The sequence below is a fragment of the Paractinoplanes rhizophilus genome (genome assembly GCF_042664765.1).
Classification (GTDB): Bacteria; Actinomycetota; Actinomycetes; order Mycobacteriales; family Micromonosporaceae; genus Actinoplanes; species Actinoplanes rhizophilus.
This window is the reverse complement of sequence record NZ_JBHTBJ010000001.1, coordinates 567,348-622,113: the sequence shown is the minus strand read 5'-3', so window position 1 is coordinate 622,113 and position 54,766 is coordinate 567,348. Positions and strand designations below refer to the sequence as shown.

51 protein-coding genes (2 of these 51 only partly in view) are annotated in these 54,766 nt (G+C 72.7%); 20 read left to right on the top strand and 31 right to left on the bottom strand.

Translation table 11 applies throughout. The features are described 5' to 3' along the window. Nucleotides 1-1,122: the 3' portion of an MFS transporter gene (locus ACFQS1_RS02765; RefSeq protein ID WP_378964325.1), read on the top strand. The gene continues 69 nt to the left of window position 1, outside the view; only the last 1,122 of its 1,191 coding nucleotides appear in the window; the start codon falls outside the window, past its left edge; its stop codon occupies nucleotides 1,120-1,122. Nucleotides 1,123-1,166: 44 nt separating this feature from the next. Here ACFQS1_RS02765 and ACFQS1_RS02760 read toward each other — a convergent pair whose 3' ends face one another. Continuing rightward, nucleotides 1,167-2,531, bottom strand: coding sequence for an FAD-binding oxidoreductase (locus tag ACFQS1_RS02760; protein WP_378964323.1), 1,365 nt, complete (start codon nucleotides 2,529-2,531; stop codon nucleotides 1,167-1,169). 148 nt (nucleotides 2,532-2,679) lie between these two features. Next, nucleotides 2,680-4,308, bottom strand: coding sequence for a LuxR C-terminal-related transcriptional regulator (locus ACFQS1_RS02755; RefSeq protein ID WP_378964322.1), 1,629 nt, complete (start codon nucleotides 4,306-4,308; stop codon nucleotides 2,680-2,682). A 97-nt stretch (nucleotides 4,309-4,405) separates the two neighbouring features. On the opposite strand from ACFQS1_RS02755, the gene ACFQS1_RS02750 reads away from it, so the two are divergent. Beyond that, nucleotides 4,406-5,098: a hypothetical protein gene (locus tag ACFQS1_RS02750; RefSeq protein ID WP_378964321.1), complete on the top strand. Its 693-nt coding sequence runs from the start codon at nucleotides 4,406-4,408 to the stop codon at nucleotides 5,096-5,098. Beyond that, a complete protein-coding gene (locus tag ACFQS1_RS02745) occupies nucleotides 5,095-5,424 on the top strand; it encodes a transcriptional regulator (RefSeq protein WP_378964320.1) in 330 nt (109 codons plus the stop codon). The genes ACFQS1_RS02750 and ACFQS1_RS02745 overlap by 4 nt, the downstream gene beginning before the upstream one ends. Before the next feature lie 91 nt (nucleotides 5,425-5,515). Here ACFQS1_RS02745 and ACFQS1_RS02740 read toward each other — a convergent pair whose 3' ends face one another. Beyond that, a complete protein-coding gene (locus tag ACFQS1_RS02740; RefSeq protein ID WP_378964318.1) occupies nucleotides 5,516-6,127 on the bottom strand; it encodes an FMN-dependent NADH-azoreductase in 612 nt (203 codons plus the stop codon). Nucleotides 6,128-6,209: 82 nt separating this feature from the next. Here ACFQS1_RS02740 and ACFQS1_RS02735 point away from each other — a divergent pair, with 82 nt between their 5' ends. Beyond that, nucleotides 6,210-6,695 (top strand): MarR family winged helix-turn-helix transcriptional regulator, encoded by a 486-nt coding sequence (locus ACFQS1_RS02735; RefSeq protein ID WP_378964317.1) that lies wholly within the window; start codon nucleotides 6,210-6,212, stop codon nucleotides 6,693-6,695. 58 nt (nucleotides 6,696-6,753) lie between these two features. Continuing rightward, nucleotides 6,754-7,353 carry a hypothetical protein gene (locus ACFQS1_RS02730; RefSeq protein ID WP_378964316.1) on the top strand — a complete coding sequence of 200 codons (600 nt, stop codon included), beginning with the start codon at nucleotides 6,754-6,756 and terminating at the stop codon, nucleotides 7,351-7,353. A 48-nt stretch (nucleotides 7,354-7,401) separates the two neighbouring features. Here the strand turns inward: ACFQS1_RS02730 and ACFQS1_RS02725 are convergent, their stop codons facing one another. The 6 genes from ACFQS1_RS02725 to ACFQS1_RS02700 all read right to left on the bottom strand — a co-directional run bounded on the left by ACFQS1_RS02725 (nucleotide 7,402) and on the right by ACFQS1_RS02700 (nucleotide 15,798). Then, complete coding sequence (locus ACFQS1_RS02725; RefSeq protein WP_378964315.1) at nucleotides 7,402-8,712, bottom strand: hypothetical protein; 1,311 nt, start codon at nucleotides 8,710-8,712, stop codon at nucleotides 7,402-7,404. Continuing rightward, nucleotides 8,696-9,409, bottom strand: a complete 714-nt coding sequence (locus ACFQS1_RS02720) for an ABC transporter ATP-binding protein (RefSeq protein WP_378964314.1) — start codon at nucleotides 9,407-9,409, stop codon at nucleotides 8,696-8,698. The genes ACFQS1_RS02725 and ACFQS1_RS02720 overlap by 17 nt, the downstream gene beginning before the upstream one ends. Further along, complete coding sequence (locus ACFQS1_RS02715) at nucleotides 9,402-11,936, bottom strand: branched-chain amino acid ABC transporter ATP-binding protein/permease (protein WP_378964313.1); 2,535 nt, start codon at nucleotides 11,934-11,936, stop codon at nucleotides 9,402-9,404. Before ACFQS1_RS02715 ends, ACFQS1_RS02720 begins: the two co-directional genes overlap by 8 nt. Continuing rightward, nucleotides 11,933-12,802 carry a branched-chain amino acid ABC transporter permease gene (locus ACFQS1_RS02710; protein ID WP_378964312.1) on the bottom strand — a complete coding sequence of 290 codons (870 nt, stop codon included), beginning with the start codon at nucleotides 12,800-12,802 and terminating at the stop codon, nucleotides 11,933-11,935. The genes ACFQS1_RS02715 and ACFQS1_RS02710 overlap by 4 nt, the downstream gene beginning before the upstream one ends. A gap of 61 nt (nucleotides 12,803-12,863) precedes the next feature. Continuing rightward, nucleotides 12,864-14,099, bottom strand: a complete 1,236-nt coding sequence (locus ACFQS1_RS02705) for an amino acid ABC transporter substrate-binding protein (RefSeq protein ID WP_378964311.1) — start codon at nucleotides 14,097-14,099, stop codon at nucleotides 12,864-12,866. A 25-nt stretch (nucleotides 14,100-14,124) separates the two neighbouring features. Next, nucleotides 14,125-15,798 (bottom strand): amidohydrolase, encoded by a 1,674-nt coding sequence (locus ACFQS1_RS02700; protein ID WP_378964310.1) that lies wholly within the window; start codon nucleotides 15,796-15,798, stop codon nucleotides 14,125-14,127. A gap of 299 nt (nucleotides 15,799-16,097) precedes the next feature. On the opposite strand from ACFQS1_RS02700, the gene ACFQS1_RS02695 reads away from it, so the two are divergent. Both ACFQS1_RS02695 and ACFQS1_RS02690 read left to right on the top strand, forming a co-directional pair. Continuing rightward, entirely contained in the window at nucleotides 16,098-16,907 is an 810-nt protein-coding gene (locus ACFQS1_RS02695) for an IclR family transcriptional regulator domain-containing protein (RefSeq protein WP_378964309.1), read from the top strand. A gap of 107 nt (nucleotides 16,908-17,014) precedes the next feature. Beyond that, on the top strand, nucleotides 17,015-17,632 hold the full coding sequence (locus ACFQS1_RS02690; RefSeq protein WP_378964308.1) for a dihydrofolate reductase family protein: 618 nt from the start codon (nucleotides 17,015-17,017) through the stop codon (nucleotides 17,630-17,632). A 22-nt stretch (nucleotides 17,633-17,654) separates the two neighbouring features. On the opposite strand, the gene ku is transcribed toward ACFQS1_RS02690, so the two are convergent. Further along, nucleotides 17,655-18,656, bottom strand: a complete 1,002-nt coding sequence (gene ku, locus ACFQS1_RS02685; RefSeq protein WP_378964306.1) for a non-homologous end joining protein Ku — start codon at nucleotides 18,654-18,656, stop codon at nucleotides 17,655-17,657. 51 nt (nucleotides 18,657-18,707) lie between these two features. Then, complete coding sequence (locus ACFQS1_RS02680; protein ID WP_378964305.1) at nucleotides 18,708-20,126, bottom strand: DNA polymerase domain-containing protein; 1,419 nt, start codon at nucleotides 20,124-20,126, stop codon at nucleotides 18,708-18,710. 56 nt (nucleotides 20,127-20,182) lie between these two features. Here ACFQS1_RS02680 and ACFQS1_RS02675 point away from each other — a divergent pair, with 56 nt between their 5' ends. Then, nucleotides 20,183-21,379 (top strand): family 1 glycosylhydrolase, encoded by a 1,197-nt coding sequence (locus tag ACFQS1_RS02675; protein ID WP_378964304.1) that lies wholly within the window; start codon nucleotides 20,183-20,185, stop codon nucleotides 21,377-21,379. Here ACFQS1_RS02675 and ACFQS1_RS02670 read toward each other — a convergent pair. Further along, nucleotides 21,357-22,640 carry an RNA polymerase sigma factor gene (locus tag ACFQS1_RS02670; protein WP_378964303.1) on the bottom strand — a complete coding sequence of 428 codons (1,284 nt, stop codon included), beginning with the start codon at nucleotides 22,638-22,640 and terminating at the stop codon, nucleotides 21,357-21,359. The genes ACFQS1_RS02675 and ACFQS1_RS02670 overlap by 23 nt on opposite strands. A gap of 47 nt (nucleotides 22,641-22,687) precedes the next feature. Then, the gene (locus ACFQS1_RS02665; protein ID WP_378964301.1) at nucleotides 22,688-23,116 is read right to left on the bottom strand and encodes a YciI family protein; all 429 of its coding nucleotides are present in this window, start codon (nucleotides 23,114-23,116) and stop codon (nucleotides 22,688-22,690) included. Nucleotides 23,117-23,385: 269 nt separating this feature from the next. Here ACFQS1_RS02665 and ACFQS1_RS02660 point away from each other — a divergent pair, with 269 nt between their 5' ends. Further along, nucleotides 23,386-23,595 (top strand): hypothetical protein, encoded by a 210-nt coding sequence (locus ACFQS1_RS02660; RefSeq protein ID WP_378964300.1) that lies wholly within the window; start codon nucleotides 23,386-23,388, stop codon nucleotides 23,593-23,595. Nucleotides 23,596-23,617: 22 nt separating this feature from the next. Here ACFQS1_RS02660 and ACFQS1_RS02655 read toward each other — a convergent pair whose 3' ends face one another. Next, a complete protein-coding gene (locus ACFQS1_RS02655; RefSeq protein WP_378964299.1) occupies nucleotides 23,618-24,808 on the bottom strand; it encodes a zinc-dependent alcohol dehydrogenase in 1,191 nt (396 codons plus the stop codon). A 36-nt stretch (nucleotides 24,809-24,844) separates the two neighbouring features. Beyond that, nucleotides 24,845-25,912 carry an NAD-dependent epimerase/dehydratase family protein gene (locus ACFQS1_RS02650; RefSeq protein ID WP_378964298.1) on the bottom strand — a complete coding sequence of 356 codons (1,068 nt, stop codon included), beginning with the start codon at nucleotides 25,910-25,912 and terminating at the stop codon, nucleotides 24,845-24,847. A 97-nt stretch (nucleotides 25,913-26,009) separates the two neighbouring features. On the opposite strand from ACFQS1_RS02650, the gene ACFQS1_RS02645 reads away from it, so the two are divergent. Both ACFQS1_RS02645 and ACFQS1_RS02640 read left to right on the top strand, forming a co-directional pair. Next, nucleotides 26,010-26,423, top strand: a complete 414-nt coding sequence (locus tag ACFQS1_RS02645) for a CBS domain-containing protein (RefSeq protein ID WP_378964296.1) — start codon at nucleotides 26,010-26,012, stop codon at nucleotides 26,421-26,423. Nucleotides 26,424-26,566: 143 nt separating this feature from the next. Next, nucleotides 26,567-27,130 carry a hemerythrin domain-containing protein gene (locus tag ACFQS1_RS02640; RefSeq protein ID WP_378964295.1) on the top strand — a complete coding sequence of 188 codons (564 nt, stop codon included), beginning with the start codon at nucleotides 26,567-26,569 and terminating at the stop codon, nucleotides 27,128-27,130. A 36-nt stretch (nucleotides 27,131-27,166) separates the two neighbouring features. Here the strand turns inward: ACFQS1_RS02640 and ACFQS1_RS02635 are convergent, their stop codons facing one another. The 6 genes from ACFQS1_RS02635 to ACFQS1_RS02610 all read right to left on the bottom strand — a co-directional run bounded on the left by ACFQS1_RS02635 (nucleotide 27,167) and on the right by ACFQS1_RS02610 (nucleotide 36,824). Next, nucleotides 27,167-29,395, bottom strand: coding sequence for a catalase (locus ACFQS1_RS02635; RefSeq protein WP_378964294.1), 2,229 nt, complete (start codon nucleotides 29,393-29,395; stop codon nucleotides 27,167-27,169). Nucleotides 29,396-29,465: 70 nt separating this feature from the next. Continuing rightward, nucleotides 29,466-29,924, bottom strand: coding sequence for a hypothetical protein (locus tag ACFQS1_RS02630; RefSeq protein WP_378964292.1), 459 nt, complete (start codon nucleotides 29,922-29,924; stop codon nucleotides 29,466-29,468). Between the two features lies 1 nt (nucleotide 29,925). Then, entirely contained in the window at nucleotides 29,926-32,151 is a 2,226-nt protein-coding gene (locus ACFQS1_RS02625; protein ID WP_378964291.1) for a molybdopterin oxidoreductase family protein, read from the bottom strand. Continuing rightward, a complete protein-coding gene (locus ACFQS1_RS02620; protein WP_378964290.1) occupies nucleotides 32,151-32,474 on the bottom strand; it encodes a plasmid stabilization protein in 324 nt (107 codons plus the stop codon). The genes ACFQS1_RS02625 and ACFQS1_RS02620 overlap by 1 nt, the downstream gene beginning before the upstream one ends. Nucleotides 32,475-32,502: 28 nt before the next feature. Continuing rightward, a complete protein-coding gene (locus ACFQS1_RS02615) occupies nucleotides 32,503-32,793 on the bottom strand; it encodes an STAS domain-containing protein (protein ID WP_378964289.1) in 291 nt (96 codons plus the stop codon). Beyond that, a complete protein-coding gene (locus ACFQS1_RS02610) occupies nucleotides 32,790-36,824 on the bottom strand; it encodes a SpoIIE family protein phosphatase (RefSeq protein ID WP_378964288.1) in 4,035 nt (1,344 codons plus the stop codon). The genes ACFQS1_RS02615 and ACFQS1_RS02610 overlap by 4 nt, the downstream gene beginning before the upstream one ends. A gap of 133 nt (nucleotides 36,825-36,957) precedes the next feature. On the opposite strand from ACFQS1_RS02610, the gene ACFQS1_RS02605 reads away from it, so the two are divergent. After that, nucleotides 36,958-37,146, top strand: coding sequence for a hypothetical protein (locus ACFQS1_RS02605; RefSeq protein ID WP_378964287.1), 189 nt, complete (start codon nucleotides 36,958-36,960; stop codon nucleotides 37,144-37,146). On the opposite strand, the gene ACFQS1_RS02600 is transcribed toward ACFQS1_RS02605, so the two are convergent. Genes ACFQS1_RS02600 through ACFQS1_RS02590 form a run of 3 tightly spaced genes read right to left on the bottom strand, consistent with a single transcriptional unit; the run spans nucleotide 37,089 to nucleotide 40,109 of the window. Continuing rightward, nucleotides 37,089-38,201, bottom strand: a complete 1,113-nt coding sequence (locus tag ACFQS1_RS02600) for a carboxylate-amine ligase (protein ID WP_378964286.1) — start codon at nucleotides 38,199-38,201, stop codon at nucleotides 37,089-37,091. The two genes, ACFQS1_RS02605 and ACFQS1_RS02600, sit on opposite strands and share 58 nt — an antisense overlap. A gap of 13 nt (nucleotides 38,202-38,214) precedes the next feature. After that, nucleotides 38,215-39,138: a methyltransferase gene (locus ACFQS1_RS02595; protein ID WP_378964284.1), complete on the bottom strand. Its 924-nt coding sequence runs from the start codon at nucleotides 39,136-39,138 to the stop codon at nucleotides 38,215-38,217. Further along, a complete protein-coding gene (locus ACFQS1_RS02590; RefSeq protein WP_378964283.1) occupies nucleotides 39,138-40,109 on the bottom strand; it encodes an iron-containing redox enzyme family protein in 972 nt (323 codons plus the stop codon). The genes ACFQS1_RS02595 and ACFQS1_RS02590 overlap by 1 nt, the downstream gene beginning before the upstream one ends. Between ACFQS1_RS02590 and ACFQS1_RS02585 the strand changes: the two genes are divergently transcribed. The 5 genes from ACFQS1_RS02585 (at nucleotide 40,108) to ACFQS1_RS02565 (ending at nucleotide 45,758) form a co-directional block, all read left to right on the top strand. Then, nucleotides 40,108-40,437, top strand: coding sequence for a CDGSH iron-sulfur domain-containing protein (locus ACFQS1_RS02585; protein ID WP_378964282.1), 330 nt, complete (start codon nucleotides 40,108-40,110; stop codon nucleotides 40,435-40,437). The genes ACFQS1_RS02590 and ACFQS1_RS02585 overlap by 2 nt on opposite strands. Then, nucleotides 40,434-40,817 carry a hypothetical protein gene (locus ACFQS1_RS02580; RefSeq protein WP_378964281.1) on the top strand — a complete coding sequence of 128 codons (384 nt, stop codon included), beginning with the start codon at nucleotides 40,434-40,436 and terminating at the stop codon, nucleotides 40,815-40,817. Before ACFQS1_RS02585 ends, ACFQS1_RS02580 begins: the two co-directional genes overlap by 4 nt. A gap of 83 nt (nucleotides 40,818-40,900) precedes the next feature. Further along, nucleotides 40,901-41,575, top strand: coding sequence for a DUF6766 family protein (locus tag ACFQS1_RS02575; RefSeq protein WP_378964279.1), 675 nt, complete (start codon nucleotides 40,901-40,903; stop codon nucleotides 41,573-41,575). Nucleotides 41,576-41,647: 72 nt separating this feature from the next. Further along, nucleotides 41,648-42,049, top strand: coding sequence for a YidB family protein (locus ACFQS1_RS02570; protein WP_378964278.1), 402 nt, complete (start codon nucleotides 41,648-41,650; stop codon nucleotides 42,047-42,049). Nucleotides 42,050-42,464: 415 nt separating this feature from the next. After that, entirely contained in the window at nucleotides 42,465-45,758 is a 3,294-nt protein-coding gene (locus ACFQS1_RS02565; RefSeq protein WP_378964276.1) for a BTAD domain-containing putative transcriptional regulator, read from the top strand. Between the two features lie 2 nt (nucleotides 45,759-45,760). On the opposite strand, the gene ACFQS1_RS02560 is transcribed toward ACFQS1_RS02565, so the two are convergent. The 3 genes from ACFQS1_RS02560 to ACFQS1_RS02550 all read right to left on the bottom strand — a co-directional run bounded on the left by ACFQS1_RS02560 (nucleotide 45,761) and on the right by ACFQS1_RS02550 (nucleotide 48,098). Next, a complete protein-coding gene (locus ACFQS1_RS02560; protein WP_378964275.1) occupies nucleotides 45,761-46,588 on the bottom strand; it encodes an ABC transporter permease in 828 nt (275 codons plus the stop codon). After that, a complete protein-coding gene (locus ACFQS1_RS02555; RefSeq protein WP_378964274.1) occupies nucleotides 46,585-47,565 on the bottom strand; it encodes an ATP-binding cassette domain-containing protein in 981 nt (326 codons plus the stop codon). The genes ACFQS1_RS02560 and ACFQS1_RS02555 overlap by 4 nt, the downstream gene beginning before the upstream one ends. Nucleotides 47,566-47,681: 116 nt before the next feature. Further along, nucleotides 47,682-48,098, bottom strand: a complete 417-nt coding sequence (locus tag ACFQS1_RS02550) for a hypothetical protein (RefSeq protein ID WP_378964272.1) — start codon at nucleotides 48,096-48,098, stop codon at nucleotides 47,682-47,684. A gap of 211 nt (nucleotides 48,099-48,309) precedes the next feature. Here ACFQS1_RS02550 and poxB point away from each other — a divergent pair, with 211 nt between their 5' ends. Then, entirely contained in the window at nucleotides 48,310-50,046 is a 1,737-nt protein-coding gene (gene poxB / locus ACFQS1_RS02545; protein ID WP_378964271.1) for a ubiquinone-dependent pyruvate dehydrogenase, read from the top strand. A 28-nt stretch (nucleotides 50,047-50,074) separates the two neighbouring features. Here the strand turns inward: poxB and ACFQS1_RS02540 are convergent, their stop codons facing one another. From ACFQS1_RS02540 to ACFQS1_RS02530, 3 genes are all read right to left on the bottom strand, one after another. Beyond that, entirely contained in the window at nucleotides 50,075-50,641 is a 567-nt protein-coding gene (locus ACFQS1_RS02540; RefSeq protein ID WP_378964270.1) for a GNAT family N-acetyltransferase, read from the bottom strand. 72 nt (nucleotides 50,642-50,713) lie between these two features. Further along, nucleotides 50,714-52,147 (bottom strand): GGDEF domain-containing protein, encoded by a 1,434-nt coding sequence (locus ACFQS1_RS02535; protein ID WP_378964269.1) that lies wholly within the window; start codon nucleotides 52,145-52,147, stop codon nucleotides 50,714-50,716. Nucleotides 52,148-52,267: 120 nt separating this feature from the next. Further along, nucleotides 52,268-53,467 (bottom strand): FAD-dependent monooxygenase, encoded by a 1,200-nt coding sequence (locus ACFQS1_RS02530; protein ID WP_378964268.1) that lies wholly within the window; start codon nucleotides 53,465-53,467, stop codon nucleotides 52,268-52,270. 74 nt (nucleotides 53,468-53,541) lie between these two features. Here ACFQS1_RS02530 and ACFQS1_RS02525 point away from each other — a divergent pair, with 74 nt between their 5' ends. Beyond that, complete coding sequence (locus ACFQS1_RS02525) at nucleotides 53,542-54,207, top strand: sensor histidine kinase (protein ID WP_378964267.1); 666 nt, start codon at nucleotides 53,542-53,544, stop codon at nucleotides 54,205-54,207. Here the strand turns inward: ACFQS1_RS02525 and ACFQS1_RS02520 are convergent. After that, entirely contained in the window at nucleotides 54,155-54,523 is a 369-nt protein-coding gene (locus ACFQS1_RS02520; protein ID WP_378964266.1) for a response regulator transcription factor, read from the bottom strand. The two genes, ACFQS1_RS02525 and ACFQS1_RS02520, sit on opposite strands and share 53 nt — an antisense overlap. A 35-nt stretch (nucleotides 54,524-54,558) precedes the next feature. Here ACFQS1_RS02520 and ACFQS1_RS02515 point away from each other — a divergent pair, with 35 nt between their 5' ends. Then, nucleotides 54,559-54,766, top strand: the 5' portion of a protein-coding gene (locus tag ACFQS1_RS02515; RefSeq protein WP_378964265.1) for an ATP-binding protein. Its footprint extends 2,183 nt past the window's final position; 208 of the gene's 2,391 nt are visible here — the first part of the coding sequence; its start codon is at nucleotides 54,559-54,561; its stop codon lies beyond the right edge, outside the window.

Here is a 54,766-nt window from a genome sequence, read left to right as displayed (position 1 = left end):
GCCGCCAACCTGCGGGCCGGCATCACCACGGTCGGCCCCGTCCTCGATGAGATCCAGCGGGACCTGGCTCTGTCGTCGCTCACCGCGTCGATCCTGATCAGCCTGCCGCTCGTCGCGTTCGCGGTGATCTCGCCGGTGGCGCCCGGCCTGGCCCGCCGGCTGGGCCTCGAGCGCGCTCTGGGCGGCGGCCTGGCCGTCCTGGCCGCCGGGCTGGTCGTCCGTTCGCTGCCCGGCCCGGCGCTGTTGTGGGCCGGGACGGCCCTGCTGGGCGTGGCGATCGCCGTGCTCAACGTCGTGCTGCCCGCCCTGGTGAAGCGGGACTTCCCGGCTCGGATCGGCGCGGTGACCGGCGCCTACTCCGCCGTTCAGGCCAGCTTCGCCGCGCTGGCCGCCGGCTTGGCCGTACCCGTCGCGGCCTGGACCTCGGCCGGCTGGCGCCTGCCACTGGGCATGTGGGCCGGGCTGGCCCTGATCGGCCTGGCCGTCCTCGCTCCGCAGTTGCGGCGCCACACTGTCATGCCCGCCGCGCAGTCCCCGGTCGCCCTCGATGTCGCGCGGCCGTGGCGCTCCGCGCTCGCCTGGCAGGTCACCGCGTTCATGGCGCTGCAGTCGACCGGGTACTACATCTTCATCACCTGGCTGCCGTCCATCGAGGCCACCGCCGGGATCAGCACCGCCGCCGCCGGCGTGCACCAGCTGCTGCTCAACGCGTTCGGCATCGCCGGCAGCATCACCTGCTCGGCGCTGATCGGCCGCTTCCGCGACCAGCGGTTGCTGGGGGTGCTGGCTCCGGCGCTGTTCATGTCCGCCGCCATCGGGATCCTGGTCGCGCCGGCCTGGAGCGTGGTGTGGAGCAGCGTGGCCGGCATCGCGGGCGGCGCGAACATCGTCCTGGCGCTGTCGTTCTTCGGCTTGCGCACGCCCCATCACGGCCGGGCGGCGGCGCTGTCCGGGATGGCCCAGTCGGTGGGCTATCTGGTGGCGGCCGCGGGGCCGATCGCGGTCGGCGCCCTGCACGACGCGACCGGCTCGTGGACTCCGGCGCTGGTCACGGTGATCGTCCTGGACCTGGTGCTCATCGGGTTCGGCTACCTGGCCGGCCGCGCCCGCATCGTCCGATAGCCGAGATTCCGCGCTGCTTGCGCCGCCGCCGGGCAAGCGCACGGTCAGGGCCGGATGTTGCGGTTGGACCGGAAGACGTTGTCCGGGTCGTAGCGCCGCTTGATCTCGAGCAGGCGCGGATAGTTCGCGCCGTAGGTGGCGCGCACCCGGGCCGCCGACTCGTCGGGACCCTGGAAGTTGATGTAGGTGCGGCCCAGCCCGTACGGCCGGATGCGGTCACCTCCCGTGCCCACCCACGCGCGGAAGCGTTCCTCCTCCGGCTCGCCGGGCGGCCACATGCCCTTGACACCCACGACGTAACGCGCGTCCCGGTTGCCCACCGCGCCGTCGTCGCCGGCATACTCGTTCAGGGCGCCCCCCAGGTGCAGCAAGCCGATGTCGGCCATCGGCGCGGGGCAGTCGGCGAACAGCTCCCGCATCGTGCCGAGCAGCTCCCCGGTCAGCCCGGCCAGGAACTCGGATCGCCAGTCGTAGTGCATGCCTTCCGGCTCGGTGTCGTCCAGGTACGACTGGATGTCGGTGTACTGCGTGACGGCCAGCAGGTCGAGAGCCGGCTCGCCCAGGGCACGCAGGGGCGCGACCGCGTCGTCGCCGTCGCGTGGGTCGCCGGTGTAGCAGACGGCCATGGCGCACAGCTTGCGGCCCTGCCACTGCGGCGGGACGAACGGCTCCGGAGGCGCGGTCAGCAGGCTGAGCCACACCGCCAACTCGCGGGGCGCGTCGGCGGTGACGGTGCGGTAGACGTCCATGACCTCCGCGGCCCGTTCGAACGGCCAGGCGATAAGTCCGCCGTAGACGGCCGGGCCGACCCGGTGCAGGCGATAGGTGAAGCTGGTGACCACCCCGAGGTTGGCGCCGGCGCCCCGGAGCGCCCAGAAGAGATCCGGCTCCGCGTCGCGGCTGATGCGGCGTACGGCGCCGTCGGCCGTCACCACCTCGGCGGCCAGGAGGTTGTCCACCGTCCAGCCGAAGCGCCGGGTCAGCACGCCGAGTCCGCCGCCGAGGGTGAGCCCGGCGACGCCGACCCGGGAGACGAATCCGAGCGGTGTGGCCAGGCCGTGCGCCTGGGTCGCGCGGTCGACGTCGGCCAGCCGGCATCCCGCGCCCACCGTGGCAGTCCGTTCGCCGGGGTCCACCGTGACCGTCCGGAATCCCGACATGTCAATAGCCAGCCCGCCGTCGGCCAGCGCCGTGCCGCCGATGTTGTGCCCGCCGCCGCGGACGGACACGGCCAGGCCGCGCTCGCGGGCGAACGCGATGGCCGCCGCCACCTCCGCGCCGTCGGCCGGCGTCACCACCAGCGCCGGCCGCCGGCGGATCCGGCCGTTCCAGAGCCGGGTCGCTTCCTCGAATCCGGCGTCCGCCGGGGTCAGCACCGCGCCCATCAGGGCGTCCCGCATGCTCGTCATCGCGCTCTCCTCACCGCGGAACCTCGGCCCGCGCGCTCGAGGCCTCGAAGGGCATCACGCGTCGACGCTAGGTGGCGGGAACGGACGGCCGCGTCGGGCGAAATGCGCGTCGCCGGCCGGCGCCACGTGGGCATTTATGCGTACGGGATCAGACGAGGCCACGCTCGTAGGCGTAGGCGGTGGCCGCCGAACGCGACGGCAGGCCGAGCTTGGCGAGGATGTTGCTGACGTGCCGGGCCACGGTCCGCTCGCTGAGGAACAGGTCGGCCGCGATGCCCCGGTTGCTCTTGCCGGCCGCCACCAGCCGGAGCACTTCGATCTCGCGTACGGTAAGGCCGCCGGCGCCCGTCGCTCGTCCCGACAGCTCCGCGAGCTCCGCCAGGTCCGGCGCCGCGCCCAGCCGCGCGAAGGCCGCCCCGGCCGCGTCGAACTCGAGCCGGGCGGTGTCGGCGTCACCGGCCGCCCGGCAGGCCAGCGCCAACCGCACCCGTACCCGGGCCGCCTCGTACGGCGCGTCCAGCCCGTGCCACAGCTGCCCGGCGCGGCGCAGCGCGATGAGGGCGTCGGACGGCCGGGCGTCCGCCTGGCTGGTCGCGCCCTCGCAGCCGGCCGCCATCGCTCGCAGCAGCGGCATGTCCAACCGGGCAGCCAGCTCGGACAGCTCGGCGGCGGCCCGCGCCGCGCCGGCCGGATCGCCGGTCGCGAGCAGGATTTCGACGGCTGCGGCGAGCAGCGCGGGGCGCACGGCCGGGTCGTCCGGCTCGCCGAGGGCCCGCTGGATCGCGGTCCGCGCCGCTTCCCGGCGTCCCTGGGCCAGCCGCAACCGTGCGAGCCCCGGCTGCGGTGGCCGGCCCCGCTCGTTCGCCTCCCGATAGGCCGCCTCGGCCGCCGCGGACTCGCCGCGCAGCCGGTGCAGCTCGGCGACCACGTACAGGGCGGCGCCGGCCGCGGGATGCGGCGGCCGGCTGAGGTGCTCCACCGCCGAACGAGCCGCGTCGGCGGCCTCGGCCCACGCGCCGCGCAGCAGCATGATCTCGGCCCGGTGCACGAGACACTGCCCGCGGTACGGGACCAGGTCGGGCTGGGACTCGCACCACTGGGTCAGCGCCACCGTCCACTCCCGCGCCCGGAGCAGGTCGAACACCTCCTGGCAGCCGTCGATGACCGTGCAGTAGAGGTTCCCGGCGAGCGCGGGGGAGACCTCGTCGGCCAGGACGGTCACCATCACCTCGTCGAGCAGCGCCATGCCCACGGCGGTCTCGCCCTGCCGCAGCCGCGCCCGGCCCTGCACGCACCGGGCCAGCGCGACCAGGTCGGGGTCGCCGCATCTCTCGCCGAGCTCGACCGCCGTCTGCGTCTCGGCGATCGCCCGGGGACAGTCACCCGCCTCGACATGCTGGACCGCCTCCGGCACTGCCAGATAACCGCGCTCGGCGCAGTCGCCGCCGCGCGCGCCGAGCTGGCGGCGCCCCTTGGCCAGCCACCCGGCGGTCCGCGCCGGCTGTCCCCGGTTCAGCAGCCCGAACGCCAGCCAGAACGCGCACCGGGCGGCTCGCTCGTGGTCGCCGCGGCCGGCGGTCTCGCGGTGCGCCCGCTCCCAGATCGCCTCGCTGGCGTCGTCGTGCCCGAGCAGGTGTGCGGCCGTCGCCAGCAGTTCCAGGTCGTCGACCGCCAGCGGCGAGTGCCGGTCGGCGGCCGCGAGCTCACGGTAGGCGTCCGCCCAGGCCCGCCGCCGGAAGGCGAGCCTGCCGCGGTCGAGTGCCTCGTTCGCCGTCATCCGCATGTTCCCCAGTGGGCGATTCCGACGCGGTTACCGTACGCCCCGCGTCGAACCGGCACTAGCGCCGACAGGTTTGCTGTGGAAACCTATTGGCATGGCTACGGAGTCGATACCCGCCGGCGGCGATCCCCGCCGCCTGCTCGCCGACGTGCGCGCGCTCGCCCACCGCGTCCGCCTCGATCAACGGGTCACCTGGGCCGCACTGTTGGTGCTGGGCGCGGCGACGCTGGCCGGGATCCCGTTCGACTGGTTCGGCATGCGGGTGAGCTGCATGCCCGACGGCAGTTGCGAGTTCGCCCGCCGGGGAATGCTGTACTACTGGCCGTGGGCGCTGCCGCTGGCGTACGCGATCATCGCCTTCCTTTACGTGCGGGCCGCCCGGGCGCGGGGGCTGGGCGCCCGGGTATGGCCGTACGTGATCACCGGCTTCGCGACGTCGGTCGTGTTCCCGGCCGGATGGGCGGCGGTGGCCCTGTACTTCTCGAGCCACCCGTATCCGGATCCCCCGCTCCCTTACTGGCTGTTCCTGCTGGACCGGCTGGTCATGCCGTGGGGCATGATCGGGGTGGCGCTGCTGGTGCTGGCCTGGCTGGAGCGTAACGTCGCGTTGCTTCTGTTCACCGCCGGCTATCTGGCGCTCGTGCTGTTCGTGGTGCCGATGAACAACGGATGGGACTCGCCGCATTGGGGACTCCGGGTGGGAATGGCTCTGCCACAGCTCATCAGCGGGACAGTGCTTCTGCTGGGCGCCCTGAGCTTCGCGGCGGCCCGCCGTCGACACGGGTGACGGCCGTGACGGGTCCCGGGCACCCGGTCACCGGGCTGGACGAGGTGGTGCACCAGCGGGCCCGGCTCGGCATCCTCACCATCGCGCACGAGGGCCGCCGGGTCGAGTTCGGCTACCTGCGCACCCAGCTCGAGCTGACCGCCGGCAACCTTTCCAAGCACCTGAGCGTGCTGGAAGCGGCCGGCCTGATCGCGGTCGAGAAGGGCTACGAGGGCCGGCGCGGCCGCACCTGGATCACGCTGACCCCGGCCGGGACCACGGCGCTCGCCGACGAGATCGGACGGCTGAGGCAGCTCGTCGCGCGAGTCGAGGCCGCCGGGGCCTGACCGGCCCCGGCCACTGTCGTCGAAATCGCTCGGCCTCGGAATCGCTCGGCCTCGGCGTCAGAACCGCTCGGCGAGGTCGCGCGCCTCGGCGTCAGAATCGCTTGGCCAGGTCGCGCGCGTCGGCGTGCGCCTGCCGCCGGCCCTGGTCGGCCTCGGCCGTCGCCAGGTTGGGGCGGAAGTGGACGGTCCGGATGTCCTCGATCCCGGCCCACCGCAGCCAATCCTCGAAGTACGGCGCCTGGAAGTCGGCGCCGAAGGCGGGGGAGCGGCCCGGCCCATACACCGCGCTGGTGTAGATGACCGCCGCCCGCTTGCCCGTCAGCAGGCCGCTGTAGCCGGCCACCGGGTCGAAGCCGAACACCAGCCCGGGCTGGCTCACCACGTCGATGAACTGCTTGAGGACGTACGGGATGCCGGCGTTCCACATCGGCACGCTGAACACGTATCGGTCGGCGGCGTCGAAGCGGCGGAACGTGTCGACGGCGGCCTGCCACTCGGGGCCCTCGGGCGCCGCGCCGGCGAAGACAGCCATCTTGGCCGCGACCGCGGCCGGGCCGAACGCGGGCAGCGTGCCGTCCCAGAGATCGAACTCCTCGACCGGCACGTCCGGCGACACCGAGCGGAAAGTTTCGAGAAAAGTGCCGGCGATGGCGCGGGACTCGGAGCGGTCGCCGCGCGGCGAGGCGGAGATGTGCAGCAACATGGTTTCCTCCTGAAGAATGCGTGCGCACGCACATTGTTAGCCGCGTGCGTGCGCACGCACAAGAGTTGGCTACGCTGACGTGATGAGCGACACCGACGTGGCCTCCTGGGCGGCCCTGCTGCGCGTGCACGCGGCCCTGGTCCCGCTGATCGACCGCGAGCTGCAGGCCGCCTGCGGGCTGCCGCTGTCCTGGTACGACGTGCTGCTCGAGCTGAACTCGGCGCCGGGCCGCCGGCTGAGCATGGGCGAGCTGGGCGAGGCCGCGGTGGTCAGCCGCACCCGCGCGAGCCGCGTGGTCGACCAGCTCGCCGGCGCGGGCCTGGTCACCCGGGAGGCCAACCCGGACGACCGCCGCTCCGCCTACGCGACCATCACCGAGGCGGGGCGGGCGACGCTGCGCGCGGCCGCGCCGACCTATCTCGGGTCGATCCGGCGGCACTTCACGTCCCGGATGACCGCGGCGGAGGCGGCGGCGGTGGCGGCCGCCCTGGAGAAGGTGCTGGACGCGCTCGGCCGGCCGGGAGCGCGTGCGCCCGGCGATGAAGACGCCGGCCGGCGGGTGCGGTAGCCCATCCGAACCATCAGGCGTTCCGGCTCGCGCCACGGCCGGGTGCGAGGATGGGCCGATGTCTGACAGCCTCGACTACTACCTGCTCACCGACCCCGCGGGCGTCCTCGTCGAGGAGTTCACCCGCGACGCCGACGGCGCCACGACCGGCCTCAAGGCCGCGATCTGGTCGGTGGCCGGACCGAGGTGGCGCGCCGCGGCGTCGTTCGGTCTTTTGATGCGTACGGACAAAGCACAGCTGGCCCGTGCCACCCCGGTCGCGCGCGCCGCGGCGGCGGATGCCTTCCGCCAATTCGGTGGCGGCGACCTGCCCGCGGAGGATGAGTTGCGCGCCGAGCTGACCGACTTCGCTCCGCTCGCGAGCGCGCCCCCGTTGCGCCTCGGCCCGTCCCGCGACGCGAACCGCCATTACCGCGTGCTCTTCGCCAAGGACCCCCGGCCCGAGCCACCCGCCGACCTGGCGTCCGGCAGCCGCCGGATCGGCGCCGACGCGTATTCGTGGAAGCTACGCCGCGTCGGCAACGGAATCGGCTGGGCCCTGGACGTGACCGCCGGCCTCGCCGGTCCGCCCGGCACTGTCGAGCCTCTGCTGCGCGAATTGACCGCCGCCCTCCGCGCCCACGGCCTGATCCCGGTGACCACCGAACGCTTCAGCTGACGACCCGAGCGCCGGACACCGGCCTCAGGGCATCGCTCCCAGCGCGGCCTACGCCGCCCGTGGTGCCATGCCGCCCGTGGTGCCCGCGCCGCCCGCGCCGCCCGTGGTGCCCGCGCCGCCCGTGGTGCCCGCGCCGCCCGTGGTGCCCGCGCCGCCCGTGGTACCCGCGCCGCCCGCGGTGCCCGTGGTGCCTGCGCCGCCCAAGCCATCCGCGCCGCCCGTGCTCGCGGGCCCATCGCGGCCACCGAACGTCTGGGCCGACCGCCGGAGGGCCTCCCGTAATGCCGGCGGCATGCCCGCCAGCGCCGCCGCGGTGTATTCCACGCGGCGTCCGCCCGGCCACGTCGTCAGCGCCGCGGGGCGGGCGGCGACGCATCGGTCGCAGCGGCCGGTCTCGCCGGTCGGCACGAAGCGGGCGCACTCGGGGCAGCGGTCGCGGGCGCGGAGCGGAAGCCGCCGGCTGTTTCGCCGCCAGACCGTGAGGCGGTCGGGGATGCCGGGCCACGACGGCAGCGCCAGCTCCTCGGTGACCGTCCAATTGAGATCGAGCTCGCGGTGCAGGCGCGGGGTGCCGGCCGGGCCGTCCTCGTCGCCGCCGATCAGCAGCACGTGGTCGCCCCGGTAGGCGCGGACCGCCGCGTACCCGGCCGCGTCGTCGGCCGGCGGTGGCCAGCACAGCAGCAGCGTACGGCCGGGGTGGGCGCGCACCGCGTCGACCGCCGGCCGGGCCGCGACCGGGAACCAGGTTCGGCCGGCCCGGTGGTAGGGGTTGTCGGCGCGGCCGGGCGGGTCGATGTCGGTCGCGACGACATCGACGCCGTCGGCGGCCAGCAGCGACGCCCAATAGCCGGTGCCCGCGCCGGACTCCAGCAGCGGGCCGTAGGAGGCGAGCAGGCCGAGCGCGGCGGGGGAGGGGATCGCCCACGAGTACAGCGAGGCGAGCTCGCGCCGCCGGGCGTCGAGGTCGAGGACCCGGGCGACGCCGGACGGGATGCGCAGCGGCCCCGGGCCGGGCGGGCCGCCGGCCAGCAGGCCGACCAGCTCGGCGAGGGGGAGGCGGCCGAGGCTTTCGGCGTACGCGGCAAAACGCGCCCGGGCCGTGCGCCACTCGCCCTCGGTGACCACGACGTCGGGGCATCGCGCGGCGTAGGCCGCGAAAGTTGTCAGCGAGGCGAACTCGGCCCAGCCGGGAGGCCGCAGCCAGGGCGAATCGAAGGGGTAGGGCTCACCGGGCGAAAGGTGCCGCCACCGCGCCGGTCCACTGGGGACGGCGGCGGCACCACAGCCGGCGCAGATGGGATGGCCGTCGACGACGACCCGACGGCCGGAAATTTGCAGCGGCTCACAGCCCGAGCACACTGCGGCGCACCTCTTCGCTGTCGCGCATCGACGCGGCCGGGCCGGACGCCACCACCCTCCCCTCGCCGAGCAGATAGGCCCGATCGGCGATGGCGAGAGCGCGTTCGACGTCCTGCTCGACCACGACGACGCTGACGCCGGAGGACACGATGCGCCGGATCGCGTCGTAGACCTCGTCGACCCGGACCGGCGCGAGGCCCAGCGACGGCTCGTCGAGCAGCAGCAGGGCCGGCTTGGCCATCAGCGCGCGGCCGATCGCGAGCATCTGCTGCTCGCCGCCGCTGAGGTTGCCGGCCAGCTGACCGGAGCGCTCGGCCAGCCGGGGGAAGAGCTCGTGCACGGTGCCGAGCGTGGCCTTGAAGCCCGGGCGGGCGCCGCGCCGGTACGCGCCGAGCATAAGGTTGTCGGCGACGGTCATGCGCGGAAAGATGCGCCGGCCTTCGGGAACTATCGCGACCCCATGCGCGCAAACCCGATGGCCGGGCAGCGCGGTGGTCTCGGCGCCGTTGACCGCGATCCGGCCGGCGGTCGCGCGGTGAATGCCGGCGATGGCGTTGACCAATGTGGACTTGCCCGCGCCGTTCGGGCCGACCACGCACACCGTTTCGCCGGCGCCGACCCGCAGCGCCACGTCCCACAGGGCGCGCGCGTCGCCGTAACGGACGTCGAGGCTCTCGACTTCCAAGACGTCAGACATGGGCCTGCCTTCCCAGATACGCCTTCACGACCTCGGGATCGCTCATCACGGCGCGCGGTTCGCCGTCGGCCAGCACGGTGCCGCGGTCGAGCACGACGATCCGGGTGGCGAGCTGGTTGAGCACCCGCAGCAGGTGCTCGACGATGACGATGGTGATGCCGCCGGCGTGGATGCGCCGCACGACCTGGACCGCGTTGTCGACCTCGGCCGGGTTGAGCCCGGCGAGGGCCTCGTCGAGCAGCAGCACCTGGGGTTCCGCGGCGATCGCCCGGGCCATCTCCAGCAGCTGGCGTTGATGGAGAGTCAGATTCATCGGGTACGCGTCCGCGAGGTGCCCCAGCGAAACTGTCGCAAGATGTTTCTCGGCCAGGGGACGTGCTTCCCGCAGCGAGTGCGCCCGGCGGCCGAACATGATGGCGGTGGCGACGTTGTCCCGCACGGTCATCGAGGCGAACGGCTTCGGGATCTGGTACGTGCGGGCCAGCCCGACGTGCGCGATCTCGTGCGGGGAAAGTTTCGCGGTGCCGACGCCGCCGACCCGGATCGTGCCGGCGTTCGGCCGGTACGTGCCCGACAGCAGGTTGATGAGCGTCGTCTTGCCGGATCCGTTCGGCCCTACCAGCCCGATCAGCTCACCCGCGCGGATGTCGAGGCTGACGTCGTCGAGCGCGTGCACGCCGCCGAAGCGCTTGGCCACGCCGCGGCACTCGATCAGCACCGCGCCCGGCGCGCCACCCGACGTCGATGAGTTGGCGTGCCCCCCAAGCGCCACCTCATCAAGATCGCGCCCGGGCGCAGCTGGGACGGGCGCAGCGGGGGCGGGCGCGGCGGGGGCGGGCGCGCGCGATGTTGATGAGTTGGCGTGCGCCCCGAGCGGCAGCTCATCATGATCGGGCGTGGCGGGGGCGGGCTCGCGCGATGTTGATGAGTTGGCGTGCGCCCCGAGCGGCAGCTCATCAAGATCGGGCGCGGGTGCCGCGGGCGCGGGCGCGGGCGCGGGTGCCGCGGGTGCCGCGGGCGCGGGTGCGGCGGGGGCGGGCTCGCGCGATGTTGATGAGTTGGCGTGCGTCCCGAGCGCCGGCTCATCATGATCGGGCAAGGGCCCGGGCGCGGCGGGCGCGGCGGGGGCGGGCTCGCGCGATGTTGATGAGTTGGCGTGCGTCGCGAGCGCCACCTCATCAAGATCGGGCGCGGCGGAGGCGGGCCCGCGCGATGTTGATGAGTTTGCGTGGGCTGTGAGCGGCAGCTCATCAAGATCGGGAGCGGGAGCGGCGGCCGGAGCGGGAGCCGGAGCGGGAGCGGGAGCCGGAGCGGTAGCGGGGGCGGGAGCGGCGGCCGGAGCGGGAGCGGGAGCGGCGGCCGGAGCGGGAGCGGGAGTGGCAGCGGGAGCGGGAGCGGGAGTGGCAGCGGGAGCGGGGGCGGGTGAGAGTGAGGGTGAGGGGGTGGGAGCGGGTGAGGGGGTGGCTGGGCGGCGGGCGCGTGCGGGCAAGTGGCTGCTTGCGACGGCGACGAGGGCGGCGGCCAGCATGCCGGCGAGGACCCAGTCGAGTTCCTCGCCCCAGACGTTGACGATGCCGAGGACGCCGCCCACCACCAGGAAAGCCGCCAGCGACAGCCACGGCCGGGCCCGCAAGCGGCTGTAGAGGCCGTTCGGCGCGATCGCGACCAGGACCGCGAGCACGGCGCCGAGGATGATGGCGTTCCACTCCTCGAGGCCGTAGGACGAGAGCCGGTCCTGCAGCACCACGATCAGCACCGCGCCGATCACCGGGCCGAGCCAGTGCGTGCGGCCGCCCAGCACCGCCATCACGATGACGAACAGCGGAATCGTGAGGCCGAAGACGCTTTCCACGGTCACGAAGCCGATCTGCAGCGCGTACACGCTGCCGCCCAGCCCGCCGATCACCCCGCCGGCCACGATGGCGAGCATCTTGTACCGGTAGGTGGGCACGCCGAGCACCTCGGCGACGTCCTCGTCGTCGTGGATGGCGGTCAGGGCCGATCCGGCGCGGCTGTGCTGCACCCCGTACGCGAAGAACACCGCGACCGCCGCGACCAGGACCGCCAGGATGTACTGGAATTGCTGGAAGTCGCCGAAGGCGGACGGCGGCGGCACCGTGGTGCCCTGCCCGCCGTCGATGTCGCGATTGATGCGGGCGAAGGCGGAAAGGATGAACGGCACGGCGAGCGTCAGCAGCGCGAAAATTTCCCCGCGCAGCGAGCCGAGCCGGAACGCCACCGCCCCGATCCCGAGCGCCAGCAGTCCGCACAGGAGGGCGGCCAGCGGCAGCGTCCAGAAGAAGTTGACGCCGTGCCGGCCGGTGAGCACCGCGGTCGTGTAGGCGCCGACCCCCACATACGCGGCCTGCCCGAAGCTGAAGTAGCCGGCGTAGCCGGAGAGCAGGTTCCAGCTGGTGGTCTGCGCGATCCAGAAACAGATCGTGCCGATCAGCACCAGGTAGAAGGACGGTATTTCGGTGAACCCCAGCGCCAGCAGGGCGACGACCGCCACGGAAAGCGACTTCATCGGACCGCCCCCAATGCGAAGAGCCCGCGAGGCCGCAGCAGCAGGGCCAGGATGATGGCCGTGAACAGCACGAACGGCGCGGTCGCGGGGGACCACACCACCGACACCACCCCGGAGAGAACGCCGACCAGGATGCCGGCCGCGAAGGTGCCGGCCACCTCGCCGATGCCGCCGAGGATGACGACCGCGAAAACGATGCCGAACCATTCGTACGCCGTCTCCGGCGTCATCGCGTTGCCGAGCGCGAAAATCGTCCCGGCGAGCGCCGCGGTCGCCCCGGACAGGCCGCCGAGCACCAGGCTGAGCCGCCGATGGTTCATCCCGAAGGCGCCGGCCACCGCGCTGTCCTGGGCGACGGCCCGCAGCGCCCGGCCGCCGAACGTGCGCCGCAGCGCCAGGTGCGCGCCGAGCACGACCAGTCCGGCGAGCACGAAACCGAGCAGCGTGCTGACCGGGAAGACCAGGCGGCCCAGCGACACCGACTCGGTGGCGTACGGGTTGATGCCGGCGGTCATCCGCCGGAAGTCCGCGCTCCAGATGTTCGCGGCCACCTGGATCGTGATGATCAGCAGGCCGAAGCTGATCAGCAGCGAGTTGAACTCGCTCACCGCCAGCCGGTCGAACAGCCACTGCAGGCCGGCGCCCGCCACGAACAGGACCGGCACCGTGACCACCAGCGTGAGCAGCGGGTCGATCTGCCACGACGTGGCGAGTTGATAAGTGAGGTAGGCGCCGATGAGGATCAGCCCGAAGTGGGCCAGGTTGATGATCCGCAGCACGCCCCAGGTGGCGGAGAGCCCGAGGGCCATCAGGGCATAGAGGCCACCGATCAGCGCGCCGCTGAGGATGGCCTGGACGACATTCATGCGGAGTCCACCTCTGAGGAAGAAGAAGGTGGCGGCCGCGGGAGAGCGGCCGCCACCAAAATCACTTGATCGGCGCGGCGGCCTTGTCGGCCGGCCAGACGGTCACCCAGTCCCCGTTCTGGATCTGCTTGAGCGTCTGGGTGGTCGGCCAGAAGTTGTGGTCCTTCGGGTCGAACGTCAGATGGCCGCTGAAGGTCGTGTCGACGCCTTTTTCGTGCAGGGCGTCGCAAATTTTCTTCTGGTCGGTGCCATTGACCGCCTTGACCCCCTCGGTCAGGATCTGCCAGGCGTTCCAGGACGCGGTGGCCTGGGTCTCGAAGACCGTGTACGGAAGTTTCGCGGCGGTCGCCCGCTTGGTGAAGTCGTTGACGATCTCGGTCGCCTCGGGCGGCAGCTTCGCCAGCGTCGCCTGGTTCGGCTCGAACATCGACACCGACAGCATGCCCTCGGCCTGCGCGCCGGCGGCCAGCAGCGGGCCGGGCGCCGGGAAGAGCGCGAACATCTTCCTGGGCGTGTAGTTGAGCTGCTTCATCGCGGTGAGGATGTTGACCGCGTCGACGCCGAGCCCGTTGTCGATGACCAGGTCGGGGTTCGCGTCGCGCACCTGGGTGGCGATCGGCGCCCAGTCGGTGGTGGTCGGCGGGTAGTGCACGTTCACCGCCACGTCGAGGCCGCGCTCCTTGGCGATGCTGAGCACGCCGGCCTTGTCGTCGCCGAAGCCGTCCGAGACGAACGCCGCCGAGCCGCTCTGGCTGGTCAGCACGGCGATCTTCTTGGGCGCCGGGTTCAGCGTGGCGACCGCGTCGAACAGCTGGTTGGGGATGAACGAGTTCGGCGTCGGGCCGATCGACCAGGCCGGGAACTGGCACTCGTAGGTGAGCTGCGGCGCGAGCACGGCGGTGTGCTGGGGGAGCACGTAGCCGTGCCGCTGGGCCACCGCCATCGCGGACAGGATGTTCGGGGTGGCGTACGGGCCCATCAGCAGGTCCACCTTGTCCTGGCTGATCAGCCGCTCGTAGAGCTGGCTCACCTTGGACTGGTCGGACTGGTCGTCGACGACCTTCCACTCGACCTTGCGGCCGAGCAGGCCGCCGGCCGCGTTGAGCCGGTCCACGAACTCCTCGCCGGCGACCTTGTGGATCGCCCCGGTGGCGGCGAACGCGCCGGTCAGCGAGAGGGTCGAGCCGACCACGATGGGGTCGCTGTCGCCGGCCTCGTCACCGCCCCGGTTGCAGCCGGCGACAGCGACGGACAGGGCGACGACGGTCGCGAGTGCGGTGAAGGATCGTCTGCGCATATGACTGTGCCCTTCCTGGCGAAATTTAGCGGCAGTCGCCGGTGTCGTGGACCACCGCTCCGCCGACGACCGTCAGCACGGAGCGGATCTTTTTGAGGCCCTCGGCCGGAACGGTGAAGTAGTCGTCGTTGAGCACCACGAGGTCGCCGAGCCGGCCGACCTCGAGCGAGCCGAGCAGCTGCTCGTCCTCGCCGCCGAGGAACCACTGGTTGGCCCGGGTGTAGAGGGCCAGCAGCTCCGGCCGGGTGATCTGCTGGTTGGGGTTGATCTGCACGCCGCGGGCGTTGCGGCCCGTGGTCGCATAGTAGGCGTGTATCCAGGGGTTCATCGGCGCGATCTGCATGCCGTCCGAGCTCATGCCGGCCGGGATGCCGTTGTCGACGATCATGCGGAACGGCGGGCCGGACTGCGGGCCGTTGCCGGCCAGGTACTGCCAGCCGGTCAGGTTGACGCCGCCGCCGATCGCCTTGAGCCGGTTGACGTACTCTCCGGTGATCTGCGGGACGTGCGCGACCACCCAGCGCAGGTCCTGGACGCCGACCTCGGCGTGAACCGTCTCGAACGCCTGGATCTGGGTCTGGAAGTCGCTGCCCGACAGCGAGTGCACCTCGATCCGCCAGCCGGCTTTCGCCGACCGGCGGGCCGCCTCGAGGAAGACCGGGCCGCCGAAGTAACTGGCCGCGATGAATTCGCCGATGGCACCCGTACGGACCATGTCGTTGCCGAAGAACTTGAAGGCGTTCTGGATCCGGTTGGTCAGCGTGGTGACGTTGGTGTCGGTGTCCTGGTGCAGAAAGTTGATGCGCAGCCGGACGATGCCGCGGCCCTCGTCGTACACGCGCAGGAAAGGCAGGTGCATCGCGTAGTTGTCCTCGTGCGCGGCGCCGTCCGAGGGCGTGTTCGTGGCCTGGAACGCGCCCTGGTCGAGGTGGGTGGTGACGCCCATCTGCGCGGCGTACGCCATCGCGTCGAGCGTGCTGCGCACCCGGTCGTCGAAGGTCAGCGTGCGGCGCAGCGCGAGGGTGGCCTTGCCGGTCTCGGCGCCGCCGGCGATCGAGCCGTCCGCGCCGACGGTCACCGGGATCTCGGCCGCCTCGAAGAACTTCTTGCCGAGGCTGTTGGTCACGCTCGGGCCGCTGAAACCGATGCTGACGTACGCGGGGTGGTGCGGCAGCGCCTTGTCGAGTTCGGCCAGGGTGGGCAGCCGCACTTCCTGGAACTGGTTGAAGTGGAACCCGCCGATGGTGGTGATGAACTTGCCGGCCGGAACTTTCTTGGCCCGCTCCCGGAAAGTTTTCTGCACGTCGGCGATGGAGTAGGCGTTCTCCAGCGGCGTGTGGTACCCGGGCCGGTTTCCCATCAGGACGATGTGGTTGTGGCAGTCGATCAGGCCCGGCACGACGGTGCGGCCACGCAGGTTGATCGTCCGCGGGTTGCCGTCGAAGGCCCGCTTGGCGGTCCGCTCGTCGGTGCCGACGTAGACGATCCGGCTGTCCTTGATCGCGACGACCGACGCGATCCGGTTGCGCCGGTCCATCGTGTGGATCCGGCCGTTGTGCAGGACCAGGTCGGCGCTGAGGCGGCCGTCCTTGAAGTCCTGGTGGGCGTGGGCGGGCGTGGTCCCGGTGACGGCGGCGGCTGCCGCGGCCGCCCCGGCCACGGCGCCGTTACGGAGGACGGTACGGCGGGAGATGGTCATTGCTTTCGACACCTCTTCTGCCTTTCGGCGCAGAGAATCGGTTGTGGGACGGCCCGGACGCGGGGGCGGGCGCATCCGGGCGTACGCCATCGGCCGGCGCCGGGGCGGGGTTGCCGCGACGGCGGGCCGGTGGAGGTGTGGTCTGGTGTCGGACGAGCGTCCGTCAGGCGGACGGGAGTGACATCACAATGCGCCGACCCGCGAGAACCGTCAAGACTTCAACCGGAAACATTTGCTTCACTGGGCGGACTGATGTTCGCTGAACGGACGAGCGGTTCGACTGACCACATGGGGGAGCCATGCCCGAGCGCGGCGAAGGCCCCGACTTCATCGAGGCCCTGGCGCGCGGCCTCGACGTGCTGCGGGTGTTCAGCGCGCAGTGCCCGCGCCCGACGCTGAGCCAGGTCGCGGCGGCCAGCGGCCTGACCCGGCCGACCGCGCGGCGGTTCCTGCTGACGCTGCGCGAGCTCGGCTACGTCCGGCCGGCCGGCGGCGGGTTCGAGCTGACCCCGCGGGTGCTCGATCTCGGCATGGCCTGCATCGGGTCGCAGACCCTCTGGGATCTCGCCCGGCCGCACCTGGCGGCGCTGGTCGCCCGCACCGGCGAGTCGTCGTCGATGACCGAGCTCGACGGCTCGGACATCGTCTACACGGCCCGGGTCGCGGTTCCGAAGATCATCGCGTTGCGGGTGGAGCTCGGCACCCGGTTCCCGGCCCTGGCGACCTCCCAGGGCAAGGTGCTGCTCGCCGGGATGTCGCTCGAGCGGGCCGCCGAGGTGCTGGCCGTGCCCAGCCGGTCCGGGGTGCGCCCGTGGGCCGGGCCGCCGGCCGCCGCGCAACTGCACGACCTGCTCTGCCAGGTGCACGCGCAGGGCTGGGCGATCGCCGACAACGAGCTGGCGCCGGGGGTGCGGTCGATCGCGGTGCCGGTGCGCGACGGCTCCGGCGAGGTGCGGGCGGCGATGAACGTGACGGTCAACGCGGGCGAGACCGAGATCCGTACGCTCGTCGACGAGTACCTGCCGCTGCTGCGCGAGGCGGCCGCGGCGATCGAGGCCGATTGGGCCCGCTGGCAATCGCGTCCGCAGAGTGAGATCCCGGCCTCCTGAGGTCCGTTGACCGGTCGCCGGTCCGGTGAAATCCTGCGCAGACCGATGAGTTCCGGATGTGCCGCCGGTCCATCCCGTCACACGAACGCGACGAAGGGACGAATGTCATGGCCAAGGTCATCTCCACCCTGTTCATCTCCGCCGACGGGGTGGCCGAGATCGACCCCGACTGGCACTTTCCGTACTTCGACGAGAACATGGGCCGGGCGGTGACCGAGGACTACGACACCTCCGACGTGCTGCTCATCGGGCGGGTCACCTACGACAGCTTCGCCGGGGCGTGGCCGGACCGGGAAACGGCCGGTGGCCCGGACGCGAACATGGCGAAACATCTCGGCGACCTGCGGAAAATTGTCGTCTCCCGCCAGCCGCTGGAGCTCACCTGGCGCAACTCGGAGCTGCTGGACGGCGATCTGCTCGAGACGGTCGCCCGGCTCAAGTCCGATCCCGCCGTGCAGGGCGTCCTGATCCCCGGCTCGATCTCGGTGGTGCAGCAGCTGCTCGCCGCGGGACTGCTCGACGAGCTGCGGCTGCTGGTGCACCCGGTGGCGGCACGCAAGGGGCGGCGGCTGTTCGACGAGGGCGACACGCCATACCACCTGACCGTGGTCGCGAGCGAGGCCTTCCCGACCGGCGTGCTCCGGGTGATCTACGCGCCCGCCGAGACCCCGGCGAAGGTGGCCTACGACGAGGTCAAGGACCAGCTGCCGGCCGAGGAGGCCTGACCGGCCCCGCCTTCGACACAGACTAGGACGCCTTCTTCCGCGCCGCGGCCTTCTTCGCCGGTGCTTTCTTGGCCGCGGTCTTCTTGGCGGCCGTCTTCTTGGCGGCCGTCTTCTTCGCCGGCGACGTGGAACGCGACGAGGAAGATTTCGCCGGCGATGAGGAACGCGACGAGGAAGATTTCGCCGGCGACGAGGAACGCGACGAGGAAGATGAGGAAGACGAGGACGACGACTTCCCGCGCTGCTTCTGCGCGTTCTCCACGCTGCGCTTGAGCACGTCGAACAGGTCGGTGACGTTGGTCGGCTCCGGCGCCGGCTCGGACACGGTGACCTCCTCGCCCGCCTTCTTCTGCTCGATCAGCTTGTGGACCCGGTCGGTGTAGGTGTCGCGGAAGTCGGCCGGCTTCCACGCGCCCGCCATCGAGTCGATGAGCTGCTGCGCCATGCTGAGCTCGCTCTTCTTGGCGGCACCCTTGCGCGGCAGCCCCTCGATCTCGTCCTCGGGGTCGCGCACCTCGTCGGCGAAGTACATCGTCTGCAGCACCAGCAGGTTGCCCTCGGCCCGGATCGCCGCCAGGTACTCCTTGCCGCGCATCACCAGCGTCCCGATCGCGGCCCGGTTGGCGTCGGTCATCGCGTCCCGCAACAGCCCATAGACCTTGGCCGTGTCCTCGCCGCCCGGCCCGAGGTAGTACGTCTTCTGGTAATAGATCGGGTCGATGTCGCCGAGGTCCACGAACCGGTCGATCTGCAGGCTGCGCGACCGGCCCGGCGCCACCGAGTCGAGCTCGTCGGCGTCCAGCATCACGTACTTGCCGCCACCGACGTCGGCGCCCTTGACGATGTCGTCGTAGTCGACCTCCTTGCCGGTGCGCTCGTTCACCCGCTTGTAGCGGATCCGGTCGGTGGTGTCCTTCTCGAACTGGTGGAACGACACCTCGTGCTCGTGGGTGGCCGAGTAGAGCCGGACCGGCACCGAGACCAGCCCGAACGTGATCGCCCCGGTCCAGATGGGCCGTGCCATGACGCCTCCTCGAGCGAATCAGGAACGAATCTCGAACGAATCAGGAACGAATCAGGACAGCGGTGGCAGCCGCTGCGGATGGTCGAGCACGTCCCGGAACAGGTCCCCGCGTGCCGCGAGCCGGGGCAGGATCGTGCGGATCGTGAAGCCGTCCGGCCGCAGGCCGGGATCGTCCAGCTCGGCCCAGTCGATCGGCGCGGAGACCGGCGCCCCGGCCGCGGGACGAGGGCTGTACGGCGCGACGAGCGTCTTGTTGATCGCGTTCTGGGTGTAGTCCAGCCGCGCCCGGCCGCCCCGGTCGCTGCGCTGCCACTTCCAGCTGACCAGTTCCGGCAGGACCGCCCCGACCGTACGCGAAAGCCCCTCCACCCAGGCCCGGGTCTCGTCGAAGCCCGGCCCGGCCTGGATCGGCACCCAGATCTGGATGCCGCGCCGGCCCGTCACCTTCGCGCGGGCCTCGACCCCGAGGTGCTCGAACGCCGTCCGGTGCAGCCGGGCGAGCGCGAGCACGTCTTCCCACCGGGTGGCGACGCCCGGGTCGAGGTCGATGAGCGCGTACGTCGGCTCGCGCGGCGCCGTCACCCGCGAGGTCCACGGATGCCATTCCAGCGCGCCGAAGTTGGCCGCCCAGACCAGCGCGGCCGGCTCGTCGACGACCAGATAGGTGCGGGTCTCGCCGGGATCCGCGTCGGGGTTGTCCCAGCGGGCCAGCCAATCGGGGGCGTGCTCGGGCAGCTCCTTCTGCCAGAAGCCCTTCGACCCGGCGCCGTCGGGATAGCGATGCATGTTGAGGGCGCGGCGGGCCAGGTAGGGCACGAGCGTCGGCGCGATCTGGGCGGTGTAGCGGAGAAACTCGCGCTTGGTGATTGGCGGATCCCCGGGAAACAGCACCTTGTCGAGGTTGGTGACGCGCAGCGCGCGCCCGAAGACCTCCCACGTGCCGCCCTGCTTCAGCTCGTCGAGGCCGGCCAGCCCGCCGTCCGGCGGGACCCGGGCCACCTCGTCGTTGGTGCGGCCGCTGAGCACCGACAGCGGATGCTCCTCCGGATCCCAGCCGCTGACCGCGTACTCGTCGCGCTTGTGCAGCAGCAGCCACTCGTCCTTGCCGTCCTTGCCGGGCCGGGTGCGGACCAGCACGAAACGGCCGCGCAACTTTTCGCCGTACACGTCGAAATGCAGCTCGCCGGCGGCCAGCGACGCGGCCGGATCGTCGGTGTCGTGCGGCTCCCAGGTGCCGTTGTCCCAGACGATCACATCGCCGGCGCCGTAGCGCCCGGCCGGCAGCACGCCCTCGAAATCGCCGTAGCCGAGCCGGTGGTCCTCGACCTGGAACGCGGCCCGGCGCACTTTCGGGTCGAGCGTCGGCCCCTTGGGCACCGCCCAGCTCGCCAGCGCGCCGGCCACCTCGAGCCGGAAGTCGTAGTGCAGCCGCCGGGCCCGATGACGCTGGACGACGAAGCGGCGAGTCATGACGCAGGTATACCCCACTCTTGACCCGCCATCCCGGTTGCTGGTGCGATGCGCCGATGACGATCTTCCTGTGGGGTGTCGCGACGGCCGGTCACCAGATCGAGGGCGACAACACCGCCGCCGACACCTGGTTCGCCGAGAACGTGGAACCCACGGTGTTTCGCGAGCGGTCCGGCACGGCCTGCGACGGGTACGCCCGCTGGCGCGAGGACGTCGACATGGTCGCCGCGATGGGGCTGAACGCCTACCGGTTCTCCGTCGAGTGGGCGCGGGTCGAGCCGCGGGAGGGTGAGTTCGACGCGGCGGCGCTGGGGCACTACGCGGCGGTCGCCGACCGATGCCGCGAGCGCGGGCTGGCGCCGATCGTGACGTTCAACCACATGACGTCGCCGCACTGGTTCGCGGCCCGGGGCGCGTGGCTCGACCCGGCGGCGCCCGGGCTTTTCGCCCGCTACTGCGACCGGGTGATGGCCGCCTTCGGCGACCGGATCGCCGCCGGCGTCACCCTGAACGAGCCCAACCTGCCGCGGCTGCTGTCCTGGACGGCGATTCCCGATTCCGTACGCGATCTCGAACGTGCCACCCTCGCGGCCGCCGGCGCCGCGGCCGGCGTGCCCCGCTACCGCCTCGCGAACGTCATGCTGCCCGAGGAGTTCGACGCCATGGCGGACGGGATGGCGGCCGGCCATCGCGCCGCCCGCGCGGCCGTCAAGGCGCGCCGCCCCGACCTGCCGCTCGGCTTCTCCCTCGCGATGGTCGACGACCAGGTTCGCGGTCGCGACGACCCGTCGGTGCGCGACCGCAAGCGCGCCGAGGTGTACGGCCGGTGGCTGGAGCTGGCCCGCGAGGACGACTTCCTCGGCGTGCAGAACTACGAGCGGCAGTACTACGACGGCAAGGCGCGCATCGTGCCGTCCGAAGTGGACCCGCGCTCGCTGGGCGAGTGCGTGCGCTACGCCCACGCCCGGGCCGGGGTGCCGATCCTGGTGAGCGAGCACGGCATCAACACCGAGGACGACGCGAAGCGGGCCGCGTTCATCGAGCAGTCCCTGCCGGGCCTCAAGGCGGCGATGGCCGACGGCGTCCCGGTGCTCGGCTACATCCACTGGACGCTGATGGACAACTTCGAGTGGATGTACGGGTACGGCCCGAAGCTGGGCCTGCACACCGTCGACCGGGAAACTTTCGCCCGCCGGCCGAAACCGAGCGCCGCCGCCTACGCCGCGCTGGTCAGGGCCGAGCGGGCCGGCTGACCGGCGCGCCCGGATCGCAGCCGGCGGCCCGGTTCAGCAGCAGGGTGCGTTCCCGTTCGTTGCGGGTCAGCGACGCGGCCCGCTCGAACTCCGCCCGGGCCTCGCCGGGCCGGCCCAGCTTGGCCAGCAGGTCGCCGCGCACGCTGGGCAGCAGGTGGTAACTGCGCAGGGCGGGCACGGCCGTCAGCTGGTCCAGCAGCGCCAGCCCGGCCTCCGGCCCGTACGCCATGGACAGCGCCACCGCGCGGTTCAGCTCGACCACCGGGGACGGCATCGCCCGGGCCAGTCGCTCGTAGAGCCCGGCGATCCGCGCCCAGTCGGTGTCCTCGAAGCGGCGGGCCCGGGCGTGGCAGGCCGCGATCGCCGCCTGCAGCACGTACGGGCCGGGCTCGCCGGCCAGCGCCTCGGCCCGGTCCAGCGCGGCTAGCCCGCGCCGGATCAGCAGCAGATCCCACCGCGCCCGGTTCTGGTCGGCCAGCAGGATCGGCTCGCCGCCCGGGCCGGTGCGGGCGGGCGACCGGGAGGCCTGGATCTCCATGAGCGCCACCAGGCCGTGCGCCTCGGGCTCGCGCGGGGTCAGCCGGGCCAGGATCCGGCCCAGCCGCAGGGCGTCCTCGCACAGCCCCGGCCGCATCCAGTCGTCGCCGGCGGTGGCCGAGTACCCCTCGTTGAAGATCAGATAGATGACCTCGAGGACCGAACAGAGCCGGGCCGCCAGCTCGTCGCCGCGCGGCACCTCGAACGGCACCCGGGCGTTGGCCAGGGTCTTCTTGGCCCGCACGATCCGTTGCGCCACGGTCGCCTCGGGCACCAGGAAGGCCCGGGCGATTTCGCCGGTGCTCAGCCCGCCGAGCAGCCGCAGGGTCAGCGCGGCGCGGGCCTCGGTGGACAGCACCGGGTGACAGGCCACGAACACCAGCCGCAGCAGGTCATCGCCGATGCCGTCGTCCTCGGCGACCAACGCGCCGACGTCCGGGGCCGACTCCCTCAGCTCGCGGCCGACCTCCGCGACCTTGCGCCGGAAGGTCTCGTCGCGCCGGAGCTGGTCGATGGCCCGCCGTTTGGCGGTGGTCATCAGCCACGCGCCCGGATTGCCGGGCACGCCCTCGGCCGGCCACTGCTCCAGGGCCGCGACCAGCGCGTCCTGGGCCAGCTCCTCGGCCGTGCCGACGTCGCGGACGAGCCGGGTCAGCCCGGCGATCAGCCGGGGTGCTTCGATCCGCCAGACCGCCTCGATCGCGCGGTGGGTGTCAGTGGCCACGCCTGGGTCTATCCCACCGCGCGATCGAGCACAACCGGCTCCCGCCCCTACCAGGCGCCTTGCGCGTCCCGCTGGGCCACGACCTCGCGCTGCTCGGGGGTGAGCGTGTCGCCGAGATCGTCGGCCGAGATGACTTGCCGGATCTCGATGTTGGCCGGTTCCCCGCCGGCCGGGCGCTGGACCGGGCAGCGCTTGAACCACTCCACGCACTCCTCGAGCGACTTCGTCTCGACCAGGAAGAACCCGCCGACGAGCTCCTTCGTCTCGGCGAACGGGCCGTCGACCACGGTCGTCTTGTCGTTGTCGAAGTAGATCCGGGCGCCCTTGGCGCTGGGGTGGATGCCCTCGGCGGCCAGCAGCACGCCGGCGTTCATCATCTCCTCGATGAAGGCGCCCATCGTCTCGATGTCCTCGGTGGTGGCCGGCAGGCCGGCTTCGCTCTCGGCGGTGGCCTTGGTGATCACCATGAACCGCATGACTCGTCTCCTCGTGTCCGGGTGGCCTTTTCACCTACGCGTCGATCGGCGCCGGCCCCGTTCGACACCCGGCCGGAAATTTTTCCGCCGGATGTACGGCCCTCGTGCGTACGGATGACCCGCGGTGCCCTTCCGGACAGGTGCGCCTGACCGTCGTGCAGATGCACGTGCAGACGCTCGTGCATCATGCTGAAGGCGTCCGGAAACTTTCATCAAGATTAGGGCAACTGACGGGGTCGGCCATGGAAGCACGGAACGAGCCGGGGCGCGTGTCGACATTCGACGAGAGCGACTATCTCTTCGGGACCGGCCCGCTGCGGATGATCGTCGACAGCGTCGACTGGTCCCGGCCGCGCCTGCACGACGGCGAGACGTGGTACGACGTCCACGGCATCGAGATCGCCGAGGACGGCCGGGTGATCGGGCCGCGGTGGACGACCGTGAAGGCGGCCGCGTGCCGGTTCACGCGGCCGGCCTGAGTCCGGGTGCCCGCAGCCGCGCTCACCGGCCCGGGGTGAGCACCACCTTGATGCAGCCGTCCTCCTTGTTCTTGAAGATCTCGTACGCGTGCGGCGCCTGCTCGAGCGGCATCCGGTGGGTCACCAGGTCGTCCACGCCGAGCGGGTCCCCGTCGCCGGTGAGCAGCGGCATGATGTCGTCCACCCAGCGCTTGACGTGCGCCTGGCCCATCCGCAGCGTCACGCCCTTGTCGAACAGGTCCATCATCGGGATCGGGTCGGCCTGCCCGCCGTACACCCCGATGATCGACACCGTGCCGGCCCGCCGCACCGTGCCGAACGCGTCGGTCAGCGCGGCCATCCGGTCGATGCCGAAGGTGTCGATCGCCTTGCGCGCCAGCGGATCCGGCAGCATCCCAGCCGCCTTCACCGCCGCCGCCTGCAGCGGCGCGCCGTGCGCCTCCATGCCGACCGCCTCGATGACCCCGTCGGCCCCGCGCCCCGACGTCAGCTCCAGCACCGCGGCCGGCACGTCGTCGACCGTCGACGTGTCGATCACCTCGATGCCGTGCCGCCGCGCCATGGCCAGCCGCTCCGGCACGTTGTCGCTGGCGATCACCCGGGCGGCGCCGAGGTGGCGGGCGATCCGGGCGCACATCTGCCCGATCGGCCCGAGCCCGGTGACGAAGACGGTGTCGCCCGGCGTCACGTCGGCGTACCTGGCCGCCTGCCACGACGTGGTGAGCACGTCGGAGAGGAACAGGTAGCGCTCGTCCGGATGCCCGTCCGGCACCTTGATCGGCCCGAACTGGGCCTGCGGCACCCGCAGGTACTCCGCCTGCCCGCCCGGCACCTGCCCGTACAGCTTGGTGTAGCCGAACAGCGACGCGCCCTTGCGCTGGTCGCTGTTCTGCGTAGTCTCGCACTGCGCGAAGTACCCGCGCGAGCACATCCAGCAGTGCCCGCAGGAGATGTTGAACGGGATCACTACCCGGTCGCCGGGCCTGATGTGGGTGACTTCGGCGCCGACCTCCTCGACCACGCCCATCGGCTCGTGCCCCAGGATGTCGCCCTTGTCGATGAACATGCCGAGCACGTCGTACAGGTGCAGGTCCGACCCGCAGATCGCGGTCGAGGTGATCCGTACGATCGCGTCGGTCGGCTCCTGGATCTTCGGGTCGGCCACGGTCTCCACCGACACCTTGCCGGTGCCCTGCCAGGTCAAAGCTCTCATGTCTCCGGCTTGCCCGCCCCGGGCCGAGTTATGCCCTCAGTAGGGGTCGCCCGTCCCGGGCAGCCGGCCGCGCATCAGTCCGCCCGCCCGGCCCGGCAGGTCCGGGTCGCTCGACAGCGGCGGACTGGACGCGCGCCCGGCATGCTCGGCGATGCCCGCCAGCAACTCGCGCAGCGCCGCCACCGCGTCGTGCTCCGGCCGCCAGCCGAGCTCACGCTCCGCCCGCCGCGACGACATCAGCGGCGCGCGCAGCGCCAGATGGATCCAGCCCGCATCGATCGGCTGCAGGCGCAACCGCCAGCTGAGCGCGGCGGCGCCGGCGAGGACCATCGAGGGCACCCGCACCGGTACGCCGTGGAAGACCTCCCCGGCGAGCCACGGGTCGAGCACCGGATCCGCGGCCAGATTGAACGCTCCGCGCACATCGGAGAACAAAATCCGCGCGTACGCGTCGGCCACGTCGTCCGCATGCACCGCCTGCATCCGCAACCGCCGATGCGCCGGAACCACCGGAATCCGCTGACGCCGCAGCAGCCGCGCCGGCAGCAGCGGCCCCGCGAAGTACCGGGCGATCTCGGCGCCGGCCTCGCGCTGAAAGATCAGCCCCGGCCGCACCCGCACCACCCGCAGTGTCGGATGGTCGTCCTCGACCTCGTCGAGCATCTGCTCCACGAGCGCCTTGTGCCGGCTGTACGACGAGACCGGCACCCCGCGCCGGGGGTGCTCCTCGGTGACGAACGCGTCCTTCCGGCCGGGGGAGTAGACCCCCACCGAGGAGGCCTGCACCAGGGCGCCGGCGCCGGCTTCGATCGCCGCCCGGGCGATTTCGCGGGCGCCGAGCACGTTCGTGCGGAACAGCCGCCGCTGGTCGTGGCTCGGCTGGATCTGCCACGCCAGGTTCACCACCGCGTCCGCACCGCGGAACAGCTCGCCGAACCGTCCCCGAGCCACGTCCGCCGCGTGCCATTCGACGTCCCGATAGACGCCGACCGGCTCCGGCAGCCGCCGCGCCACCCCGACGATCTCGACGTCCCCCTCCGCCCGCAGGCGGCGCAGCAGGGCCGTGCCCGCGTTCCCGGTCGCTCCGACGATCACTACACGCATACGACTGCCATACCCGCGTCTCCCGCGCCGAACCTCGTTTGGCCGCGTCCGCGGTGGGCACCCGAGGGTTATCCCCAAGCTCGAAGGAGTGGTCCCGATGACCACCGCACGCGAGATCATGTCACCGAACGTCACCTGCGTCGGCGAGAACGAGACCCTGGCCGACGCCGCCCGCAAGATGGCCGAGCTGGACGTGGGCTCGCTGCCGATCTGCGGCGAGGACAACCGCCTCAAGGGCATGCTCACCGACCGTGACATCGTCGTGAAGGCCATCGCGAAGGGCCGCAACCCGGCCGACGTCCGGGCCGGCGAGCTGGCCCAGGGCAAGCCGGTGACGATCGGCGCGGACGACGACACCAGCGAGCTGCTGCAGACCATGGCCGAGCACCGGGTGCGCCGCCTGCCGGTGATCGACGGCCACGACCTGGTCGGCATGGTGGCGGTCGCGGACGTGGCGCGGGCCCTGCCCGACCGCCCGGTGGGCGACCTGGTGGACGCGATCAGCTCGTAAGCCCCGCTCGTAAGCTTCGTCGCCCCGGACGGGGCCGTCCTCGCCGAGTCGCCCCCGGTCTATCGCGACGAGTCGACCTGCCGTAACGCCTTTGCCACCGCCCAGCGGGCGGCCTGCCTAGTCTGACCCCGAGGAGGAACCCCATGGCCGACACCACCGCCCCGGACGTTGTCGACGTCCTCACGGCCGACCATCGCGACGTCACCGCCCTGATCGGCGAGATCTGGACGATCCGTGACCCGATGATGCGCCGCGACCTCGCCGACACCGCGATCAGCGAGCTGGTCCGGCACGCCGTGGCCGAGGAGATGTACGTCTACCCGGCGATGCGCAAGCACCTGCCGGACGGCGACAAGGCCGTCGAGCACGACACCGAGGAGCACAAGGAGCTCGAGCAGGTGATGAAGGAACTGGAGGGCCTGGACGTCGACGGCCCCGAGTTCGACGAGACCCTGCGCCGCCTCGAGACCATCCTCGCCGACCACATCCAGGACGAGGAGTCCGAGCAGTTCCCGGAGCTGCGGCAGCGGATCCCGCGGGACGAGCTGGTGGAGCTGGCCGGCAAGGTGGAGACCGCCAAGAAGCTCGCGCCGACCCGCCCGCACCCGAGCGCGCCCAACTCCGAGCTGTTCCACAAGCTGGCCGGCCCGGGCGTCGGCCTGGTCGACCGCCTCCGCGACATGATCACCCAGAGGGCGACCCGCTAGGGGGATCCTCCCCCGCGGGCCGCCCTCGGGGGCGGATCAGCGGAAGCGTTGCCAGACCCGGTGGGCGGGCAGCAGCTCCTGAACGGCCGTCAGCGCCTCGGTGGCGCCGGCGGCCGTCACCACGCCCGGGGTGCCGGCGACGCCGGCCTGGGCGAGCACGTCCGCGCCGGCGTCCCACGCGCCGATCGCCTTGGCGTGCCGCCACGCCTCGGTGACCAGCAGCAGCACCCGCGGGTCGACGGCGCCGTTCCCGGGCGCGCCGGCCTTCTCGTCCCGGGCCGGGACGGCGTCGGGCGCCGGCGGCGGGGCGGCGGCCAGCAGGATCGCGTCGAACTCGATCGAGCGGGCGGTGGCGAACGTGCGCTGCACGTCCAGCGGGCCGAGCTTGCCGCCGTGCGGCGCGATGAGCAGGGGCACCATGCCGGCCGCGAACACCGCCTCGCGCACCGAGCCGACCGCCGTCAGGTCGGCGCCGGCGTCGGCCACGATGCCGATCAGCCGGCCGTCCGCCGGCCATTCGTGCCCGATCTGCGAGAGCGCCGGGCTGCCGGTCACCTCGGCGATCGGGCCGTCCGGCGCCGGGACGGGCAGGCCGAGCGCCTCGGCCACCGAGGAGCAGAGCACCGGGTCGATCCGGGCCAGGCAGCGCAGCTGCCGCTCCTTGATCGCCTGTTCGTAGCACTTGCCCAGCTCGAACGAGTAGGCGCGGATGATGTGTTCCTGCTCGACCGGCGACATGCTCAGCCAGAACAGCCGGGCCTGGCTGAAGTGGTCGTCGAAGGAGACCGGGTTCTGCCGGATCTTCGGGGCCTCGGCGATCCGGACCGGCACGTCGACGAAGCCGTCCTTCTTGTCGACGGACGGGTTGCCCTCGTCGAGCGAGTTCGGCCGGTACGGCGCCACCCCGGCGTGCACCGCCTGCTGGTGGAAGCCGTCGCGCAGCATGTCGTTGACCGGCACGTGCGGCCGGTTGATCGGGATCTGGTTGAAGTTGGGCCCGGCGAGGCGGGTGAGCTGGGTGTCCAGGTACGAGAAGAGCCGCCCCTGCAGGAGCGGGTCGTTGGTGACGTCGATGCCGGGCGGCAGCTGCCCGAGGTGGAACGCGACCTGCTCGGACTCGGCGAAGAAGTTGGTCGGCGTCCGGTTGAGCACCATCCGGCCGATCGGCTGCACCTCGGCCAGCTCCTCCGGAACGATCTTGGTGGGGTCGAGCAGGTCGATGCCGGCGAACGTCTCCTCCGGGGTGTCCGGGAAGACCTGCACGCCCAGCTCCCACTCGGGGAACGCGCCGGCCTCGATCGCGTCGTAGAGATCCCGGCGGTGGAAGTCGGGGTCGACGCCGCCGGCCAGCTGCGCCTCCTCCCAGGTCAGCGAGTGCACGCCGAGCTTGGGCTTCCAGTGGAACTTCACCAGCACCGTCTCGCCGGCCTCGTTGACCAGCCGGAAGGTGTGCACGCCGAAGCCCTCCATCATCCGGTACGAGCGCGGGATGCCCCGGTCGGACATGTTCCAGATGGTGTGGTGCTGAGCCTCGGTGTGCAGCGAGACGAAGTCCCAGAACGTGTCGTGCGCGCTCTGCGCCTGCGGGATCTCGCGGTCGGGATGCCACTTGGCGGCGTGGACGATGTCCGGGAACTTGATCGCGTCCTGGATGAAGAACACCGGCATGTTGTTGCCGACCAGGTCGAAGTTGCCCTCCTCGGTGTAGAACTTCGTGGCGAAGCCGCGGGTGTCGCGCACGGTGTCGGCCGAGCCGCGTGAGCCGAGGACGGTGGAGAACCGCACGAAGACCTGGGTCTCGACGTCCTTCTGCAGGAACCGCGCGCGGGTCAGCGCGGAGGCGGTGCCGTAGGAGGTGAAGACGCCGTGCGCCCCGGCGCCACGCGCGTGCACCACCCGCTCGGGGATGCGCTCGTGGTCGAAGTGGGTGATCTTCTCGCGGAAGTGGTGGTCCTGCATCAGGATCGGGCCGCGCGGCCCGGCCTTCAGCGAGTGGTCGGTGTCGCGCAGCCGGGTGCCGGCCGAGGTGGTCAGATACGCGCCCTGCTGGGCGTTCGCCGCCGGCGGGGTCGCGTACGAGGCGCCGGTCGGCGACTTCGGCGCCGGCGTCCCCTGCTCCTGCGACGGCGGCAGGGGTTCGCGCGGGGTGGTCGGCTCGTCCACCGTCGGGGTGCCGCTGCCCGGCTTGCCGGGGACGGCCGGCGGCGCCGCCGCGTCCGCGATCTTCGCCGCCGCCGACTTCACGGCGTCCTTGATCGGATCCATGCGTGAGCTCCCTCAATGTATGCGGAAGTTCCCGACGTACCCGGTCGAACGCGGATCTAACGGGCGACGATCAGTCGGCGACCACCAGCGCCTGCGGCGCGGCCGCCTTCATCCGGGTCCGCAGCCAGGCCAGCTGCACGGCGGTGACGGCGGCGCCCTCGTCGACCGCGGACAGCAGCTCCTCATCGCGCAGCCCCTGGGCGGCCTGGCGCACCATGGTCCAGCAGATGTCGCTCTCGGCGGCCATCAGATAGAGGTCCTGCAGATCGCGCAGCAGCCCGAGGCCGCCGCTGCGAGTGCCCCGGAACAGCTCCGAGTGCAGCCGCTCCGGCTCGTCCGGCGCTTCCTCGGCGTAGCGGTCGGCGAACGGCTTGAGCGCCTCGGCTCGCTCGTCGCATCGCGACGCCTGCCGGGTGCAGATGCTCACGACATCGGCTTCCTCGGCGTGCGCGCCGGCCACCTCGCGGAACGCGTCGGCGAGCGTGTTCTGTGCCCGGTGCAGGAGGCCGAGATAGTGCGCGAGATGCATGTCAGTGCCCGATTCTGCTGAGCCGCACGGCCGCGAGCTTGAACCTCGGCTGCTTCGAGACCGGATCCCAGGTGGTCTTGGTGAGCTCGTTGGCCGCCTGATCGGCGTAGTGGAACGGCACGAAGACCGTCCCGGGCCGGATGTCGGCCAGCCGCACCGGCGCCTCGATCGCGCCGCGATCCGACTCGACGCGCACCCGCTCGCCGTCGGCGATCCCGCACGCCTTGGCGTCCGCCGGGTTCACCTCCACCCAGACGGCCGGCGCCGCGGCGTCGAGCTGCCCGACCCGGCCGGTCTTGGTACGGGTGTGGAACTGGTAGATGGTGCGCCCGGTGACCAGCCGCAGCGGGTACTCCTCCGGCGGCGGCTCGAACGGCGCGGCCAGCAGGAACGCCAGGCCGTCCGGCCGCTTGGCGCGGTGGCTCTCCGCGGTGTTCTCGGCGCCGGTGGTCAGGTCGTGCCCGTACGTCTCGCAGTAGTCCGAGGCGGTGTTGAACACCCCGTCGGTGTACAGCCGTTCCCCGCCCCACTGGATGCCGCCCTCGGCGCGCAACCGGTCGTAGGTGATCGCGGTGTAGTCGCACGGCCGCCCGGCCGAGCAGCGCTGCCACGCCCGGTACGCGGACTCGGGGTCGGTCCAGGTGATCAGCGGGCCGCCGTCCCGGTCGCGGAAGTCCATCCGGCGCGCGAAGTCGAGGAAGATGTCGAGGTCGGCGCGCGCCTCGCCGGGCGGGTCGACGGCCTTCTCGGAGAGGTGGACCGTCCGGTCGGCGTTGGTGAACGTGCCGGTCTTCTCGCCCCACGTCGCGGCCGGCAGCACCACGTCGGCGAACTCGGTGGTCTCGGTGCGGAAGATGTCCTGCGCCACCACGAACAGGTCCGGCCGGGCCAGGATCCGGCGGATGCGGCTCAGTTCGGGCAGCGAGACCGCCGGGTTCGTGCCGCTGATCCACAGCATCTTGATCGAGCCCTGCTCGGCGTAGCGCCAGATCTGCATGGCGTGCGTCGGCGGCGCCCAGTGCGGGATGGTCGCGGTGTCGACGTTCCAGAGGCCGGCGAGCTCGCGGATGTGCTCGGGGTTGTCCCAGTTGCGGAAGCCCGGCAGGTCGCCGTCCGCGCCGGTCTCGCGGGTGTTCTGGGCGGTCGGCTGGCCGTTCATCTGCAGCACCCCGGCGCCGGGCCGGCCGATCATGCCGCGCAGCAGGTGCAGGTTGTTGACCGCCACGGCCGACGCGGTGGCCTGGTGCGACTGGTAGAAGCCCTGCAACACGGTGGACAACAGCCGATCCGAGGTCCCCAGCAGCTCGGCGGCCCGCTCGACGTCCGCCGCCTCGAGACCGCAGATCGAACAGACCACATCCAACGGGTACGCGTCGACGACACGTTCCAGCTCCTCGAGCCCGAGGGTGTGCCCGGCCACGTAGTCGTCGTCGGCCCAGCCGTTGCGCAGCACGAGCCGGATCAGCCCGTTGACCAGCGCGAGGTTGGTGCCGGGCCGGACCGGGAGGTGGACGTCGGCCTCCCGGGCCACCGGGGTGGGCCGCGGGTCGACCGCGAGCATGGCCGGCGGGTTCGGGCCGCGGCGCCGGTCCAGCATCCGCATCCAGAGCACCGCCTGGGTCTCGGCCGCGTTGTGGCCCCACAGCGCGATCGCGTCGCAGTGGTCGACGTCGGTGTAGGAGCCGGGCTGGCCGTCGGTGCCGAAGCTCGCCTTCAGCGCCGCGGCCGAGGTGGCGGTGCACAGGCGGGTGTTGCCGTCCATGTGCGGGGTGCCGAGGCCGGCCTTCCCGATCACCCCGAGCGTGTAGTACTCCTCGGCGAACAGCTGGCCGGTGGTGTAGAAGCCGAACCGGCCCCAGCCACCGGGCGTGGCGGCCAGCTCCTTCGCCCGCTCGACGACGGCGCCCATCGCCTCGTCCCAGCTGACTTCCCGGTTGTGCAGCAGCGGCCGGGTGAGCCGGTCCCGGCTCAGGTTCGCCTGCCACCCGTACACGTCCTTGGGGTCCAGACGGCCGTGATTGACGCGGTCGGCGACCCGGCCGCGGACCCCGACCATCCGCCCGCCGCGCACGCCGATGTCGATGCCGTCGCCGTTGGAGTGCAGCAGCGAGGCCGTCGGCACCCAGCGTTCCGGGGTGTCCACGGTGTATTCGTCGGCCCGCGAAGGCCAGGATTCCCCGGCGCCGTAGGGGGTCCGGGCGCCCCAGGGATCCTGGATCCGGTCCATCAGCGGGCCAGCGCCTTCTCCAACTCGGCCTTGCTCATCGACGAGCGGCCGGCGATCCCGCGCTGCCGGGCCTCGTTGTAGAGCTGCTCCTTGGTGCGGCCCTTCGCACCGGTGTGCGAGCGCTTGCCGCCGCGATGGCCGGACGACACGTCCTTGACCGACGAGCGGCTGGCGGTCTTCGACTCGCCGGAGCGGGCACGCTCCTTGTTCACCGTGCGGGCGGCGATCTCCTTGGCGCGCTTGTCGGAGCCGCCGCGCGACTTCACGCTGTCCTTGATGTGCTCGTACTGTCGTTCCCGCTTGGGGCTTGATCCGGCTGGCATGACCCAGGGATTTCCCGCGCGCCGAACCCTAAACCTCGATGGTTGTCAAGTCATCCAGGCCGGCGACGGTCAGCAGCGGGCCGAGCAGCGGGGACGCGATCAGGCGCAGGTGCTCGACGTGCGGGAACAGCGCGGCCAGGCCGGCGCTGTCGATGTACTCCACCAGGCGCAGGTCCACGACCAACGCGCCGGCCTCCGGGAACGACGCCAGGGCCTCGGCGAACGACGCCGCGTTGCTCATGTCGATCTCGCCCACCACCACCAGGGCGGGCGTGCCGTCCGCGCGGTGGCCGGTGCGGAAGCTCAGCGCTGTGCTCATCGGGGAATCCTTGCCTGCAGGTCGACGATGGTGCCGGCGGCGCCGGTGGTGACGGTGACCTCGGTCATCAGCGCCCTCATCAGCATGAGGCCCCGGCCCCGGTGCGGGTTGTCACCCGGCCGTGGTGTCTTCCACCGGCCGCCGTCGGCGATGGTCAGCCGCACGTCGTCGGCGGTCGCGGTGGCGCGCATCCGGATCCGGCCGAGCGGCAGGTGGCGGTGGCCGTGCTCGATCGCGTTCGCGCACGCCTCGCCCGCCGCGACCAGCACGTTCTGCGCGGTGACCGGTTCGATGCCGCAGCGGGCCAGCCAGCCGCGCAGCGCCGCGCGGACCGGGGCGAGCCGGGTCGGCTCGGCCAGGAACTCCAGCTCCAGCGGGCCGGGGTGGCGGTAGAGCAGCAGCGCCACGTCGTCGTCGAAGCCGCCGTCCGGGGCCATGCCCTCCATCACCTCGGTGGCGAGCTCCTCCAGCCCGGCGGCCCGGCCCTGCCGGACGGCCGCGGCGACCCGGTCGATGCCGGTGGTCAGCGGCCGGCGGCGGCGCTCGACCAGCCCGTCGGTGTAGAGCAGCAACGTGGCCCGGGGCGGCACGGTGTAGCGCGCCTCCGGGCGGACGGCGGCCGAGCGGACCCCGAGCGGCCGCGACCGGCCCCGGTCGAGCAGGATCGTCTCGCCGTCCGGGGCGGCGACCACGGCCGGCGGGTGGCCCGCGCTCGCGTACGCGAGATCGCCGGTCGCCGGATCGAGCACGCCGCAGAACACCGTCGCGCACATCGCGCCCGGCAACTGGGCGGCGAACCGGTCGAGCGCGGTCAGCGTCTGCGCCGGATCGGTGTTCTGCAGCAGCAGCGCGCGGCAGGCGCTGCGCAGCTGGCCCATCACGGTGGCCGCCTGCAGGCCGTGGCCGACGCAGTCGCCGACCACGATGCCGATCCGGCCGTCCGGCAGCGGGACCGTGTCGTACCAGTCGCCGCCGACCTTCAGCGGCCGGGTCGCGGGCGCGTAGCGGACCGCGAAACCGGCCGGGAGCTGCGCCGGGCCCAGGATCGCGCGCTGCAGGGCGAGCGCGGTCTCGCGCTGCTCGTCCATCTGGTGCAAGCGCCGCAGGCCCTGGCCCAGGTAGCCGGCCAGCAGCGCGAGCAGCGTCCGGTCCTGCTCGGTGAACGGCCGGGTCCGGGCCAGCTGGATCCAGATCGCGAGGGTGCCGTCCGGGTGCTCGAGGGCGACGCCCGAGCCGGCCGGGGTGAGCGGGGGCGTGTCGCGCAGCCCGGTCAGGGTGGCCCGGACCGGATCGGGCAGCGTGTCCCAGCGCTGCTCGGCGCCGGTGGCGGTCACCACCGGGGTCTCGGCCGCGCCGAACACGGCCGCGTACACCCGCTTCGCCTGCCACAGCTCGGCCAGGGCCGCGCAGGCGCCCTCGAGCGCGGCCGGCAGGGTCTCCGCCTGGTTGAGGCGCATGCCCAGGGTGGCCAGGGCGTTGTCGCGCTGCACGACGTAGTGCTCGGCGGTGACGTCGCGGAAGGTGCCGACGGTGACCTTGCGGCCGGTGTCCGGGTCGTCGACCCGGGTGAACGACGCGGCCGTCCACAGCGTGTGCCCGTCGCGGTGGGTCACCGGGATTGTGTACGAGCCGTGCGACTGCTCCATCAGCAGGGCGAACGCCTCGGCCACCAGCGCGTGGCCGTCCGGATCGGCGTCCGGGTCCGGCCACCACGGGTGCGTCGGCGCGTACGGCAGCCCCTCCGGGCCGTAGCCGAGGATCGACGTGAAGGTGGAGTTGATCTCGACGACCGCGCCGTCCTCGTCGCAGACGAAGAACGCCTCCTGCAGCGAGTCGACCAGCGCGGCCCGCCAGCGCGCGTGGTGGTTGCGCAGGCGGGCCAGCTCCACGTTGGCGCGCACCCGGGCCAGCAGCTCCGCCGACGAGAACGGCTTGACCAGATAGTCGTCGGCGCCGGCGTCGAACCCCTCGATGGACGCCTCCGGACCGGCCCGCGCGGACAGCAGCAGCACCGGGGTGCTGGCCGTCCGCGGATCGTCGCGCAGCGCCGCCACCAGCTGCAGGCCGTCCAGCTCGGGCATCATCACGTCGCTGACGATCAGGTCGGGGCGGCTCGCGCGGGCCTGCTCCAGCGCCGCCTTGCCGTCGGCGGCGGTCCGCACCTCGTGGCCGGTCGAGCGCAGCAGCCGGGTGAGGTAGTCGCGCATGTCCGCGTTGTCGTCGGCGACCAGCACCTTCGCCGGTTTCTCGACGGCCGGCGCGGGCACGTCGGCCGGCTCCTCGCCGCCGGTCCAGCGCAACGCCTCCTGGACGAACGGCTCGGCGGTCGAGGACACCGTGGCCGTTTCGGCGGCGGGCTCGAGCGCGTCCGCCGGGAGGTGCGCGGTCCCGAACCTCAGCCGGATCTCGAAGCTGGTGCCCTCGCCGGCCGTGCTGCGGGCGGCGATGCTGCCGTCGTGCAGCTCGACCAGCTCCTTGACCAGCGCGAGCCCGATGCCACTGCCCTCGTTCGAGCGCGCCCGCGCGTTCTCGATCCGGTGGAAGCGCTCGAAGAGCCGGGGCATCTCGCCGGCGGCGATCCCGATCCCCGTGTCGGTCACGGTCACCACGGCGACATCAGGTTCTTCGCGTACGGCGACCCGCACGCCCCCGGTGAACGTGAACTTCAAGGCGTTGCTCAGCAGGTTGAGCACCACCTTCTCCCACATGCCGCGGTCGAGGTGCACCGGCCGGCTGAGCGGCGGGCAGTCCACGGCGAGGCTCAGCCCGGCCCGCTCGAGCGCCGAGCGGAACACGCTGGCCAGCTCGGCGGTCGTGGCCGCCAGATCGACCGGCTCGTAGCGGGCCCGCATCCGGCCGGCCTCCAGGCGGGAGAAGTCGAGCAGCGCGTTGACCAGCTTGCCGAGCCGCAGCCCGTTGCGGTGGATGACGTCCAGCTCGGCGCGCATCCGCTCGTCGGGCAGCTCCCACCGGGTCCGCAGCTCCTCGAGCGGACCCATGATCAGCGTGAGCGGGGTGCGGAACTCGTGGCTGATGTTGGAGAAGAACGTGGTCTTCGCGCGGTCCAGCTCGGCCAGCTCCTCGGCCCGCCGCTGCTGGGCCTCGTAGGCGCGGGCGCTGCCGATGCCGGCCGCGACGTGGCCCGCGGCCAGCTCGACGAAGCCGCGGTAGCCGTCGTCGAGGACGCGGTAGCGGTTGAGGGCGGCGACCATGAAGCCGTACGGGTTGCCGCCCTGCTGCAGCAGCGGCACGATCAGCGCCCGGGTGGGCGGCTCGCTCCAGTCACCGGTCGGCAGGTCCGGGCCGTCCAGCTCGACCAGGACCGACTCGCCCCGGGCCGCGGCCTCGACCGGCCACTCCTGCGGCGAGCCGGTGATCCCGGTGCACGACGCCAGGCGTACCGGAAGATCCTGGTCCGGAAAGAGATAGGTCATGGTGAACGGCAGGTCGCGGAGGTTCTTGGCGAGCTGGGCCCCGGCGAAGGCGAGCATCTGCTGCTCGGTGCGGATCGCGCTGGGATCGGAGCCGAGGTCGCGCAGCGTCGCCATCCGCCGCTCGCCGATCACCCGCTCGGTGTCCTCGCTGACCACGCAGAGGAAGCCGACCACCGACCCGTCGTCGTCGCGCAGCGGGCTGTAGGAGAACGTGTGGTACGTCTCCTCGCTGTAGCCGGACCGCTCGAGGAACAGCAGCAACGCCTCGTCCCAGGTCGCGTCGCCGGTGGCGAGCACGCGCTCGATGCGCGGGCCGATGTCGTCCCAGATCTCGGCCCAGACCTGGCTCGCCGGCCGGCCGAGCGCCCACGGGTACTTACGGCCCAGGGTGTCCCGGCGGTACGCGGCGTTGCAGAAGAACGTCAGCTGCGGGCCCCACGCCATCCACATCGAGAAGCGGGACGACAACAGGATGCTGACCGCGGTGCGCAGGCTCTGCGGCCACTCGCCCGGCGGTCCGAGGGGAGTCTGATCCCAGGCCACCGCGGCGAGGTCCCGCCCCACGTCCCCGCCGTCGGCGAACACATCGGCACTCATTGTTTCGCGTCCACTCCCCGCCCATCGATCGCGTCGCCAGCCTAGAGCCACCTCCCTTTACCCGCTCGGCGTCACAGTTCGCACGGTCGCCCGGTCCTTTTTGTGCAGGAGAAACCACTCCCTGGGAGGACTCATGGCCGTCATCACCAAGACCCACGCGCTCAACGTCGTGCGCCGCGCGCTCGGCCCCGAGCACGCCGACGCCGTCGCCGCGCGACTGCCGGAGCGGATCGACCTCGACGACCCCGCGCACACCAACCTGCTCTACCAGCTGGGGCTGACCCCGGACCGGCTGTTCAGCGCGCTGGGCGGGGAGTTCTGAGCGGCCAGATGCGCCAGGGCGGCGGGAATGCCGCCGCCGGCCAGTAGCCGGCGCTGGCGGTCCGCGCCGGTGCCGTCCCGGCGGATCCGGGCCAGCTCGGCGTCCACCACCCCGCGGTCGCCGAGCCGGCCCAGCGCCGGCCCGATGTGCGCCAGCAACTCGTCGACGGCCCGCCAGGCGGGGCGGGCGCGGCCCGAGATCGGGTCCAGCAGGGTGCCCGCCATGCCGGTGTGCGCGGCGTTCCAGTGCGCGGCGCGCAGCAGCTCGTCCGGGACCACCGGGGCGGCCGGCGCGTCGCGGGCCGTCTCGACCAGCGCGCGCACCAGGGCCGCGATCAGCACGGTGTCCCCGACCGCCGGGCAGACATCGGCGACGCGCACCTCGACCGTGGGGAAGGTGGCCGAGGGCCGGGCGTACCAGAGGACCATGCTCTCGTCGAGCATCGTCCCGGAGGCGACGAGCGCCGCGACGGTGCGGTCGTAGTCGGCCGGGGAGCGGTGGTGCGGCGCCGGGCCCAGGCTCGGCCAGCGCAGCAGCTGCACCGACCGCCAGCTGGCGAAGCCGGTGTCCACGCCCTCGCACAGCGGCGAGTTGGCGGCCAGCGCCTGCACCACCGGCAGCCACGGGCGCAGGTGGTTGCACACCTCGATCGCCTCGGCGCGGCTCGGCACGCCGACGTGGACATGGCAGCCGCACAGGGCCGGGTCGTGCGCGATCGGGCCGTAATGCCGGGCGATCGCGTGGAACCGGGGATCGCCGGCGGGCGCGCGGTCCGGCTCGGCGACCGGGGTGGCGCCGACCGGCACCAGCCGGGCGCCGGCGCGGGCGGCGGCGGTGGCGGCCGCGCGGCGCACGGCGACCAGGTGATCGCGCAGCTCGTCCAGGCTCTTGCAGACCGGCGTCACCATCTCGACCATGCTGCGCCGGAACTCCAGGCGGCTCTGCTCGCGCAGCTCGTCCGGGAGGGCGGCCAGCACCTCGCCGGACACCGGGGCGTTCATCCCGGTGCCCGGGTCGAGCAGCAGGTACTCCTCCTCGACGCCCAGCGTGCTCATCGGGTCCGCGTGCTCATCGGGTCCGGGTGGCGGTGAGCACCACCACGGCGATGCGCTCGGCGTGCCGGTACGCCTCGTCCTCAAGCTCCTCGCCGTACACGTCCGGGTCGACCTCGCGGTAGGTCCAGCGCAGGCCGGTGCCGGCCAGCCGCCGCTCGGCCGCCTCCCGCAGCGGGTCGCGGCCGGCCACGATGCCGGTGCCGCTGAACAGCACCAGCGACCCGCCCACGGCCAGCCGCTTCTCGGCGGTGTCGAGCACGGCGAGGGACAGGCCGTTGCCGTCCGGGCCGCCGCCGTCCCGGTACGTCCGCCCGGCCGGATCGATCATGAACGGCGGATTGGAGATGATCAGATCGAAGTCGCCGTCCACGTCGGCGAGCAGGTCGCTGCGGACCGGGCGGACCCGATCCAGCCCGGCCAGGGCGGTGTTGACCCGCGCGTACGCCAGCGCGGTGTCGTTGATGTCGACTGCGACGACCTCGGCCTCCGGCGCTCGCTTGGCCACCGCGATCGCCCCGGCGCCGGTGCCGCAGCCGATGTCGGCCGCCCGGCGGACCGGGCTGGTCCGGGCCTCGACGTGCGCGGCGGCGGCGTCGGCCATCCGGTAGGTGTCCGGGCCGAAGAACACCGCGTTCTCGTCGGCCGTGGGAAAGGCGGAGTGCACGAACAGCTCGTCGTCGTACGTCGAGAACCGCACCGCGCTGCGCAGGGCGTCGCCGTCCCGCTCGAGCGCGCCGGCCGCCTCCAGCAGGGTCAGCAGGCGGCCGGGCAGCAGTCCGGGCCGGAACCGGCGGCTCCAGCCGAAGACGTCCCGCAGGTCCCGGGCCCAGACATTCTCCGGGCGCCGGTTGACCCGCGCGTGCGTGGCCGGCGTGACCGTGGTGAACCGGTAACCCTGTTCCTTGAGCGCCTCGCCGAGCTCCCGTAGCGGATCCATCACGACCTCCGCAACGACGTGGCGCCGGACTCCCAGGCGGCCAGCACCCCGGCGGCCCAGCGGGCGTCCAGGGCGAGCGCGCAGCGGGCGCCGAACAGCACGTCGCCGGCCAGCTCCGGCTCGGCGGCGGCGAACGAGCCGCACATGTCGTGCGCGGCGATCTGCTCGTGCACGGCATCGGCCTCCACGTGCTCGTCGTAGAACGCCGTGGCGTCCGGGTCGCCGCCGAGCCGGCGCAGGCCGTTCGCGTACGCCCGGTTGGGGATCGACGAGGTCATCTCGTAGGCGGCTAAGTGGCCGAGCATGGCGGCCCGGTTGCGGCGGTGCAGGGCGAACAGCCCCATCAGGTTGTTGGTGGCCAGGGTCGCGGCTCCGACGTCGCCGACATACGACCCGTACGCGAGGTTCAGGCCGAACCAGGACATCGTCCGCTTGAACATCTCCTGGTGCATCCGGGGCGCGCTGCCCCCGCCGTACTCGTCGATCTGGATCTCCACCAGCGCCGCCTTCGCCGTCCCGCCCAGCCGGGGAATCACGAAGGTGTGCGGGTCGGCCTCGCGCAGCTGGTAGATCGACCGGTGCACGACGAACTCGCGGAATTGCTCGCGGGTCGCCCGGCCGCGCAGGTAGCCGGAGAGCGACGGCCCGTCGTCCGACTCCGCCACCAGCTCCTTGAGCCGGGCCGGCACCTCGGCGGGATCGACCCGCTCGGGCGGGCCGCAGAGGGCGTGCAGCTCGGCCTCGAAACGGTCCTCCAGCCCGGTCCGCAGCCGGATCAGCTCGGGATCCCACTCCCAGCGCTCGTCGACGCCGTCCCAGCCGCGGTAGGCCAGCTCGTAGCAGACGAACAGGGCCAGGTGCAGGTCCTCGTCGCCGTCCGGCGCCGGGTCGCGCGGCAGCGTCGTGGCGCGGCCGCTGAGCGCCTCGACGAGGGCGGCCGAGACCGGGCCGCGGGGAGCGGGAAGCTTCATGGCCGCCAGTGATTCCCCCTGGTCGGCGCGCCAAACAAGCGTTTCGGCAGCCCCCGGGCTGGGGAAATCGCTCGGCATGACGTCGATGATCATTCCGTACGAGGACGGGCCGCTCGTCGTGCGCGGCGACTTCGAGCTGCGCACGCCCGACGGCGCCCGGATCGATCCGGGCCGCGGCACGGTCGCGCTGTGCCGGTGCGGAAAGTCCGCGATCAAGCCGTTCTGCGATGGAACGCACCGGCTGGTGGGCTTCCGGGCGGGTACCGGGCGGGACACGCCGGCGCCCAGGGTTGAATCCTCGCCCGGCCGGGAATCCTCGGCGGCATGAGACGGGCGATCTTCCTCGTTCCGCTGTTCCTGCTGGCCGGCTGCGGTTCGGTCGACGGGCGGGAGCGGGCCGCCACGGACACCGCGGTGCGGATGCTCGACGCGGTCGCCGCCGGCGACGGCGCGGCCGCCTGCGCGATGCTCGCCCCGGACACGGCGTCCTCGGTCTCCGACTCGGACTGCGCGGCGGCGATCCTCGGCGAGCACCTGCCGGCGCCCGGCCGGGTCGTCGGCGCCGACGTGTACGGGCAGTGGGCGCAAGTCCGCCTCACCGGCGACACCGTGTTCCTGGCCGTGTTCCCCGGCGGCTGGCGCGTCGTGGCGGCCGGCTGCGCTCCGCAGGGGCAGAAGCCCTACGACTGCGTTGTCGAGGGGGACTGAGCAGTGCGATTCCAGTTCACTTTGTTGCTGCTGGTGCTCGCCGCCGGCCTGGTGTATTTCACGGCGCTGGGGGTGTTGCACCGGTGAGGCGCCGGATCCGCGAGAACTCGCTCGGCCTCACCTTCGGGCTGATGTTCCTCGGCGTGCTGGTCGCGCAGGCGTTCGCCGGCCACGCCGACTTCAACCAGCAGCAGCTCACCAGCGGCCTCGAGCCGATCTCGCTCGCGCGCTACGTCTCGTCGGCCAGCTTCGGCGTCGACGTGCTGGAGAACTGGCAGTCCGAGTACCTCCAGTTCTTCCTGTACATCTATCTGACCGTGTGGCTGCTGCAGCGAGGCTCGCCCGAGTCCAAGGAGCTCGACAAGGCCGGCCGCGAATCCGAGCGCGAACAGAAGATCGGCGCCTTCGCCGACGCCGGCTCGCCCGCGTGGGCCCGGGTGCGGGGCGTACGGCTGTTCCTGTTCTCCAATTCCCTCGGCCTGGTGATGGGTCTGATCTTCGTGCTCTCCTGGCTCGGCCAGTCGATCACCGGCATGGTCGCCTACAACGAGCGGCAGCTTGCCGACCTGCAGGAACCGGTGTCCTGGGGCGGCTACGTGACGAACCCCGACTTCTGGAACCGGACGCTGCAGAACTGGCAGTCCGAGCTGCTCGCCGTCGCGTCGATGGCGATCCTCGCCATCTACCTGCGCCAGCGCGGCTCCTCCCAGTCCAAGCCGGTGGGCAGCGCGCACGCCGCCACCGGCATCGAGGGCTGAGATTCTCCCGTCGCCGCTGTCACAGATCGGGCGGTTGCCCGGTCATGACGAGCAACGGAAGGGAGACGCGCGATGACCGACATCCGCAAGCTGTCCACGCTGCTCGACAACCCGGAGGGCCGCGAGCTGGTTCTCGGGCTGGGCAACGCGGAGAGGATCCGGGCCGTGGTGCTCGACCTCGCCGTCACCACGACGTCCGAGCAGTACCGCAGCTGGCTCCACGACGACGAGCGCAACCACCCGATGACCGTCGAGCAGGTGCGGCTGACGATCGGCGACGACACTCTCGACAGCCTCGCGGTGGTGGCCGGCGGCAGCGCCGACGCGGTCGCCTGGCAGCTCTCCGAGGTCCTGCCCGACCTGGTGGACGCGCTCACCCCGGGCGGCCGGGTGGTCGACGCCGAGCTGCTGCGGCGCGAGATCGCCGAGGCGACCCTGGAGGACGACCGCGAGGCCGGCCTGTTCGCCAACTGACGACCGCTCGCCCGCTCGTGTCGTCCACCATCCGCCCGCCGTGCCGTGCCCGCCGTGCCGTGCCCGCCGTGCCGTGCCCGCCGTGCCGTGCCCGCCGTGCCCGCCGTGCCGCCCGAGCGGCCGCCGGACCAGGGGTTTGCCGAGGCTTTGCTCTGCTCACTCAGAGGAAGCGCCGCTTACTCAGCGGAAGCAGAGCAAAGTCTGTCCGCGCCCCTTCGAGGGCTGCCGTGGTGCTGTGCAATTACGGGGTGAGTCGATCTTCATCCGTCAGTGCCGGCTGAGGACGTGTCAGGCATGGCTACGCAGGCCCCGGTCGCGGCACGCCCCAGCCGCGCGAGACGGCTGTGACGACGCTGAGAGGCCGATCTCCCGGGGCGGGTTGGGCGGTCGTGCCCGGGCGCGAGAGGATCGGCGTGTGGGCGGTGACGGGGACGTGCGCGGGCGGCTGCGGGTGACGCTGCTCGGCGCCTTCGCGGTGTGCCGCGGGGACACCGCCGTACCGGTCCCGGGGGCGCGGGTGCGCGGGCTGCTGGTCCGGCTGGCGCTGGCCGGTGGCGCGGCGGTCGATCCGGGGACGCTGGTGGACGCGTTGTGGCCCGGGGAGCGCCCGGGTGAGCCGGCCAACGCCCTGCAGTCCCTGGTGTCGCGGCTGCGCAAGATGCTGGGCGCGGCGGACGCGGTGGCGCAGACCGGCGGCGGGTACCGGCTCGACGTGGCGCCGGGGGACGTGGACGCGCTGCGGTTCGAGCGGCTGGCCGCCGACGGGCGGGAGCGGCTGCGCGGCGGCGACCCGGCGGGGGCGGCCGAGCTGCTGGGCGAGGCGGTGGCGTGCTGGGTGGGGCAGGCGGGCGGCGAGCCGGCAGTCATCGCGGCGGTGGCGCCGGGCGGCGAGCCGGCGGTCATCGCGGCGGTGGCGCCGGGCGTGGCCACCCGGTTGGCGCGACTGAGCGCCGAGGCGCGCGCCGATCTGGCGGAGGCCGAGCTGGCGCTGGGCCGGCCGACGGCGGCGGGAAGCCGGCTGACCGCGCTGCTCGCCGAGAATCCGATCGACGAGCGGGCGGCGGCGCTGCTGATGGACGCGCTGGCCGCGCAGGGCCGGCAGGCCGAGGCGCTCGCGCTGTACGAGCGGGTGCGCGCGGATCTGGCCGACCGGCTGGGCGCCGATCCGGGCGGCGTGCTGCGCGACCGGCACCTGCGGTTGCTCCGGGCGCCGGCGGACCCACCGCGGCCGGAGAGGGCCGCGGCGAGCAACCTGCCGGCGCCGCTGACCAGCTTCATCGGGCGCGACGATGATCTCGCCCGGATCGACGCCTCGCTGGCCGCCGGCCGGTTGGTCACCGTGGTCGGGCCGGGCGGGGCGGGCAAGACGCGGCTGGCGCTGGAGGCGGCCCGCCGGCGGCGGCACGAGTACCGCGACGGTGCCTGGCTGATCGACCTGTCCTCGGTGACCGAGCCGGCCAAGGTGGGCGCCGCGCTGACGGCCGCGATCGGGCTGCGCGGCGCCGCGCTGTTCGAGGCGTCCGGCCGGCTCAAGCACGACGGCGACGAGATCGACGTGCTCGCCGACGAGCTGGGCGGGCGGGAGAGCCTGCTGCTGGTCGACAACTGCGAGCACCTGATCGACGCGGTCGCGCACCTGATCGCGGCCCTGCTGCCGCGCTGCTCGCGGCTGCGGGTGCTGGCCACCAGCCGGGAGCCACTGGCGGTGGACGGGGAGGCGCTGGTGCCGCTCGGCCCACTGACGCTGCCCGAGCCGGACGACCCGGTCGAGCAGGCGCGGCGGACGGCGTCGGTGCGGCTGTTCGCCGAGCGGGCGGCGGCCGTGCGGCCGGGCTTCGACGTCGACGCCGGCACGCTCGGCGACATCGTCCGGATCGTCCGCGGCCTCGACGGCATGCCGCTCGCGCTGGAGCTGGCCGCGGCCCGGCTGCGCACGTTGTCGCTGGCCGGGCTCGCCGACGGGCTGTCCGACCGGTTCCGGCTGCTCACCACCGGCAGCCGCACCGCCTATCCGCGGCATCGCACGCTGCGCGCGGTCATCGCGTGGAGCTGGGAGCTGCTCGGCGACGACGAGCGGACGCTGGCCGAGCGGATCTCGGTGCTGCCCGGCGGGGTCACCGAGGCCTCGGCCGCGGCGCTGTGCCCGGAGCTGCCCGCGGCCGACATCCCCGACCTGCTCGCCGCCCTGGTCGACAAGTCGTTGCTGCAGCTGGCGCCGGAAGCCGGCCGCTACCGGATGCTGGAGACCATCCGGGAGTACGGGATCACCCGGCTGGCCGACGCCGGCGCCACCAAGGACCGCGCGGCCCGCTACTTCGCCGCGCTGGTGGCCCGCTACGACCCGCAGCTGCGCGGCCGGGGGCAGCTGACCGCGTTGCGGGCGATGCGCGCCGACTACGACAACGCGCTGGCCGCGCTGCGGCACCTGTGCGACTCCGGGGACGCCGACGGCGCGGTCGCGCTGGCGCTGGGCCTGGGCTGGTTCTGGCAGATGTTCGGCCGGCACGCCGACGCCGCGTACTGGCTGGAGGAGGCCTTGGCGGTGCCGGGCGGCACGCCGTCGCTGGATCGGGACTGCGCCGCGGCGGTGCTGCTGCTCAACCAGATCGGCAGCCGGGGCGCGGCGATGGACGAGGAGGGCCGCAAGCACAAGGACGAGCTGCGGGCGCTGGCGGGCCGGCTGACGTCCCATCCCGAGCTGCCGGGCATCGCCGGGGCGCTGACCGCGGTGACGCTCGCGTTCCTGGAGCAGGCGGAGGCGTCGCAGGCGATCATCGCGCGCATCGTCGAGGGGCCGGACCGGTGGCTGGCCGGGCTCGCGCACGCGTTCCGGGCTCAGTTCGCCGAGAACAACGGCGCCATCGATCAGGTACGGGTGGACGTGGCCGCCGCGCTCGGGGCGTTCGCCGAGACGGGCGACCGCTGGGGGCTGGCCACCGTGCTGCCGATGCGGGCCCAGTTGCGCCAGTACGACGGCGACCTGGACGGCGCGCTGGCCGACCTGCGCGAGGCCCGGGCGCTGGCCGGCGAGTTCGGCTCGCTCAGCATCAGCGACGAGATCTTCATCGACCTGCGCTGGATCGATCTCAGCATGCGCCGCGGCGACGTGGACCATGCCATCGAGATGATCGGCAGCGCTCGGGAGCGGGCGCTGCGGTCGGCGTCGCCCGAGATGGTCATCCTGGTGGACGCGCTCGAGGCCGGCCTGTGGGCGCGGATCGGCGACCTGGACCGGGCGACCGAGCTGGTCGAGGCGGCCGAGGCGGGGATGGCGCACGGGCTGACGTTCGCCGGCGACCACGGCCGGGCGCTGGTCGGCAGCGTCCGCGCCATCCTCTGCCTCAAGCTCGGCGATCCGGACGGGGCCGAGAAGGCGCTGGCGCCGGCCTACGCGGCGGCGCTGGAGAGCAAGGACATGCCGATCATCTCGCTGATCGCGGTGGCCGCGGCCGGCCTGGCCGACCTGCGCGGACGGCATCGGGACGCCGCCCGGTTGCTGGGCGCGGCGTCCCGGTTGCGCGGCGCCCACGACACCACCGAGACCATGGTGCGCGAGCTGACCGAGCGCGGGCGGCGGGTGCTCGGCGCGGACGGTTTCGCCGACGCGTACGAGACGGGCTGGCAGCTGGACGGAAAGACGGCCCAGACCCAGATCGACCCGGCCCGGCTGCGTCCTGCGGCGCTGCCGGCGCCGGGCGATCCGGGCTAGCCTTACGCCCGGCGGGCGTAGGCGCGCAGGGCCAGCGGGACGAAGACCACCAGCAGGGCGGCCATCCAGACCAGGGTCCAGACCAGGTGGCTCGCGACCGGGCCGCCGATCAGCAGCCCGCGGATCGTGCCGACCAGCGGCGTGATCGGGTTGACGTGCACGAAGCCCTGCAGGAAGCCGGGCAGCGTGTCGGTCGCGACGAACACGTTGCTGCCGAACGACAGCGGGAAGACCAGCAGGAACATCACGCCCTGCACGGCGCCCGAGGTGCGCACCAGCATGCCCACCCACACCGAGATCCAGCAGAAGCACAGGCCGAACGCGATCGACAGGCCGACCGCGGCGACGGCCGGCAGGAATCCGGTCTCGATCCGGAAGCCCATCACGTACCCGAAGCCCAGCATCACCAGGCAGACGGTCAGGTAGCGGACGATGTCGGCGGCGACCGCGCCGACCAGCGGCGCCGACCGGGCCACCGGCAGCGAGCGGAACCGGTCGAAGACGCCCTTCTCGATGTCGGCGTTGAGGTTCTGGCCGAGCGCGATGCCGCCCATGGCGAGCGACTGGGCCAGCATGCCGGGCAGCAGGAACTGCAGGTAGCCGGCCCGGTCGCCGCCGGAGATGGCCCCGCCGAGCAGGTAGGTGAACAGCAGCAGGAAGATCACCGGCTGCAGCGTCACGTCGATCAGGGCCTCCGGCGTACGGATGGTCTTGATCAAACTTCGGCGGGCGAGCGCGACACTGTGCCGGGCCAGTGCGGCGAGGGCGCCGCCGCGCGGCTTGTCGATGTCGCCGGTGATGTTGCGCACGGGTACGTCGAGCGTGGTCATACGAGCTCAGCCTCCTTGGCGTCGGCGGTGTCGGCGGTCAGGGCGTGGAACACCTCGTCGAGGCTGGGCAGGTGCAGGCCGACGTCGACCAGCTCGACGCCGGCCCGGCGCAGCGCCGGCAGGGCGTGGTCGAGGGCGGTGTCGCCGGCGACCGGCACGCTGACCGCGCCGGGGCGGGCGCCGGCCGCGGTGTCGGCGGCGGCGGTGGTGCCGGGGGCGGCGACCGCGTCGAGCACGGCCATCGCGTCGGGCACCCGGGCCGGGTCGGCCGGGCGGACCCGCAGGGTGAGCCCGCCCACCCGGCGCTTGAGCCCCTCCGGGGTGTCGTGCGCGATCACCCGGCCATGGTTGATCACCACGATCTCGTCGGCGAGGGCGTCCGCCTCCTCCAGGTACTGGGTGGTGAGCAACACGCTGGAGCCCTGGGTGATCTGGGTGCGCACCACGCCCCACATGTCCTCGCGCTTGGCCGGGTCCAGGCCGGTGGTCGGCTCGTCCAGGAAGATCACCTCGGGGTGGCCGACCAGGCTCGCGGCCAGGTCGAGGCGGCGCCGCATGCCACCCGAGTAGGTCTTGGCCGGCCGGCCGGCGGCCTCGGCCAGGTCGAACCACTCCAGCAGCTCGGCGGCCCGCTTCTTGGCCTCTTTGCTGGTCAGGTCGAGCAGCAGGCCGATCAGCACCAGGTTCTGGGTGCCGGTCAGGTCCTCGTCGACGCTCGCGTACTGCCCGGTCAGCCCGATCCGCCGGCGCACCCGCTGCGGCTGCTTGAGCACGTCGATGCCGGCCACCTCGGCGTGCCCGGCGTCCGGGCGCAGCAGCGTCGCGAGGACGCGCACCGCGGTGGTCTTGCCGGCGCCGTTGGGCCCGAGCACGCCCAGCACGGTGCCGCGTCGCATCGCCAGGTCCACCCCGTCCAGCGCCTGGGTCGTCCCGAATCGCTTGCGGAGCCCCTCCGCACGCACCACGAGATCGCTCATGATGTCTTTCCCCCCTCGGTCGAAGGCTTACGGGGGGGAACAGTGCCGTGCGGCGCTGACAGCGGGCGCACACGGCGCTGATACGGCGCTGACAGCGGGCTGGTGGGACCGGCCGGTCAGGCGACGGTCTTGAGCACGTCGGCGGTGGCCGGCATCCGTTCCACCAGTTGCTTCAGGGCGCCCTCGACCACGGCCGACGCCTCGGACTCCTCCTTGGCGGCGATGACGTTTTTGATCAGCTCAGGCGACTGGGCGATGGCCGCCGCCTCGGAGTTGGTGCCCTCCTTGACGGTCTTCACCGCGTCGGCGGCGGCCTGCAGCTTGATCTTTCCCTTGTCGCCGATCCCGATCTCCTCGGGCAACAGGCCGAAGATGCCGGCGTAGACCAGCCCGATCCCGGCGATGAAGATGGCCGCCAGGCCGACCGAGTTGATGTCCTTGTCCAGGAACATCCCCACGATGGTGGCGGCCACGCCGGCCGTGATGAGCAGCGCGCCCAGAAGGCCCATGAGTTTCTTACCCGACGCGGACATCCGACGCCTCCGGTCCGAGCGGAATGAGGCCTCCACAGTAGGCACTCACCGCAATCCCGGCGATCGGCTCGGCGACACATCACCACCGGATAGGCGACGGCCGGCACGTGGGCGAGACCACTCGGGTCCCGGGTGTTCCACGGCGCGACACGGGCACCGACCGGGGCAGACTGGTCGAAGTGACCAGCTGTCGCGGCTCGAAGGGGAAAGCATGACCACCGTCGCCGACCACATGATCGCCACCCTCAAGGCCTCCGGCGTGCGCCGCGTCTACGGGCTGCCCGGCGACTCGCTCAACGGGCTCACCGACGCGCTGCGCCGCGACGGCGACATCGCCTGGGTGCACGTGCGGCACGAGGAGGCGGCCGCGTTCGCCGCGGCCGGCGAGGCCGCCACCACCGGGGAGCTGGCCGTGTGTGCGGCCAGCTGCGGACCGGGCAACCTGCACCTGATCAACGGCCTCTTCGAGGCCCAGCGCAGCCGCGTGCCGGTGCTGGCGATCGCGGCGCACATTCCGCGCGCCGAGATCGGGACGTCGTACTTCCAGGAGACCCACCCGCAGGATCTGTTCCGCGAGTGCAGCGTCTACGCCGAGCTGGTCAGCGACGCCGAGCAGCTGCCGCGGCTGCTCGAGGTGGCCATGCGGGCGGCGATCGAGCGGCGCGGCGTCGCGGTGCTCGTGGTGCCGGGGGAGGTGTTCGCGACGACGGCGGCCAAGGCCAAGGTGACCGCGATCCGGCCCACCCGGTCGGTCACCGTGCCCGCCGACGGCGACCTGGCGCGCGCGGCCGACGTGCTGAACCGCGGCGAGCGGGTGACCATCCTGGCCGGCGCGGGCTGCCAGGGCGCGCACGACGAGCTGCTGAAGATCGCCGAGCGGCTCCAGGCCCCGGTCGTGCACGCGCTGCGCGGCAAGGAGTTCATCGAGTACGACAACCCGTACGACGTCGGCATGACCGGCCTGCTCGGCTTCCCGTCCGGATACCGGGCGATGGAACACTGCGACACGCTGCTGATGCTGGGCACCGACTTCCCGTACCGGCCGTTCTACCCGGAGAACGCCGCCGTGGTGCAGGTCGACATCCGGGGCGAGAACATCGGCCGCCGGCACCCGGCCGACGTGCCGCTGGTCGGCGGGGTCCGCGAGACGATCGGCGCGTTGTTGCCGCTGCTGCGCGAGGGCCGCGGCGATGACCACCTGAGCACGATGCAGAAACACTATCGGCGTACGCGGGCGAAGTTCGACGCCGTCGCCAAGCACGGCCGGGCCGACGGCCCGGTGCACCCGCAGGCGCTCGTCGCCGCGGTCGACCGGCTCGCCGCGCCGGACGCCGTCTTCCTGCCCGACGTCGGCACCCCCACCCTGTGGGCGGCCCGCTACCTGACGATGAACGGCCGGCGCCGGCTGATCGGCTCGTTCAACCACGGCACGATGGCCGACGCGCTGCCGCTGGCCATGGGCGTGCAGGCGGCGCACCCCGGCCGCCAGGTGGTCGCGCTCTCCGGCGACGGCGGCCTCGCGATGCTGCTCGGCGAGCTGATCACGCTGCGGCAGCAGAAGCTGCCGGTCAAGGTCGTGGTGTTCGACAACAGCTCGCTGGCCTTCGTCGAGCTGGAGATGAAGGCCGACGGATACGTCAACTACGGCACCGGGCTCGACAATCCGAACTTCGCCGAGGTGGCCCGCTCGATCGGCCTGCACGGCATCCGGGTCGAGGTCCCCGGCAAGCTCGACGAGGCGCTGGCCGAGGCGTTCGCCCACGACGGCCCGGTCGTCGTCGACGTCACCACCGTCCGGCACGAGCTGTCGATTCCACCGGGCCTGACGTTCGACCAGGTCAAGGGTTTCACGCTGTGGGGCACCCGCTCGGTGCTCGGCGGCGCGGGCGACCAGGTCCTGGAGGTCGCCCGGTCGAACATGCGGCTGCTGGCCGCCGAGTTCGCGTAGGCGCGCGCGAGGGCCGTCCCGGCGGCCCTCAACCGTGCCGGCGGGCGAGCCACTCCTCGCGGGTGATCGCGTACTCGACCTCGCCCTGCTCGGTGCCCGGCAGCGGATCGTCGAAATCCAGGTGGAAGGTGCGCACGTAGCGCAGCCCGGCCGAGGCCATCGTGGCCCGGGACGGCTCGTTCACCGCCATCGTCTCGGCGAAGATCCGGCGCAGGCCGAGGTCGTCGAAGCCGTGCCGGACCAGCTCGCGGGCGCCCTCGCCGCCCAGGCCCTGCCGCCAGTGCCGGCGCAGCAGCCGGTATCCCAGCTCGGCCTGGCCGTCGACCGGGCCCTGGTCGGCGCGCTCCGGGGGCTCGAGGATCCACCAGCCGACGAACGAGCCGCCGACCAGCCCGGCCCAGAAGCCGAGGCCGGGGACCCGATCGGCGGCGGCCAGCCGGAGCCGGTGCCGCCGCTCCACCTCGGCCCGCGACCGCGGCCGGCCCAGATAGCGCATGACCTCGGGATCGGCGTCGAGCTGGACCTCGCCCTCGAGGTGGTCGTCGGACAGCGGCACGAGCTCCATGCGGGCGGTCCGCAGCGTCGCCTGGTTCACGACCGCATCCTGCCTTTCCCCGGCACGCCGCCTCAACCGAATTCGGCGCACCGCCCGGGCCGGGCCCGGTGTTCAGCCGACGCCGACGGGCGGCTGCCGGTCGGCCTCGACGAGGCGGTTCCGGCCGGCGTCCTTGGCCCGGTAGAGGGCGGCGTCGGCGCGGGCGATCAGCTCGTCGGAGGTCTCCGTGCCGTTCCACGCGGCGACGCCGGCCGAGAAGGTCTGGCCCAGCGGGGTGGCGCGCAGCATCCGCTCGATGATGTCGCGGGCCTGGCCGGCGGCCGCGGCGGGCAGCATGAGGACGAACTCCTCGCCGCCGTACCGGGCCAGGTGGTCGACCGCGCGCAGCTGGTCCTGCCAGGCCGCGGCCGCCTCCTTGAGCAGCCGGTCACCGGCCGGGTGCCCGTACGCGTCGTTGAAGCTCTTGAAATGGTCGATGTCGATCATCGCCACCGTCAGCGGCTCGCCGCTGCGCCGGACCCGCTCGATCGTGCGCGGCAGCTCGGTGTTCCACGCACGCCGGTTGGGCAGGCCGGTCAGCTCGTCGGTGACCGCCAGCTCGCGCACCTTCTCGGTCTGCAGGTCCAGCTGGGTGATCAGCTGGGACATCCGGACGACGACCAGCAGGAACAGGACCGCGCAGCCGAGCGCGATGGCCAGCGCGTCGGTCACCTGGTGCCGGGTCGCCTGCAGGACCAGCAGCGCCGGGCCGATCAGCGATGCGACGGTCAGGGCCGCCAGCAGCGGCCGGCTGATCCGGGCGGGCCGGGGCTCGACGGCGCGGGACAGCGAGCGCACGTCGGAGTGGATGGCCGCGGCCGCGAACACCAGGTAACCGGCGAGGAACACGTCGGCCAGCAGCTTGTGCGCCATCGGGCCGGGCTCCCAGACCATCTGGTTGATGACCGCCCACATGCCGTCGCCGGCCAGGAAGAAGATCAGTGCCGCGCAGAGCAGCCGGAACGTGGTGTTGCGGGCGCTGCCGCTGAGGATCAGGCGCACCGTCATGGCCAGCAGCACGATGTCGCCCACCGGGTAGGCGACGCTGGCGATGTGGCCCAGCAGCCCGATCGACGGGTCGGAAGCGGCCGGCTTGACCATGAACACCCAGGCCAGCAGGCCCAGGCCGGTGGTCAGGGTGGTGGCGTCGACCAGGCTCGACCAGTCCCGGTGCGCGGTGCGGCGCCGGATGAGCAGGAACAGGGCCATCGCCACGGCGGGATACAGCGACAGGTACGCGATGTCGGCCCAGGACGGGAAGTCGGGCTCGCCGCGCAGCGTCATCAGGTACTCCACCAGGATGCCGCCGGCGTTGCCGGCCACGCCGAGCGCGACCAGCCACCAGGTGGCCGGCAGCTCGGGACGCCGGTGCCGGACGGCCGCGACGATCATCGCGGCGGCGTACCAGCCGCACGCGATCTGCCAGACGAGCTGCAGCGTGCTCCCATCGGGCACGGCGAGGAAACCGGTCACCGCGATCGCCGCGACGACCAGGTGAAAACGCATCAACCGACTGCCCATGGGTCGCCGCAACCTCCACGTCTGCAAACCGACTTCTCATGACACGCCTCGCCGGTTGCACGACCGGGGCGAACTCGGGAGCAGATCGGTTGCGTGCCGCTTCGGCTATCGCGGCGTCCCGCCGTCCGGCACGGGGTTGGCGGCGTCGTGGTCGTAGATCCACGCGACGACGTCGTAGGACCAGTCGGTGGCGCCCGCGGCCATGGCCTCGTCGCGGGCCTGCTGCTCGGGGCCGTCCGGCAGGTGGAAGCGGGTCTTGTTGGCCGAGCTCAGCGCCTGCATGCGGCTCGCGCGCGGCAGCCGCAGCCGCTCGTACTCCCGCAGCGCGGCCGGTGGCTCGGCGCCGCCGGCCAGGCACGTGGCGAGGGTGGCGCCGTCCTCGATCGCCTGGGCCGCGCCCTGGGCCATGAACGGCAGCATCGCGTGGCAGGCGTCGCCGAGCAGCGTCACCCGGCCGCGCGACCAGTGCGCGAGCGGCGGCCGGTCGAAGAGCGCCCAGACGAAGGTCTCGTCGACGGCGCTCAGCATCCCCTGCACCTGCGGGTGCCACCCCGCGAAGGCCGTCAGCGCGTCGGCCACCTCGCCGCGGTCGGTCCACGACTCGCGGGCCCACGAATCCTGCTCGACGATGGCGACGAAGTTCATCAGCCGTTTGCCGCTGACGTAGTAGTTGACGAAGTGCCGCCCGGGACCCATGAAGACCTGGGCGGTCACCTCGATGTCCAGGTGACACAGGCGCTCGGCGGGGACGAGGCCGCGGTAGGCGATGCATCCGGTGAACCGCGGCCGCTCGGGCCCGAACAGCGCCTCCCGCACGTCGGAGTGGATGCCGTCCGCGCCGACGAGCACGTCCACCTCCGCGTCGTCCCGGCCGGCGAAACGAAGGCGTACGCGATCGCGGTTTTCTTGAAAGCCGGTCAGCCGGTGACCCAGGTGGATCCGCTCGGCCGGCACCGCCGCGGCGAGGACGGCGAGCAGGTCGGCGCGGTGCGCCTGATAGTGCGGGAAGCCGAACCGATCCTCGAGGGGCTCGCCGAGCGGCGTGCGCAGCAGCGTGCGCCCGTCGTCCCAGCGCCGCTGGTGCAGCGCGAGCGGCCGCACGCCGACGCGGGCCAGCTCGCCGGCCAGGCCGAGGTGGTGCAGGATCCGCGACGCGTTGGGACTGACCTGTACGCCGGCGCCGACCTCGCCGAGAGCGGCCGACCGCTCGTACACCTGAACGTCGCAACCCACCGCGAGCAGCGACAACGCCGCGCTCAGCCCGCCGATCCCGGCACCGATGACGCCTACCCTCAGCCCCCGCATGCCCCCAGCATCGACCCGGGCCGATGTCGCGGACAAGGACGTTTCGGCGGCCTTTCGTGCCTATCTTGGAACGAGTGCGAGAGCCGGCGGCGGAGGCGAGGGCGCGGGAGAGCCTGCGCCGGCAGAACCGCGCGCTCGCCGAGCTGGTGGCGACCCGGACCGAGCTGGTCTCGGCGATGCTGCACGAGCTGCGCACACCGCTCGCCTCGACGCTGGCGATGCTCGAGATGTTGCCGGCCGGCGGCACCGGCGACCCGCAGCTCGACGAGGCCCTCGACCTGATCGCGCGCAACGTGCGCCGGATCGCCGGGGTCACCGAGCAGATCGCCACGATCAGCGGGCTGGAGAACGGCACGCTCCCGATCTCGCGCACGGAATTCGATCTCGCCGCGTTGCTCGCCGCGCACGGGTTCGCGGTCGCCGGCGAGCCGGAAACTTTCGTGGGCGACCGGGAGCGCCTGGACCAGGCTCTGGCACGACTGGTGTCCGCGGTACGGGCCCTCGACGGCGCTCGGGCGATGACCGCCGAGGTGGACGGCGAGCATTGGCGGATCTCCCTGCGGCTGCCGTCCGACCTGGTCACCGACCGGCTGTTCACCGGCGCCAACGCCACGGCCCTGATGTTCGCGCGGGCGGTGGCCGGCCGGCACGGCGGCACGATCGGCGTCGAGGGCGGCTCGCTCGTGGTCAGCCTGCCCCGGTCAGCGCGTCCACCCGGGTCAGCAGATCCTGCGCCGTGAACGGCTTGACCAGGTAGTCGTCGGCGCCGGCGTCGAAGCCCGACGCCACGTCCAGCCACTGGCCGCGGCCGGTCAGCAGGATGATCGGGATGTCGGCGGTCTCGGCGTCGTCGCGCAGCGCCCGGCACACCTCGAGGCCGGTCATGCCCGGCATCGTCACGTCGAGGACGGCCAGATCCGGCGGGTGCTCGTGCGCCGCCCGCAGCCCGTCGCGGCCGGTGCTGCTGGTCTCGACCTCGAGGCCGCCCGAGCTCAGCACGGTCCGGACGATCTCCAGCATCGTCGGATCGTCGTCGACCACCAGCACAGAAGTCACCGCATCCCCCTCCGCCGTTACTTAGAGTAGCTTTCATGGGGATGCGCGGTGAGCAGTTCGCCGATCGGTCCCGGTGGACCGTCGGCCGGATGCTCACCGTGGGCTTCCTGCTGGCGCTGCTGGCCCTGGCCGTGGTGGGCGCTAGCGCGTACGTCCGGATCGGGGCCCTGATGCAGAGCCAGGCGCCGATGCAGCGCTCGCATCTGCTGCTCGGCGAGATCGGGCGGCTGGGCGACGGGGTGA

Bases quoted from the DNA above. Each gene is read 5' to 3' on its own strand.
- ACFQS1_RS02640 (WP_378964295.1), top strand. From the start codon at position 26,567: ATGGCCGACACCACCGCCCCGGACGTTGTCGACGTCCTCACGGCCGAC.
- ku (WP_378964306.1), bottom strand. From the start codon at position 18,656: ATGGCACGGCCCATCTGGACCGGGGCGATCACGTTCGGGCTGGTCTCG.
- ACFQS1_RS02650 (WP_378964298.1), bottom strand. From the start codon at position 25,912: ATGCGTGTAGTGATCGTCGGAGCGACCGGGAACGCGGGCACGGCCCTG.
- ACFQS1_RS02590 (WP_378964283.1), bottom strand. From the start codon at position 40,109: ATGAAGCTTCCCGCTCCCCGCGGCCCGGTCTCGGCCGCCCTCGTCGAG.
- ACFQS1_RS02635 (WP_378964294.1), bottom strand. From the start codon at position 29,395: ATGGATCCGATCAAGGACGCCGTGAAGTCGGCGGCGGCGAAGATCGCG.
- ACFQS1_RS02715 (WP_378964313.1), bottom strand. From the start codon at position 11,936: ATGAAGTCGCTTTCCGTGGCGGTCGTCGCCCTGCTGGCGCTGGGGTTC.
- ACFQS1_RS02535 (WP_378964269.1), bottom strand. From the start codon at position 52,147: ATGCGTTTTCACCTGGTCGTCGCGGCGATCGCGGTGACCGGTTTCCTC.
- ACFQS1_RS02645 (WP_378964296.1), top strand. From the start codon at position 26,010: ATGACCACCGCACGCGAGATCATGTCACCGAACGTCACCTGCGTCGGC.
- ACFQS1_RS02695 (WP_378964309.1), top strand. From the start codon at position 16,098: ATGCCCGAGCGCGGCGAAGGCCCCGACTTCATCGAGGCCCTGGCGCGC.
- ACFQS1_RS02675 (WP_378964304.1), top strand. From the start codon at position 20,183: ATGACGATCTTCCTGTGGGGTGTCGCGACGGCCGGTCACCAGATCGAG.
- ACFQS1_RS02555 (WP_378964274.1), bottom strand. From the start codon at position 47,565: ATGAGCGATCTCGTGGTGCGTGCGGAGGGGCTCCGCAAGCGATTCGGG.
- ACFQS1_RS02530 (WP_378964268.1), bottom strand. From the start codon at position 53,467: ATGCGGGGGCTGAGGGTAGGCGTCATCGGTGCCGGGATCGGCGGGCTG.
- ACFQS1_RS02610 (WP_378964288.1), bottom strand. From the start codon at position 36,824: ATGAGTGCCGATGTGTTCGCCGACGGCGGGGACGTGGGGCGGGACCTC.
- ACFQS1_RS02550 (WP_378964272.1), bottom strand. From the start codon at position 48,098: ATGTCCGCGTCGGGTAAGAAACTCATGGGCCTTCTGGGCGCGCTGCTC.
- ACFQS1_RS02620 (WP_378964290.1), bottom strand. From the start codon at position 32,474: ATGCCAGCCGGATCAAGCCCCAAGCGGGAACGACAGTACGAGCACATC.
- ACFQS1_RS02710 (WP_378964312.1), bottom strand. From the start codon at position 12,802: ATGAATGTCGTCCAGGCCATCCTCAGCGGCGCGCTGATCGGTGGCCTC.
- ACFQS1_RS02720 (WP_378964314.1), bottom strand. From the start codon at position 9,409: ATGTCTGACGTCTTGGAAGTCGAGAGCCTCGACGTCCGTTACGGCGAC.
- ACFQS1_RS02750 (WP_378964321.1), top strand. From the start codon at position 4,406: ATGGCTACGGAGTCGATACCCGCCGGCGGCGATCCCCGCCGCCTGCTC.
- ACFQS1_RS02630 (WP_378964292.1), bottom strand. From the start codon at position 29,924: ATGCATCTCGCGCACTATCTCGGCCTCCTGCACCGGGCACAGAACACG.
- ACFQS1_RS02760 (WP_378964323.1), bottom strand. From the start codon at position 2,531: ATGACGAGCATGCGGGACGCCCTGATGGGCGCGGTGCTGACCCCGGCG.
- ACFQS1_RS02690 (WP_378964308.1), top strand. From the start codon at position 17,015: ATGGCCAAGGTCATCTCCACCCTGTTCATCTCCGCCGACGGGGTGGCC.
- ACFQS1_RS02680 (WP_378964305.1), bottom strand. From the start codon at position 20,126: ATGACTCGCCGCTTCGTCGTCCAGCGTCATCGGGCCCGGCGGCTGCAC.
- ACFQS1_RS02730 (WP_378964316.1), top strand. From the start codon at position 6,754: ATGTCTGACAGCCTCGACTACTACCTGCTCACCGACCCCGCGGGCGTC.
- ACFQS1_RS02625 (WP_378964291.1), bottom strand. From the start codon at position 32,151: ATGGACCGGATCCAGGATCCCTGGGGCGCCCGGACCCCCTACGGCGCC.
- ACFQS1_RS02705 (WP_378964311.1), bottom strand. From the start codon at position 14,099: ATGCGCAGACGATCCTTCACCGCACTCGCGACCGTCGTCGCCCTGTCC.
- ACFQS1_RS02615 (WP_378964289.1), bottom strand. From the start codon at position 32,793: ATGAGCACAGCGCTGAGCTTCCGCACCGGCCACCGCGCGGACGGCACG.
- ACFQS1_RS02755 (WP_378964322.1), bottom strand. From the start codon at position 4,308: ATGACGGCGAACGAGGCACTCGACCGCGGCAGGCTCGCCTTCCGGCGG.
- ACFQS1_RS02665 (WP_378964301.1), bottom strand. From the start codon at position 23,116: ATGCGGTTCATGGTGATCACCAAGGCCACCGCCGAGAGCGAAGCCGGC.
- ACFQS1_RS02595 (WP_378964284.1), bottom strand. From the start codon at position 39,138: ATGGATCCGCTACGGGAGCTCGGCGAGGCGCTCAAGGAACAGGGTTAC.
- poxB (WP_378964271.1), top strand. From the start codon at position 48,310: ATGACCACCGTCGCCGACCACATGATCGCCACCCTCAAGGCCTCCGGC.
- ACFQS1_RS02655 (WP_378964299.1), bottom strand. From the start codon at position 24,808: ATGAGAGCTTTGACCTGGCAGGGCACCGGCAAGGTGTCGGTGGAGACC.
- ACFQS1_RS02585 (WP_378964282.1), top strand. From the start codon at position 40,108: ATGGCCGCCAGTGATTCCCCCTGGTCGGCGCGCCAAACAAGCGTTTCG.
- ACFQS1_RS02735 (WP_378964317.1), top strand. From the start codon at position 6,210: ATGAGCGACACCGACGTGGCCTCCTGGGCGGCCCTGCTGCGCGTGCAC.
- ACFQS1_RS02580 (WP_378964281.1), top strand. From the start codon at position 40,434: ATGAGACGGGCGATCTTCCTCGTTCCGCTGTTCCTGCTGGCCGGCTGC.
- ACFQS1_RS02605 (WP_378964287.1), top strand. From the start codon at position 36,958: ATGGCCGTCATCACCAAGACCCACGCGCTCAACGTCGTGCGCCGCGCG.
- ACFQS1_RS02570 (WP_378964278.1), top strand. From the start codon at position 41,648: ATGACCGACATCCGCAAGCTGTCCACGCTGCTCGACAACCCGGAGGGC.
- ACFQS1_RS02740 (WP_378964318.1), bottom strand. From the start codon at position 6,127: ATGTTGCTGCACATCTCCGCCTCGCCGCGCGGCGACCGCTCCGAGTCC.
- ACFQS1_RS02600 (WP_378964286.1), bottom strand. From the start codon at position 38,201: ATGAGCACGCTGGGCGTCGAGGAGGAGTACCTGCTGCTCGACCCGGGC.
- ACFQS1_RS02700 (WP_378964310.1), bottom strand. From the start codon at position 15,798: ATGACCATCTCCCGCCGTACCGTCCTCCGTAACGGCGCCGTGGCCGGG.
- ACFQS1_RS02560 (WP_378964275.1), bottom strand. From the start codon at position 46,588: ATGACCACGCTCGACGTACCCGTGCGCAACATCACCGGCGACATCGAC.